The sequence below is a fragment of the Janthinobacterium sp. SUN118 genome (assembly GCF_030397695.1).
Taxonomy (GTDB): Bacteria; Pseudomonadota; Gammaproteobacteria; order Burkholderiales; family Burkholderiaceae_D; genus Janthinobacterium.
Window position 1 is genome coordinate 2,297,662 of sequence record NZ_JAPUBV010000001.1, and the last position, 57,671, is coordinate 2,355,332.

General features: G+C 56.3%; 37 protein-coding genes and 8 pseudogenes (1 of these 45 running past the window's edge). 22 read left to right on the plus strand and 23 right to left on the minus strand.

The genetic code is table 11. The features are described 5' to 3' along the window. Positions 1-128: 128 nt before the first annotated feature. Both O0880_RS10365 and O0880_RS10370 read right to left on the minus strand, forming a co-directional pair. A complete protein-coding gene (locus tag O0880_RS10365) occupies positions 129-497 on the minus strand; it encodes a hypothetical protein (protein WP_289886334.1) in 369 nt (122 codons plus the stop codon). A 637-nt stretch (positions 498-1,134) separates the two neighbouring features. Continuing rightward, positions 1,135-2,358, minus strand: coding sequence for an FAD-dependent monooxygenase (locus O0880_RS10370; protein WP_289886335.1), 1,224 nt, complete (start codon positions 2,356-2,358; stop codon positions 1,135-1,137). A 137-nt stretch (positions 2,359-2,495) separates the two neighbouring features. On the opposite strand from O0880_RS10370, the gene O0880_RS10375 reads away from it, so the two are divergent. Further along, positions 2,496-3,413, plus strand: coding sequence for a LysR family transcriptional regulator (locus tag O0880_RS10375; RefSeq protein ID WP_289886338.1), 918 nt, complete (start codon positions 2,496-2,498; stop codon positions 3,411-3,413). 420 nt (positions 3,414-3,833) lie between these two features. Here the strand turns inward: O0880_RS10375 and O0880_RS10380 are convergent. Both O0880_RS10380 and O0880_RS10385 read right to left on the minus strand, forming a co-directional pair. Then, positions 3,834-4,151: pseudogene (locus O0880_RS10380) on the minus strand (LysR family transcriptional regulator); the annotation flags it as partial. 5 nt (positions 4,152-4,156) lie between these two features. Further along, positions 4,157-5,692 carry an MFS transporter gene (locus O0880_RS10385; RefSeq protein ID WP_289886339.1) on the minus strand — a complete coding sequence of 512 codons (1,536 nt, stop codon included), beginning with the start codon at positions 5,690-5,692 and terminating at the stop codon, positions 4,157-4,159. A 192-nt stretch (positions 5,693-5,884) separates the two neighbouring features. Between O0880_RS10385 and O0880_RS10390 the strand changes: the two genes are divergently transcribed. Further along, positions 5,885-6,784 (plus strand): LysR family transcriptional regulator, encoded by a 900-nt coding sequence (locus O0880_RS10390; protein WP_289886341.1) that lies wholly within the window; start codon positions 5,885-5,887, stop codon positions 6,782-6,784. Positions 6,785-7,178: 394 nt separating this feature from the next. Here O0880_RS10390 and O0880_RS10395 read toward each other — a convergent pair whose 3' ends face one another. Further along, positions 7,179-8,639 (minus strand): TolC family protein, encoded by a 1,461-nt coding sequence (locus O0880_RS10395; RefSeq protein ID WP_289886343.1) that lies wholly within the window; start codon positions 8,637-8,639, stop codon positions 7,179-7,181. A 100-nt stretch (positions 8,640-8,739) separates the two neighbouring features. Between O0880_RS10395 and O0880_RS10400 the strand changes: the two genes are divergently transcribed. The 4 genes and pseudogenes from O0880_RS10400 to O0880_RS10415 form a co-directional block, all read left to right on the plus strand. After that, complete coding sequence (locus O0880_RS10400; protein WP_289886344.1) at positions 8,740-9,357, plus strand: TetR/AcrR family transcriptional regulator; 618 nt, start codon at positions 8,740-8,742, stop codon at positions 9,355-9,357. A gap of 82 nt (positions 9,358-9,439) precedes the next feature. Beyond that, positions 9,440-10,549, plus strand: coding sequence for an efflux RND transporter periplasmic adaptor subunit (locus O0880_RS10405; RefSeq protein WP_289886345.1), 1,110 nt, complete (start codon positions 9,440-9,442; stop codon positions 10,547-10,549). Continuing rightward, entirely contained in the window at positions 10,546-13,620 is a 3,075-nt protein-coding gene (locus O0880_RS10410; protein ID WP_289886346.1) for an efflux RND transporter permease subunit, read from the plus strand. Before O0880_RS10405 ends, O0880_RS10410 begins: the two co-directional genes overlap by 4 nt. A gap of 38 nt (positions 13,621-13,658) precedes the next feature. After that, positions 13,659-13,790: pseudogene (locus O0880_RS10415) on the plus strand (SDR family NAD(P)-dependent oxidoreductase); the annotation flags it as partial. A gap of 13 nt (positions 13,791-13,803) precedes the next feature. Here the strand turns inward: O0880_RS10415 and O0880_RS10420 are convergent. Next, positions 13,804-14,397 (minus strand): TetR/AcrR family transcriptional regulator, encoded by a 594-nt coding sequence (locus O0880_RS10420; RefSeq protein ID WP_289886347.1) that lies wholly within the window; start codon positions 14,395-14,397, stop codon positions 13,804-13,806. Positions 14,398-14,674: 277 nt separating this feature from the next. Here O0880_RS10420 and O0880_RS10425 point away from each other — a divergent pair, with 277 nt between their 5' ends. From O0880_RS10425 to O0880_RS10435, 3 genes are all read left to right on the plus strand, one after another. Continuing rightward, entirely contained in the window at positions 14,675-15,898 is a 1,224-nt protein-coding gene (locus tag O0880_RS10425; protein WP_289886348.1) for an MFS transporter, read from the plus strand. A gap of 850 nt (positions 15,899-16,748) precedes the next feature. Next, complete coding sequence (locus O0880_RS10430; protein WP_289886349.1) at positions 16,749-17,348, plus strand: hypothetical protein; 600 nt, start codon at positions 16,749-16,751, stop codon at positions 17,346-17,348. Continuing rightward, positions 17,345-18,433 carry an XRE family transcriptional regulator gene (locus O0880_RS10435; RefSeq protein ID WP_289886350.1) on the plus strand — a complete coding sequence of 363 codons (1,089 nt, stop codon included), beginning with the start codon at positions 17,345-17,347 and terminating at the stop codon, positions 18,431-18,433. Before O0880_RS10430 ends, O0880_RS10435 begins: the two co-directional genes overlap by 4 nt. Positions 18,434-18,533: 100 nt before the next feature. Here the strand turns inward: O0880_RS10435 and O0880_RS28110 are convergent. From O0880_RS28110 to O0880_RS10450, 4 genes and pseudogenes are all read right to left on the minus strand, one after another. Further along, positions 18,534-18,830, minus strand: a pseudogene (locus tag O0880_RS28110) (transposase); the annotation flags it as partial. Positions 18,831-19,064: 234 nt separating this feature from the next. After that, the gene (locus O0880_RS10440; protein ID WP_289886351.1) at positions 19,065-19,454 is read right to left on the minus strand and encodes a hypothetical protein; all 390 of its coding nucleotides are present in this window, start codon (positions 19,452-19,454) and stop codon (positions 19,065-19,067) included. A gap of 512 nt (positions 19,455-19,966) precedes the next feature. Further along, a pseudogene (locus tag O0880_RS10445) lies at positions 19,967-20,119 on the minus strand (IS3 family transposase); the annotation flags it as partial. A 744-nt stretch (positions 20,120-20,863) separates the two neighbouring features. Next, the gene (locus tag O0880_RS10450) at positions 20,864-21,514 is read right to left on the minus strand and encodes a hypothetical protein (RefSeq protein WP_289886352.1); all 651 of its coding nucleotides are present in this window, start codon (positions 21,512-21,514) and stop codon (positions 20,864-20,866) included. A gap of 644 nt (positions 21,515-22,158) precedes the next feature. Here O0880_RS10450 and O0880_RS10455 point away from each other — a divergent pair. Continuing rightward, positions 22,159-26,640, plus strand: a complete 4,482-nt coding sequence (locus tag O0880_RS10455) for a hypothetical protein (RefSeq protein WP_289886353.1) — start codon at positions 22,159-22,161, stop codon at positions 26,638-26,640. Positions 26,641-26,803: 163 nt separating this feature from the next. Here the strand turns inward: O0880_RS10455 and O0880_RS10460 are convergent. From O0880_RS10460 to O0880_RS10470, 3 genes and pseudogenes are all read right to left on the minus strand, one after another. Continuing rightward, positions 26,804-26,914: pseudogene (locus O0880_RS10460) on the minus strand (IS5/IS1182 family transposase); the annotation flags it as partial. A 405-nt stretch (positions 26,915-27,319) separates the two neighbouring features. Then, positions 27,320-29,836: a hypothetical protein gene (locus O0880_RS10465; protein WP_289886354.1), complete on the minus strand. Its 2,517-nt coding sequence runs from the start codon at positions 29,834-29,836 to the stop codon at positions 27,320-27,322. Continuing rightward, on the minus strand, positions 29,817-31,292 hold the full coding sequence (locus tag O0880_RS10470; RefSeq protein ID WP_289886355.1) for a hypothetical protein: 1,476 nt from the start codon (positions 31,290-31,292) through the stop codon (positions 29,817-29,819). Before O0880_RS10470 ends, O0880_RS10465 begins: the two co-directional genes overlap by 20 nt. Before the next feature lie 400 nt (positions 31,293-31,692). Here O0880_RS10470 and O0880_RS28115 point away from each other — a divergent pair. The 6 genes and pseudogenes from O0880_RS28115 to O0880_RS10500 all read left to right on the plus strand — a co-directional run. Then, positions 31,693-31,842 (plus strand): annotated as a pseudogene (locus tag O0880_RS28115) (IS3 family transposase); the annotation flags it as partial. Positions 31,843-32,005: 163 nt separating this feature from the next. Beyond that, positions 32,006-32,617, plus strand: coding sequence for a hypothetical protein (locus O0880_RS10480; RefSeq protein WP_289886356.1), 612 nt, complete (start codon positions 32,006-32,008; stop codon positions 32,615-32,617). Positions 32,618-32,678: 61 nt separating this feature from the next. Further along, positions 32,679-33,380 (plus strand): hypothetical protein, encoded by a 702-nt coding sequence (locus tag O0880_RS10485; protein ID WP_289886357.1) that lies wholly within the window; start codon positions 32,679-32,681, stop codon positions 33,378-33,380. A 240-nt stretch (positions 33,381-33,620) separates the two neighbouring features. Next, positions 33,621-33,935, plus strand: a pseudogene (locus O0880_RS10490) (IS3 family transposase); the annotation flags it as partial. Between the two features lie 103 nt (positions 33,936-34,038). After that, positions 34,039-35,772, plus strand: a complete 1,734-nt coding sequence (locus O0880_RS10495; protein WP_289886358.1) for a hypothetical protein — start codon at positions 34,039-34,041, stop codon at positions 35,770-35,772. A gap of 12 nt (positions 35,773-35,784) precedes the next feature. Next, positions 35,785-36,276, plus strand: a complete 492-nt coding sequence (locus O0880_RS10500) for a hypothetical protein (RefSeq protein ID WP_289886360.1) — start codon at positions 35,785-35,787, stop codon at positions 36,274-36,276. A 605-nt stretch (positions 36,277-36,881) separates the two neighbouring features. Here O0880_RS10500 and O0880_RS10505 read toward each other — a convergent pair. The 3 genes from O0880_RS10505 to O0880_RS10515 form a co-directional block, all read right to left on the minus strand. After that, a complete protein-coding gene (locus O0880_RS10505) occupies positions 36,882-37,124 on the minus strand; it encodes a hypothetical protein (protein WP_289886361.1) in 243 nt (80 codons plus the stop codon). 47 nt (positions 37,125-37,171) lie between these two features. After that, positions 37,172-37,435: a hypothetical protein gene (locus O0880_RS10510; RefSeq protein WP_289886362.1), complete on the minus strand. Its 264-nt coding sequence runs from the start codon at positions 37,433-37,435 to the stop codon at positions 37,172-37,174. A gap of 474 nt (positions 37,436-37,909) precedes the next feature. Beyond that, positions 37,910-38,374, minus strand: coding sequence for a hypothetical protein (locus O0880_RS10515; RefSeq protein WP_289886363.1), 465 nt, complete (start codon positions 38,372-38,374; stop codon positions 37,910-37,912). Positions 38,375-39,254: 880 nt separating this feature from the next. Here O0880_RS10515 and O0880_RS10520 point away from each other — a divergent pair. The 3 genes from O0880_RS10520 (at position 39,255) to O0880_RS10530 (ending at position 42,993) form a co-directional block, all read left to right on the plus strand. Next, on the plus strand, positions 39,255-39,686 hold the full coding sequence (locus O0880_RS10520) for a hypothetical protein (protein ID WP_289886364.1): 432 nt from the start codon (positions 39,255-39,257) through the stop codon (positions 39,684-39,686). A 310-nt stretch (positions 39,687-39,996) separates the two neighbouring features. Further along, positions 39,997-40,464: a hypothetical protein gene (locus O0880_RS10525; protein WP_289886365.1), complete on the plus strand. Its 468-nt coding sequence runs from the start codon at positions 39,997-39,999 to the stop codon at positions 40,462-40,464. A 1,764-nt stretch (positions 40,465-42,228) separates the two neighbouring features. Continuing rightward, positions 42,229-42,993 carry a hypothetical protein gene (locus tag O0880_RS10530; protein WP_289886366.1) on the plus strand — a complete coding sequence of 255 codons (765 nt, stop codon included), beginning with the start codon at positions 42,229-42,231 and terminating at the stop codon, positions 42,991-42,993. A 56-nt stretch (positions 42,994-43,049) separates the two neighbouring features. On the opposite strand, the pseudogene O0880_RS10535 reads toward O0880_RS10530, so the two are convergent. From O0880_RS10535 to O0880_RS10550, 4 genes and pseudogenes are all read right to left on the minus strand, one after another. After that, positions 43,050-43,208 (minus strand): annotated as a pseudogene (locus tag O0880_RS10535) (transposase); the annotation flags it as partial. 261 nt (positions 43,209-43,469) lie between these two features. Next, positions 43,470-43,928: a hypothetical protein gene (locus O0880_RS10540; RefSeq protein ID WP_289886367.1), complete on the minus strand. Its 459-nt coding sequence runs from the start codon at positions 43,926-43,928 to the stop codon at positions 43,470-43,472. Positions 43,929-43,966: 38 nt separating this feature from the next. Further along, positions 43,967-44,272, minus strand: coding sequence for a cyclic-phosphate processing receiver domain-containing protein (locus O0880_RS10545; protein WP_289886369.1), 306 nt, complete (start codon positions 44,270-44,272; stop codon positions 43,967-43,969). A gap of 350 nt (positions 44,273-44,622) precedes the next feature. Further along, positions 44,623-44,796, minus strand: a complete 174-nt coding sequence (locus O0880_RS10550; RefSeq protein WP_289886370.1) for a hypothetical protein — start codon at positions 44,794-44,796, stop codon at positions 44,623-44,625. Between the two features lie 380 nt (positions 44,797-45,176). Here O0880_RS10550 and O0880_RS10555 point away from each other — a divergent pair, with 380 nt between their 5' ends. Continuing rightward, positions 45,177-45,479: a hypothetical protein gene (locus O0880_RS10555; protein ID WP_289886371.1), complete on the plus strand. Its 303-nt coding sequence runs from the start codon at positions 45,177-45,179 to the stop codon at positions 45,477-45,479. A gap of 9 nt (positions 45,480-45,488) precedes the next feature. Beyond that, the gene (locus O0880_RS10560) at positions 45,489-53,069 is read left to right on the plus strand and encodes a glycosyl hydrolase family 18 protein (RefSeq protein WP_289886372.1); all 7,581 of its coding nucleotides are present in this window, start codon (positions 45,489-45,491) and stop codon (positions 53,067-53,069) included. A 204-nt stretch (positions 53,070-53,273) separates the two neighbouring features. On the opposite strand, the gene O0880_RS10565 is transcribed toward O0880_RS10560, so the two are convergent. Beyond that, the gene (locus tag O0880_RS10565; protein ID WP_289886373.1) at positions 53,274-53,660 is read right to left on the minus strand and encodes a hypothetical protein; all 387 of its coding nucleotides are present in this window, start codon (positions 53,658-53,660) and stop codon (positions 53,274-53,276) included. 64 nt (positions 53,661-53,724) lie between these two features. Between O0880_RS10565 and O0880_RS10570 the strand changes: the two genes are divergently transcribed. Then, a complete protein-coding gene (locus O0880_RS10570; protein ID WP_289886374.1) occupies positions 53,725-54,141 on the plus strand; it encodes a hypothetical protein in 417 nt (138 codons plus the stop codon). A 264-nt stretch (positions 54,142-54,405) separates the two neighbouring features. Here O0880_RS10570 and O0880_RS10575 read toward each other — a convergent pair whose 3' ends face one another. After that, positions 54,406-57,495, minus strand: coding sequence for a S8 family serine peptidase (locus O0880_RS10575; RefSeq protein ID WP_289886375.1), 3,090 nt, complete (start codon positions 57,493-57,495; stop codon positions 54,406-54,408). Between the two features lie 26 nt (positions 57,496-57,521). Beyond that, positions 57,522-57,671 carry the 3' end of an NF038120 family PEP-CTERM protein gene (locus O0880_RS10580; RefSeq protein ID WP_289886377.1) on the minus strand. 606 nt of this gene lie beyond the right edge of the window, so the window shows 150 of its 756 coding nt (coding positions 607-756); its start codon lies off the right edge, out of view; it ends in the stop codon at positions 57,522-57,524.

Sequence of the window (57,671 nt, forward strand, 5' to 3'; positions counted from 1 at the left end):
CGTTTCGGGCCGATTAGCTATGATCGAAAGTCGCCCCGAAGCGAACTGGGAGACATATCGTCTACTTATCTCAATAGCGCGTAACGTCTGTATTCAGTCGTGCCGAAGGCGGCGGCGGAACACTATGTTCAGCCGTTAGCATATCCAAATTCCTCGAATGGTAGTTCGATTGGAGAAAGTAGATAGGAAATACCATCTTCGGATTGCTTGACGTGCCAGACAGCGATCCCAACTGGAGGAACCCGTAATGCTAACGGAAACGCGAACGGCGGAACCCAGAGCAATTCGACGTCGCCGTCGCCGGCCCAGCCTATTTCAAGAAAGGATGTCTTGGCTTGTTCAATGTAAGGCGCAGCCTTGGCTGCAGATCCAAGCACAAATTCGGGTTTCAAGGCGAACTGACGGTTGTCGATATATTCGTAACCGTACGCGTGGAAATCCTTCATTGCTTCGGGCAGATAATTAACAATCTGTCCTATTGGAATCGTGTAGCCCATATTTTTCTTGAAGTAGTGATAGCCGAACAATGAGGTGATGGACTTTAGCACACCTTAAAAGTGAGGGGGAAATGCACGTCGGAGATCTTGCGCCGTAAAATCTAAGGTCTGCTTCTCCCCGTCTAACCACTCAGTTCACGTCAGTCAGCTTTTGGCCGGTTACCGTCGTTGGCGGGTGCCGCCTGCGGATTCAATCTATCAACGCAACACCTTAACTTAAATGCATCATTGCAGAGTGGAAATGATGCGAAAGAAAAACCGAATCAATGGCGCTGTGCCCAGAGGAACCCGAGATTGCCGTCGCAAAGCATTTTGCCGCGGGAGTGTTAATGCAGGAACCCGCCGAAGCTCACGGGGGCTGGTGCTAGCGCACGGCAGGAGTCTCAGCAGGGCAGGGGAGATAGACAGGCCAGACCTGATCTCGTCGTTAGATGAGGCAACTACGAGAATGCGCACCAGGTGCCTAACAGGACACGCAGGCTATAACACGATCCATCGGGTTTTCATCTTTCAAGAAGTATGGATCAGGAGAGCCTAAGCTACTGATGGCGATTCAGTCCGAAAATGCCCGGTTCGCTCGGTAGTGAGGCGTCTCGCGGCCGGAGACGCCCTGCGGTGTCTACATCGGCACAGTCTTTCAGAGGCGGTACAGACTGCCGGAGCCAACGCTGTCCACCGGCGTGCCGTCCGTGCAGCCGGCCATCGGCAAACCCTGCGCCCATCCGGCTGCCAAGGCATGCACGTCACGCAAGGGATCGGACGCCTTGGCGCGCTCATTGCGAATGCGGCAGGTTTCAGGATCAGTGGCAAACAGACCCCGCGCGAAAACGCGACCCTGCTCGGCCAGCTTCGCGGTCTTCGGCCCGCGGATCTCCGCGAAGCGCAGCAAGGCTGCATCGAGGCAGCCGTCCGTCCCAACCAGGCACCGCGCCAGATGCCAGGCGTCTTCCAGCGCCTGACAGGCGCCCTGGCCAGATGTCGGCAACGGCGCATGCGCCGCATCCCCCACGAGCAGCACATTGGCCCGGCTCCACGTGCGCAGCGGCTCCAAGTCGTGCACGGCAATCAGTCGGATGGCATGCGCCGGTGTCGCCTGGATGATGCGGGTGACAGGCTCCGGCCATCCCGCGAGCAGATCCTCAATCTCCTTTCGCATATCCGCTGCGGGCGCAGCCCCCGGCAATGGCCGTGCCTGCGCCGCCGCCCAGTAGACCAAATCCGGCCGGACCGCCACGCAACCGAAGCGATCACCCGAACCCCAAAAATCCTGAATCGCGATATCGTCCACCAGTGCACTCTCCGCCTGCGCCACACCCACCCAGTTTACAAAGCCCTGATAAACTGGGGTGTTGTCCCCCGCGACGAACGCGCGCGCCACCGAGTCCATGCGGCCATCGGCGCCGATCAGCAGATCCGGACGAATGCTTACCCCGTTTTCGAACCGCGCCACGGCTTTGCCGCTAGCATCGAGGTCGATCGCCACCGCCTGATGCCCGAACTCTACCGGGATCCCGGCCTGTGCTGCATGATCCAACAGTATCGCCTGCAAGTCCCGGCGCAAAATCGTATGGGTCGGATGTCCCATAATCTGGTCTAGCAGCGCAATATCGATGCCCCCCAAAGAATTGCCCGCGGCATCCTGGCGGTGCATGGCCACTGGCCGGCCTCCCACTGCAGCGATGTCTTGCAGCAGCCCCAGTTCCTCTAGCACAAAGCCGGCGTTGGGCCAGAGCGTAACGCCAGCCCCCATCGTCGCAGGCCCCGCCCGGCGCTCATATACGCGGGGACTGTACCCCCGCTTGCTCAAGGCAAGCGCCACGCTCAACCCTGCAATGCCGCCGCCAAGTATTCCGATTTCCATGCTGAAGCTCTCCTATTCAATCCGTCCCGACGCGCCGCCGGCGGCGATCCATCGGACGAGACGGCATCTTAGATTCCGCCACTGTGGAACACTAGTATGTGAAAATGGGTAGATTTCATACCTTAATCGGGATAATAATGCGCAATGCCCTCGACCTGAATGCCGTCCGTGTCTACGTGGCGGTCGTCGATGAACAAAGCTTTGCCGGTGCGGCCCGCCTGCTGACCCTGCCATCTTCTAACGTCAGCCGCCACGTCGCCACGCTGGAACGCATGTTGGGCGTCCGCCTGCTGGAACGCAGCACCCGCCATCTGCGTATGACGGAAGCTGGCAGGCTACTCTACGAACGCGCAAAACCCTTGCTCGACGCCTTACTCTCCACCGAGGAAGAGCTTGGCGCAGTGCAGCGTGAACTGCGCGGCACCCTGAGGATGTGCATGCCAGGCGAAGCGCCAAGGCTGCTAGCTCCTATCCTGGCCGAATTCTGCAGCCTCCATCCCGGCGTCGAGCTGGAATGCGATACGCGCCTGACCGGTCTCGAAGCTCTCCGGGAAGACATGGACCTGTCCATCGTCTTCCATCGTGGGCGCCAGGACGACAGTACCTTCATCACCCGCGAACTCGCTACGCTGCCCAGCATCGTGGTTGCGGCGCCCGCCCTGCTAGCCAAAACCGGGATACCGCGCCAAGTGCGCGAACTTAGGTCATTGCCTTGCATTACCACCTTGAGCGCGTTAAAGGGCCAGCCCTGGCAGTTTCTCGACGCCACAGGCGAAATCGTGAAGGTATCCGTGCGTAGCCGCTATCGTGTTAACAGCGGAGAACTGGCATTGGCGGGCGCGCGGCAAGGCATCGGCTTCGCGATAGTGGCGGCTTATCCATGCCAGGAAGATCTTGCCGCAGGCCGATTGCAGGAGGTGCCGCTGGACTTGATCCCTGCGCCGCTGCAATTGCTTGGCGTGTACAGCCATCGGCATTCCGTGACTGCGCGGGTTCGGGCTTTGCTGGAATTCATGCAGGTGCGGTTGGAAGGAGTCGGGAGCGGCTCAAAATGAAAATCGAGTTGAAGAGCGCGGCCGAATAGCCGAATGTCTGCTCCTGGCTGCGGATTCAATCATCAGCAACGCAACACTTTAACTTAAATGCATCGTTGCTTAGTGGAAATGATGCGAAAGAGGAACCGAATCAATGGCGCTGTGCCCCGCGGAACCCGAGATTACCGTCACGAGGCATTTTGCCATGGGAACGTTAGTGCAGAACGCGCCGAAGCCCAAGCAACTCTTGCTTGAACGCTGCAGGAGTGTCTGCAGGGCAGGGGAAATAGACAGACCAGATCCGATCTCATCGTTGGATCAGGCAGCTACGAGATAGCACACCAGGAGCCTGGCAGGGCGCCCAGAGGCTCAATACGATCCATCGGTTTTTCATCGTCCGAGAACCATGGATCAGAAGAGTCTAAGCTACTGGTGGCAATTCAAGCGCGACGGCGTGATGCCGTCGGACAACGTGATGCGCAACTGGCCATGGAAGCCGTTTGCCGCCGCTGTTAGGCTATTGCGTGCCTGCTGCAAGGCGGCGAAGACGCGCGGCACATGATCGAGGAACAGGTTGTCCGCGCGAGTCAGCCGTGTACTGCGCGTGGTGCGGGTGAGCGGCACCACGCCCAGTTCTTCTCCCAGCTCCGTTATGGCACGCGACAGCGGCGCTTGCTCGACGTGTAGCCGCTTGGCGGCGCGGGCGAAGTGTAGTGCTTCAGCGGCGGCCAGGAGTCGACATAAATGTCTCAATTCCATGGCGATCAGTCATCCCGTCTTACGCTGCCCAACAGCACGAGCACCAGGATCGCCGTCGCTGCCGCAGCACCCGCCAGGACAAGAAGCTGAACACGGAATGCACCTTCGTATACCTGCAACAGCAACGACTGTCCAACCGTCGGCAAATGCACCAGGGCATGGCGTAGATCGCTCATCGCCAACCGGTTCGATGCTTCGACCAGGTCGGCATTCGCCACTTGCCCTGATGTGCCATTCGGCATCGAAGCCACCAGCCCAGAGAGAATGTTAGCGGACATCATGGCCCCCACGGCGGCGATGGCCATCCCGTCGCCGGCCAGGCGTACCGCATTGAAGATTCCGGCCGCCATGCCTGCCCGTTCCTTGGGAACAACGCTCACGGCCAAACCATCCATCAACCCCCAAGGCAGGCCGATGCCGATGCCAATCATCAGCATCGCCAGCAAACGTGCGCTTTGCGCATCGCCGGATAGCGTCACCCCCAACCAGGCAAGTCCGGCTGCCGCAATGGCGAGGCCAATGCCAGACAGCACGCCAACGTTGATCCAGCGCGCCAGCAGGCCGGCAAAGAAGGGCACCACTAGCAGCGGCGCGGACAATGCAATCATCATTTGCCCGGCTGCCAGTGCGCTGTATCCTTCGACCCCGATGAATCGGGCTGGCAGCATGACCAGCAGCACGATGTACGCATAGGCCGGCGCAATCGCCAGCACCTGCACTCCGACGAACCGGGCATTGGCGAACAGAAACAGGTCGAGCATGGGCTTGGTCTGCCGGCGTTCGATGACGACAAAGGCGGCCAGCAACATGAGGGCGCTCGCCAGGCAAGCCAGGACCCAGGCATGGCTCCAACCTCGCTCGGGGGCAAGAATGATGCCATAGGTCAGCAGGGCCAGACCGGAGGTAAAGCTGATGGCGCCGGACCAGTCCAGTCCCGTGGCGTCGGGGTCGCGCGTCTCGCGGGCAAATGGTGCAATGAGTGCGGATGCCAGCATGGCGACGAGCGCCGGCAGAAAGAACACCCATTGCCATCCCAGAGTGTCGATCAGCAGTCCGGCCATAAATGGGCCGAATGCCGCTCCAGCGCCGAATGTCGTACCGATCAGGCTGAATACGCGCGTGCGGGCGTGTCCATCGAACTCCTGTGTCAGCGCAGCCATCGCGCCCGCAAAGGCTGCTGCCGCGCCCAGGCCCTGGATGAGTCGCAGGATGTCGATCCAGAACACGGATGGCATGAGGGGAATCGCCGCCGTTATCAAGGCGAACAACAGCATCCCGGACAGCCAGACCCGCTTGCGCCCATAGGTGTCGGCCAGGCTGCCTGCGGCCAGCGTCGCACTGCCGTAGGTCAGGATGTAGGCGTTGATGATCCAGGTCAGTTCGACCGCGCTGCCGCCAAGCGCCTGGTTGATCGAGGGAACGACCACAGCGGGGCTGGCAATGCTCAACGGAATGACCGCAGCGGTCAGGCAGCCAGTCACGATCAGCGGGGTCTTATGCACCCTTGCGTCCGACGCAGATGCGATGGTGGTGGTACTCATCGGGTATTCCTTAACGATGGCGAGTCACTCCTGGCTTCCTCCTAGAGTGACTCAGGCTCTCGGATTCATGGCTGTGGCGGCAATGCCGCGACGGCCCTACTGTATAACTGAGGATACAATGGAACTATTCAGGGAAAAATAGTGCAGATATAATGACTAACATGACTGATTGGTCATTAATTGGAGAGTGGAATGGATAGCCACAGCGGCATGGCGATCTTTGTGCAGGTCGCCGAATTGCGCAGCTTCGCGGCCGCGGGACAGCGTTTGGGTATCTCCGCGTCGGCGGTCAGTAAGGGCGTAGCACGGCTGGAGCAGAAGTTTGGCGTGCGCCTGTTCCAGCGCAGTACTCGCAGCGTGAGCCTCACAGCGGAAGGCGCGCTGTTCCTCGACCGTTGCCGGCGTATCCTTTCCGAAATCGCGGCGGCCGAGAGTGAACTGGCCAGCACGACGTCAAGCCCGCAAGGCCGACTGCGGTTGAGCCTGCCGCTGGTCAGCGGATTGATGTGGCCGGTGTTGTCGGCCTTTGCCAGCCACTACCCGCAGATCGAACTCGACCTGGATTTCAGCGACCGGCTGGTGGACGTCGTGGATGAAGGTTTCGATGCGGTAGTGCGCACTGGAGACTTGAGCGATTCCCGCCTGATGAGCAAGCGCCTGGGGACCAGCTGCTTTGTCTGCGTGGGCGCACCACGCTATTTTGAGCGGCGCGGCACGCCCGAACGGCCCGAGGACGTCGCCCGGCACGCTTGCCTGCTGCATCGCATCCCAAGTACCGGCCTGCTGGAAAAATGGCGCCTGCGGCGCGACGACGAGGACGTCGACATACGCCCCGCAGCAAGCATGACCAGCAATCACCTTGAGACCCTGCGGCATATGGCCATCCAGGGCCACGGCATTGCCTACCTGCCGGATTTCGCGGTCAGGCCGGCCCTGGATCGCGGAGAGCTGGTGACGGTGCTGGACGAATGGGCCGGTTCGTCCAGTACCTTTTGGCTATTGTGGCCGTCCAATCGGCAAGTGTTGCCCAGAGTCCGGGCGTTCGTTGATTTCATGGCTGAACATCTGTTTCCGGTGGGATCATTCAGATGATTGGAAGATCGCGTTGCCGCCCGATCTCCCTCGACACGCCACTGCCACGCACCGTCGCGTCGCTCTTGCGCTTCTCTATGACTGTTGCATGAAGAAGATCCATCATGCAACAGTAGAGCTCCTTGCATGAGCTACTGGTGGCGATTCAAAGACCGGCTTTTGCTAAAACGCGGCAGAAGTCTCTGCCGGGCAAGGAGGATTGACAGATCAAACCCGATCTCGTCGTTGAAGCCTGCAGCTACGAGATCGCACACCATGCATCCGACAAGCGTTATTTTTCCGTCTATGCGAGATCTTGTCATCGTACCAGGTTGCTGTATCGGGGCGCACCGCACGCCGAACAGGGCACCCAGATCCGCGCCTCTTTTTGCCGTTACCAATGGCAAGTATTGCATCATCGAATTGCCACCGCTTTGAATAACTGGGGTTGCCAGCCTCCACCGAGCGCCTTGAATGCCGCGACCACTGCGCGCGCGGATTCGGTCTGCGCTTGCGCCTGCATATCCGACGCGCGTAGCAATCCCTCGTCGGCATGCAGGACTTCGATAAGATTGACGACTCCTTTTCGGTATGCCGTAAAGGAGGCATCCCTGGCTCGACCAAGCGATACCACGCCGTTGGTGAGTATGCTTGCTTGATCTTCACGTTTGATCAATACGGAGCACGCGTTCTCAACGTCTTCGGTAGCACGCAGCACGGCGAGCCGATAAGCGGCCAGCGCCTCGGCCTCCTGACCTTTGGTCAGATCAATTTGTGCATTGATGCGGCCGAAATCGAACAGGCGCCAGCGCAATCCCAGCACTGCGGCGCTCTGGCTGGCGCCACCGGTGAAAAGATGGCCACTGGAGAGCGATGTTGCGCTGCCGATCATTCCACTTAAGGACAGCTTCGGGTAATACTCGGAGACGGCCATGCCGATACGTGCACTCGATGCAGCGAGGCGGCGTTCCGCCACGATCAGATCTGGACGGCGGCGGAGCAAATCGCCGGGGGATCCTGCGTGCGCAATCTGCGGAGCCGCCGGAAGAGGGCGTGCCGTCGCCAGCTCTTCTCTATGCGTGCCCGGTGGTGTGCCAAGCATTACGTCCATTGCATTCATGGCGGTCTCCAGTCCTGCTTCGAGTACAGGTACCGCTGCACTCACTTGGGCCAGCGCACCCTCGACTTGCCGCACTTGAAGTTCGGCCGCCAGGCCCTTCCTATACAGCAGATTCATCGTCGCCAATAACTCTTGCTGCGTCCTGACCTGGCTGCGTGCGATAGCCAGGCGGGTTTGCAGTCCGCGAATGCTCATGTAAATGTCGGCAGTCTGCGCCGCTACTGTCAAGCGGGTCGCTGCCACGCCGGCTTCTGAAGCCTGATACTCGGCAAGCGCGGCTTCCCGTTCGCGACGCAAGCCACCAAATATATCGAGCTCCCAGCCGATCCCGAGGTTGGCCTCGTAAGCATTTCCATAGCGATCAAAATTCGGCTGCGCGTTGAGAACCTGCCCTAGAGAGGTTTCTACCGACGAGTAGGCCCGGGCCCCTTGCGCATTCAGGGTGCCAGAGGGAAGGAGCGCGGCATTTGTTGCCCCGAGTCCCGCGCGTGCCTGGGTAACGCGGGCGGTTGCCTGCGCCAGGTCCAGATTCTGCTCCAATGCAAGCGCGACCAGGCGGTTGAGCTGGGGATCGCCGAAACCCTCCCACCACGTGGAAAGATCGGCGGCGGCATTGGCATGCCTTTGCTTGATTGCCGCTTGCCCCAGGTATCGTTCTGGCAGATGCGTTTCTGACCGAGTGTAATCAGGTCCGACAGCGCACCCGGTCGTACCACAGGCGACTGCGAACATAAAGAAAGTACGTTTGAGTAACATGTGACCCTCCCACGAAAGAGAAAGAAAAGCAGTTTTTGTGACTATATCACGATATGGTCACTATTTGTGCAAATCTACAACTAGGGTTAAGCTATCGGGCATGAATAAAGCAACCACCATTCCGGGTTCTGCCCGAGGCCCCGTCGATCATGAGGTTCGGGATCAGATCATCTCCGCTGCCAAGGCGCACTTTCGGTTATACGGCTACGAAAAAACGACGGTGTCAGACCTCGCCAAGTCCATCGGTTTTTCCAAGGCTTACATCTACAAGTTCTTTGAATCCAAACAGGCCATCGGAGAGCTGATCTGCGCAAATTGCCTGGGTGAAATCGAAGCCGATGTCAGAGTTGCCGTTGACAGCGTTGAACGTGCACCTGAGAAGCTACGGCGCATGTTCAAAGTGATCGTTGAGTCTAGCCAACGACTGTTCTTCGATGATCGCAAGCTATACGATATTGCAGCCTCGGCCGCTATCGAGCACTGGGAATCGGTGCGGGCCTACGAGGTTCGTATCCAGCACATGCTGCAGGAAGTGCTGCGCCAAGGGCGTGAAACTGATGATTTTGAAAGGAAGACCCCGCTCGACGAGGCGGTGAATGCGATTTACCTGGTCATGCGACCTTATCTTAATCCCTTGCTGTTGCAGTACAGCCTCGACCATGCCCAGGACGCACCCGCTCAATTATCCAGTCTGGTACTGCGCAGCTTGTCAAGATAGTCACGCTTTAATACGTGACCGTTGACTTAATTGGTCACTGGTATCAAAATGAAATCCTGTTCAGTTTTTTTACGGGATTTCTATGCCGCGTCATCGATTCGCTCTCTCTGTCGTCATCTCTGTATTGCCGTTGGCATTGATCGCCTGCGGTGAAAAGAAGCAATCTGATCCACGTAACGAAGCCCCGCTCGTGCGGGTTGCAAGCGTCCGGGATGCGACGGCTGTGTCCCGGACATTCAGCGGCATCGTTGCTGCCCGCGTGCAAAGCGATCTGGGTTTCCGGGTCGCCGGCAAGGTGCTGGAGCGCCTCGTGGATACAGGGCAAGCGGTAAAGCGCGGACAGGTGCTGATGCGCATCGACCCCGTGGATCTGCGGCTTGCCGCACATGCCCAGCAGGAGGCGGTGACCGCTGCGCGCGCCAGGGCACAGCAAACGGCGCAGGAAGAAGAGCGCTATCGCGATTTGCGCGGAACTGGCGCGATCTCAGTGTCTGCTTATGACCAGGTCGCGGCAGCCGCAGCGGCGGCCCAAGCCCAACTCAATGCTGCCGAAGCTCAAGCCGAAGCGGCCCGTAACGCCAGTCGTTACACAGAGCTGCTGGCGGACGCCGATGGCCTCGTCATGGAAACATTGGCCGAGTCCGGCCAAGTCGTGGCCGCAGGGCAGCCTGTGGTGCGCGTGGCCCATGCGGGACGCCGCGAAGCGCTGATCCAGTTGCCGGAAACGTTGCGCCCTGCAATCGGCTCAGCAGGGCTGGCCACACTGTTTGGCAGGGATGGCGCTGCCGTACCGGCCAAATTGCGGCAGCTATCGGATGCCGCGGACCGGCAGACCCGTACGTTCGAGGCACGCTATGTGCTGGACGGCGAGCTTGATAGTGCGCCGTTGGGCGCCACCGTCACCATACAAATACCGGAAACGCCATCCGCCAAACAAGGGGGCATGTCGGTGCCAATCAGTGCACTGTACGATGCGGGGAAAGGGCCGGGAGTCTGGCTTATCCAGGGGCAGCCCGCAAAGGTAAGCTGGCGGCCGGTAACGGTCCGCAGCTTGGGTGACAACGAGGCGGGGATTGCTGCGCAGCTCAAGCAAGGTGACAAGATCGTTGCGCTTGGCACGCACCTGCTGCACGAAGGTGCGCAGGTACGCGTAGCTGATCAATCGGCCACGACGGCAGGAGCGCGCCCATGAGCACCGGCCGTTTCAATCTGTCGGCACTCGCCGTGCGCGAGCGCTCCGTTACCCTGTTCCTGATTTTCCTGATCGCATTGGCTGGGATTGTTTCCTTTTTAAAGCTTGGCAGAGCGGAAGATCCTGCCTTCACGGTCAAGGTCATGACGATTGTGAGTGCCTGGCCAGGCGCCACCGCACAAGAAATGCAAGATCAGGTCGCCGAAAAAATCGAGAAGCGCCTGCAGGAATTACGCTGGTACGACCGTAGCGAGACCTACACCAGGCCAGGCCTGGCATTCACAACGCTGACGCTGCTCGATCGCACACCGCCGGCGGAAGTGCAGGAGCAGTTTTATCAAGCGCGCAAGAAAGTCGGTGATGAGGCAGGCAACTTGCCGCCAGGCGTGATCGGACCGATGGTCAACGACGAATATGCGGACGTCACTTTTGCCTTGTTTGCACTGAAGGCCAAGGGCGAGCCGCAACGCTTGCTGGTACGCGACGCTGAGACGTTGCGGCAACGTCTGTTGCATGTCCCGGGCGTTAAAAAGGTCAACATTGTCGGTGAGCAGTCCGAACGTATCTATGTCGAGTTTTCGCATGCGCGTCTGGCAACGCTCGGCATCAGTCCCCAGCAAGTATTTGCGGCGCTGAATAGCCAGAATGCCCTGACGCCGGCCGGCTCAGTGGAAACCAAGGGACCACAAGTGTTCATACGCCTGGATGGTGCTTTCGATGAATTGCAGAAAATCCGCGACATGCCGGTCGTAGCGCAGGGGCGCACCATAAAACTGTCGGAGATTGCCACGATCAAGCGCGGCTACGAAGACCCGGCGACATTTATGATACGCAACGGCGGAGAACCTGCGCTATTGCTTGGCATTGTCATGCGGGACGGCTGGAATGGACTCGACCTTGGCAAGTCCCTGGAGAGGGAAGTTGGCGCGATCAATGCGGAGCTGCCGCTGGGAATGGGCTTGAGCAAGGTCACAGACCAGGCCGTCAACATCGGCTCGTCGGTCGATGAGTTCATGGTTAAGTTCTTTGCCGCGTTGCTGGTAGTCATGGTGGTGTGCTTCATCAGCATGGGCTGGCGAGTGGGGATCGTGGTTGCTGCGGCCGTGCCGCTGACCTTGGCGGTCGTTTTCATCGTGATGGCCGCTACCGGCAAGAATTTCGACCGCATTACGCTGGGCTCCTTGATCCTGGGGCTGGGCCTGCTGGTTGACGATGCCATTATTGCCATTGAAATGATGGTAGTGAAGATGGAAGAGGGCTACAGCCGCATCGCAGCATCGGCCTATGCGTGGCGCCATACTGCTGCGCCGATGCTTTCGGGCACGCTGGTCACAGCGGTCGGCTTTATGCCGAATGGCTTTGCGCGTTCGACCGCCGGCGAATACACCAGCAATATGTTCTGGATCGTGGGGATTGCCCTGATTGCATCGTGGGTCGTCGCGGTGGTATTTACGCCTTACCTTGGCGTCAAACTGCTGCCCGAGTTGAAGCGGGTCGAGGGTGGCCACGACGCGCTCTACGACAGTCCGCGGTACAACCGCTTCCGCCAGTTGCTCAAGCGCGTCATCACGCGCAAATGGCTGGTGGCGGGTGCCGTGGTGGGCCTGTTCGCCATGGCCGTGCTGGGTATGGCGGTCGTCAAGAAGCAGTTTTTCCCCATCTCGGACCGCCCCGAAGTCCTGGTCGAGGTGCAGATGCCTTATGGCACGTCGATCGTACAGACCAGCACCGCCACGGCGAAGGTCGAAGCATGGCTGGCCAAACAGGCGGAAGCAAAGATCGTCACTGCCTATATCGGCCAGGGCGCGCCGCGTTTCTATCTGGCCATGGGGCCCGAGATGCCTGATCCGTCGTTTGCAAAGATCGTCGTCCGTACCGATAGCCAGGACGAGCGTGACGCTTTGAAGCAGCGGCTGCGCGAGGTGATTGCCGGAGGGCTCGCGCCGGAAGCGCGGGTGCGTGTCACTCAGCTGGTATTTGGTCCTTACTCACCGTTCCCAGTCGCTTACCGGATATCCGGCCCGGATCCTGATAAGTTACGCAACATCGCGGCGGATGTGCAGCGGGCCATGGAAGTCAGTCCAATGATGCGCACCGTCAATAATGACTGGGGTACGCGCACGCCTGCACTGCACTTCACCTTGCAGCAGGATCGTCTGCAAGCCGTTGGCTTGACCTCCAGCGCGGTGGCACAGCAACTGCAATTCCTGCTGAGCGGTGTGCCATTGACTTCTGTGCGTGAAGATATCCGCACGGTGCACGTGGTGGCCCGTTCTGCAGGAGACAATCGTTTTGATCCAGCCAAACTCATGGACTTTACGTTGACAGGGGCAAGCGGGCAACGCATCCCGCTGTCGCAGGTAGGCAAGGTCGATGTGCGCGCTGAAGAACCGATCATCCGGCGACGCGACCGGACGCCGACCATCACCGTGCGCGGCGACATCGCCGATGGCTTGCAGCCCCCGGACGTGTCCAGTGCTATTACAAAGCAGCTTCAGCCTATCATCGACAAGCTGCCGGCTGGCTACAGGATCGAACAGGCCGGCTCCATCGAGGAATCGGGCAAGGCAACGACCGCCATGCTGCCGTTGTTCCCTATCATGCTGGCGGCCACGCTGCTTATCATCATTTTTCAGGTGCGCTCGATTTCGGCGATGGTCATGGTATTTCTGACCAGCCCGCTGGGGCTGATCGGAGTGGTACCGACACTCATCGTGTTCCAGCAGCCATTCGGTATCAATGCACTGGTCGGACTCATTGCCCTATCAGGCATCCTGATGCGCAACACGCTGATCCTGATCGGCCAGATCCAGCATAACAAGCAGGCTGGCTTGGATCCCTTCCGTGCGGTGGTCGAGGCAACTGTGCAGCGTTCCCGTCCCGTGATCCTGACTGCGCTGGCAGCCATCCTGGCTTTTATTCCGCTAACCCATTCCGTTTTCTGGGGGACGCTCGCTTACACGCTCATCGGCGGCACATTTGCGGGCACGGTACTCACACTGGTATTCCTACCAGCCATGTATGCCATTTGGTTCAAGATTACGCCGACAAGCAATGTTGAATCGAACTGATCTGTCGTTTTGCACCATTTGCATTGGAAGGATGTGCGATGTCGCAGTCTGCTGTCGTCGTTGTCACCGGGGTGTCGTCTGGAATCGGGCGTGCCGTTGCGGAACATTTCGCCAGGCGCGGCTGCACGGTGTCTGGCACCGTGCGCAGCCTCACCGACGCAGCGCCCCTGACCTTGCAACGTTTCACGATGATCTCTTAAGCAACAGCCCGCGTAGTAGTAATTCCAAGGCAGCAACTCCCTCGATCAATCGCACCCTGCCTTCGTTACCGTCTGCGATCCAGAACGCCGCTTCTGCCAGACTGCCGTAGATCAGCGAAGCCAGGGCCCGTGGGCAAGCCTCGGCCACGATGCCTTGATGAATCAGTTCGTGGATAATCCCTTGCATCGACTCGACGCAATGGCGCTGCGAGTCCGGTGAAGCACCACCTAGTACCGCCCTGGCATCGCGTAAAACGATGCGCTGAATTTCCGGCTCCAGGGCCATCTCCAGATAGGCACGACAGCGACTACGAAAACCTTCCCACGGATCGTCGGCCCGTTCGGAGATGGTTTGCAGGCGGTCATCCATTTCCGCGTCGATCTGTTCTACCACCGCGAGCAGTAAGCCCTTCTTGTCGCCAAAGTGGTGATACAGCGCACCACGCGTTAGCCCTGCCTGCGCAGTGAGGTCGTCCATTGACGTGTCGGCATAACCGCGCTCGCCGAACACTTTGCGAGCAGTGGCTAGCAACGATGCACGGGTTTCTTCCATTTCGGCACGGGTGCGGCGAACCATTGCTTTCTCCTTACATACGCTACGTATGATTGTTTACATTCAAGGCGTATGAATATATAATTTATTCATACGCTACGTATGTATTATCACTGTAGCGTGTCTCCATTGCAAGTGCCGCATACAGGGGATCGAGATCGATACGCCATGGAGAAGCTGCCTGCTGGGTCCGCACCACGGATTTTGGCCCTCCATTTCATGGCAATTACACAATACCTACCCGACACCGCCTTTACCGGCAAAAGCTGTCTATCTGATTCTCTAACGAAGGATATGAACCGTGAGTACGTCTCCCTACGCTGCAACAGAAACGTCTGTCCGTCACCCGTGGCTGGCGATCACCGCCATAGGTATGGCCACCTTCTCGGTAGTGACAACGGAAATGCTCCCGGTCGGCCTGTTGACGCCGATTGGTGACGCCCTGGATACCTCCACCGGAACCGCCGGCCTGATGATCTCGCTGCCGGCATTACTGGCGGCCTTGTTCGCTCCGCTGCTGGTGATCGCATCGGGAAGCCTGGACAGGCGCAAAATTCTATGTGGTTTGCTCAGTCTATTAGTGATCGCGAACATTGCCTCGGCATTGGCACAAAACCTGGCGTGGATGCTGGCTGCGCGTGTTCTCGTCGGTTTTTGCATGGGCGGAATCTGGGCCATTGCCGGTGGCCTGGCTTCCCGTCTTGTTCCTGCTCCCTCAATCGGCCTGGCAACGTCGATTATCTTCGGCGGAGTAGCGATCGCTTCTGTGCTGGGCGTGCCGCTTGGCGCCCAAATCGGTGACTTTGCAGGATGGCGCTGGGCCTTTGGCGTCATGGCGCTGTTTAGCGGCCTGGTACTGGCGTTCCATCTAGCCGTCATTCCAGCGCTGCCTGCTGTCAGTTCGGCGACCTTGCGTCAATTCGGCAAACAGTTGTGCAACCGGAAAATGCAAGCGGGGCTGCTTCTGACCCTGTTGCTGGTGACGAGCCATTTCGTGGCCTTCACCTTTGTGCGTCCGTTGTTGCTGTCAGTGTCGGGGTTTGATGCGCAATGGCTAGGAGCCCTGCTGTTTTTCTATGGCTGCGCAGGCATCATTGGAAACTTCCTGGCTGGTGTCGTTGCGGTGCGGCGCACGGCGCCAACCATCGTTGCTATCTCGAGTGGCTTGCTGCTCACGCCGCTACTATTCTTGGCAGTCGGCGACTCCAGGATCGGCGGCGGCGTGGTGTTGCTAGCTTGGGGACTAGCCTACGGCGGTGTATCGGTCGGCCTGATGACAGTGATGATGAAGGCGGCACCCCAGGCCGTGGAGATAGGTGCCGCGCTGTACGTGAGTGTATTTAATGTTGCCATAGCGCTCGGGGCATGGGCCGGTGGACAGGCAGTCGACAGGCTAGGCCTTTCCACCAACCTCTGGATCGCAGCAGGACTCTCCGCTGCTGCTTTGCTGCTGTCGTTTGGTATCAGCTTTGTTGAACATCGAATGAAGACTGACGACAAGCAGCTTGGCTCTGTAACGAACTGACGGAATAAGGTCTGTTATGAAAGCCTCTGGCCGGTGGCCGTCGTTGGCAGGTTCCGCCCCAAAGCAGCACCTTGGAGCCGAAGGGCCGGTGACCTTACTCCTAATTAACCGATGCGTTTTACACGTCTCGGTTGGCGAGGTTATGCCAGTCATGTGTGCCGCCATCACGGCATTGCGTATTACAACGCCGTGAATCGCCACGAATTTACTAGATGCCCGCGGGCCGCTTAAAGTATTGCTTTTCGCAATTGAGCAGGCTGAGAGTCTCGTGATGACAGTCCGGCGCCAAGGAACAAAATCTTCGCTCTCATCGATTTCTTCAAATAGTTGACGGGCCAGGCTGTCGCAGCCGACTGTGCCGCCACAGCATTCAGAAGCAGTTGTTCGCGGCTACCTCGGTCTGATATGTGATCCTTCGCCGTCCGTTGCGACGGAGGACGACCAGCTTTACTTGAGCGTGGCATAAGTCTCTGCAGGGCAGGGGAGATAGACAGGCCAGCCTCTATCTCATCGGTGGATCAGGCAGCTACGAGATCGCACACCAGGCGTCTGGCAGGACGTCCGGTGCCCCAACCCGATCCATCGGGTTCTCATCTTCAAGAACTAAAGATCAGGAAAGCCTGCAGTGGGGACGTCGGTGACGGTTCAGTATGACGAGCTAAATTTCACGCCAACTGTATATGCATCCAGTATAATTGTGAAGTCTCTGACACCAAGATTAGAAGTGTATTTGGCGAAGGAGGGAGCCGAGTTGTAGGTTGACGAAATTGATCGATTGCACAAAAATACGGTTGACGATTTCGAAAAAATGCACCAAACTTCGGTTGACACATTTTCGAAAGTGCACAAAATGACCTTGCCACTGCCCACCACATTTAACCAAAATCTTTCGTCTGATCGCTTAGAGTTCATTGCGCGTCTTCTTTTGGATGAGCTTTATGCCACGGAGGACGACTTGACCAGGCCTACCGACAACGGCTACACGCGTGGCTGCACGACGTTCATGCGTCAACGAAACCGGATTATTGCGGAGGCGACGTCCGGACGTCAGCCTTGGTTGACGATCGCAAATTCTGGTAATGATTTGGTGTTTGCCCTGGGCGGGGTTCCATGCAGGTTTAGCAACGACGATCCCGCTAATCCCTCGAAGGTTGCCGTGCTCACAGCCAATCGTTATCAAACGGAATTTCTTGAGTTCGCTCCTGCGACAGATGCAGGACGGTTTTGCTTCGTAATCGATCGCGGCTACAACGGCGCTGATGAACCGAGGGTCGAATTTTTGGGATTTACAGCCAATGATACATTGGCCTGTCGCTGGGTATCGGGCACGATTCGAGTTCTTCGAGTTGAAGGTCAGCAGACATTGCCACAGGCAATTGAAGTGGCCAAACCTGTCGTTGCACCAAAACGCCGCGACGACGGAGATGTTGCTGAAGAAGTGGTTCAATGATCAATTTTATTGGAAGTAATTTACGACTAATTCGCCTATTTCATGGGCTGTCTCTTGCAGACTTAGGTGAGCGAGTTAGTGTGTCAAAACAGTTTTTGAGTAGGATCGAAAATGGCGCTGAGTCAGTAACAGATTCCCTAGAATGCGCCTTGGTTGCTGAGCTAAATGTACTTCCTGATTTCTTCTATCACGTCGACCCTAATCCGATCGCAGATGAACAATGCCATTTTCGGAGACAGCTTACTACGAAGGTAGTTCTCAGGCAGGAGGCGCGAGCGCGAGGTGAAATTTTGAAACGCCTTGTTGGAGTGCTAGATGAGCATGTAGAGCTTCCTAAATATCAAGTTGCCGAGGCGGATCCTTCCTTTGCAGAATCTATTGAGCGTGCTACAGAGAAATTTAGGTCAACCTTTGGGCTCGGCCTTGGGCCGCTCAGCAACGTAACACGTATCGCTGAAAACGCGGGTGCTGCAGTTATGAAAGTACGCGGGCTCGCGTGTGAGATCGATGCGATCTCGTTTGCTACTAAGAGGCCTATCATAGCCTTGAACGATACCGATAGGTCCGCGTGTCGTGAGCGATTCGGTATCGCACACGAACTTGGTCATTTCTCTTTACACATTGGCATTTTAACTGGTGACAGATTGACTGAAGCCCAAGCGAACCATTTTGCTAGTGCTCTGTTGATGCCTAGGACTACATTCGTACGCGAATGCCCTCTCGCAATCCGAGGATCCCGACTGAACTGGCCAGGCCTCTCGGAATTAAAGTTACGATGGGGTGTTTCGAAAGCGGCAATTTTGTTCAGAGGTAAGCAACTCGGTGCATTCAGCGATGAGCAGGTACGAGCAGGCTATATCGGGCTTCATCGACATGGTGAAGCTATTCAAGAGTCTGAAGATCGTCTCATGATAAGCGAGGAGCCAGAGGTTATCGTTGATGGACTAAAAGTGATGAGAGATCACTTTGGAATTCCAACGGCTGCAATTGCGCGTGAGATGCGCGTTCAGCCCGGTTTGCTTGATAGTTTGCTTCCTCTTCCTCTAATCGCAAGGACAGAAAACATACTTGCTTTTCGTCGGTAATTGTCGAGTTTCGTGCGATCACATTCCTCGTCGCAGCGAGATCCTGCGTTGTACCGAGGTCGCGCTTGAGGAGTTGATCGCAAGCTTGGGTCTCGGGTAGCAGTCGCCATGCGCAGCTTGTACGCAGCACGTAAGAGCACGCATTGACGAGATCGCGGCGGCTGTAAAGCACGGGCGTGCCTCGCTGTCCCGGTGTACGCTCGAACAAATCAGCAACCAGCTCCCATTCGGCATCTGGTAGGTTCGTGCTGTATGGCGAGATGGCATCGCGCCGGTGAGCTGCGGTGTAGCCATACTGTTTGGCGCCCTCGGCTCGCACCGTGACCGTACGGCGCAGTGGCTTGAGCCGTACGACGCCTAACGCGTGTATGGCACGACGAATCGTTGCTGCGCACATGCGCAGAGCGCAGCGGTGATGCAGCTCGTCGGCAATTTCCTACAAGCTGGCCTGGGCGCGCTCCTGAACGATCTCGTGCAAAACTGCGATATGCTCAGGCTTCAACGCTGGTGTTCTGCCGCCGGCACTGCTTGACGGTGCAGTGCTGCCAAGTGAATGTCTGGTTGCCATGGCATGCTCCCTCCACATCGAGATAGCATGCCATAACTTCGTTGTTGATTTTGTCTACACCCTCTAAGGATGTTGTTGTATGTTGCTCAAGTCAATCCCATCATCCAGGTAGCGGACATTCGTACTTTTAACTGACCCATCTGGTTGCGCAAGTAGCCATGCATCCCCATCTATATTGGGTTCAAGTAGTACGGCAACATCCAGTCGAGCTGCCATGAATTTTATCATCGCATCGGGTGCCAGAGCTAATTCGACGCCATGCGGCCATGTAACGAGAATACTCTGTTCGAAACCTTGCGTATGACTAGATATTTGAGCGAAGCCAACAGAATCCGGGACTTCAATGTCAGTCGATTCGACGAGGAATCCAATTTTACTCCCAAGAAAATTCAAAATCTCCTTCTCGTTCTTTTCTGATTTTAAGAAAAACTGTATCGATTGAGTATTAGCCACCTTTTTTGCTCCGAGTGAGATTAATAATATTCTGAGTGCGATTTACTTGCTCGGGCGCAAATAGATTCTTCTGAGCCATTTTATCTAAAGTAATCGATGCTTTTTCAGAGCCTTGCTTTTGCGTTTGAACTAAAATTTTATATTCCTGCGACTAGACGTTTACAACATCTGGCCCAGAAACCGGGTGCGCCGAACTATTATGCATGCCCCAAACTCGATTGTATGATGTTTCGAATAGCTCCCCTGTTCGTATGGCAGCACCAGATTGGATCTCAGCTAAGTCAATCATTGCAGCACGAGAGCCCAAGAAAAGCGAATTGCCAGTGGCCTTTGGAATATTCAAGCTGCCCAAGAAATGTCTCTTCGACAAAATTAGATCCGCAAACTCACCAACTTCGGCTGCTACTGCATTTGCTTCAGTGGTCTGTGGACTTAGTCCTATCATGCTGGTTGGCATCGGCAAATCAGCATTGAAGTCCGCACGAATCTCCTGCGATAAGCCATTGTAGTGGTCAACCCATCCCGGACACTATGTTAAGTTTTTCTTCGGTGACGGCTGGTGCCAATCCGTGATTGAACTGATGTGGCCGTATCCAGTTATACCGGTGCAGCAGGTAATGGCTGATGTCCCGTTGTGCTGCCTGTGCCGTCATGTAACCAGTTGACGAGCAATCCCGCCATTTTTAGAGCGCGCTAAAAAAGTGTAGGTTAATCGGCCATGGCAAGCTTCTGTTTTGGCGTGATGCCATGACATGCCAGGCCGCGCAGGCCGTTATCGCAACTCCACCTCCAGCATGCAAACTTCCCGATCTGGCCGAGCGCACGAAGCAGAAGACGGGCTAGTTTATCGTAGCAAACTGTGCCGCTATCGCGCGCAAAAGCAGGCGCTCTGCTGTTGCCTCGATCGGATAAACCATCCTTCGCCGGCAGTGATAGGTAGGGGCGGTCAACTTTTTCTTGCGCGCGGCAGGAGTCAATGCAGGGCAGGGGAGATAGACCCGGACCCGATCTCGTCGTTGGATCAAGCAGCCGCGAGATCGCAACCTAGTACCTCGCAGGACTCTCAGACCCGAACACGATCCATCGCTTGTTTCAAAAACTACGGATTAAGCTACTGGTGGCGATTCACTCACCGATCAATAACGCGACAGAACCGCTTCTAAAGTTCGGTCAGTATTCGTTCGTCTGAACTGCAGTGATACATCTGGGAGCAACGGCCCCAGGCGTCCCTCGCCAACAGCGCCTTGTTTCACCACTTACGGAGTCCAGACGCCATGCGTTTCCATCTTGATCAACCTGTAGCTGATACCTACCCGAGGGAGTCGTGGCATTCTGGTGTTCCTGGCATCCAGACAGTGTCAACAAGAGAATTATGGCCGATGCAATACATTTCATGATATTTTTCCTCGTTAGAGTAGCGCCCGTGCCATAGTAGACAATTGGGTTACATCTGCTCGGCCAAGATTGTCAATCAGAGCAATTTTCTTGGTAACACCATTGAGGGATGTGCCCATGACCACTCCTTTTAAGTTGTCAGGATCGATCCAAAAGCGGTCGTGAAATTTATTCGTTTCGACGTCGCGAATTTGAATGGCGGGAATTAGCTTTCTAAGGACGGTATGCATAGGCAATCGCTCAGATGAAGGACTGCGTTTACTGAAAACCGTAATTCTTTCCAATGTTACTGAAAAAACAGTCATCATTTTCTCAAACAGCGCAACGACAGGAACCTCACGTGAGTAAAAATATAGGTCAATGATGAGCAGATGTTTTGCACCATTCAGCCTGCTGATAAACCCAATAATCAGATTTTCAATTTCATCAATTTTGAATCCTGGGTGCATTATCGAATCGCAAGTAATGTGGTAGTTGAACAGGCTAGAGATACCGTTTTCCATGATCCATTCACGTAGTACATCGCGGATGGATGTGGCGTCAGTTTTGTAAAATAAGAAGTCTTTAGACAGTTCTGGAGTGGCGATGGCGCGAGTGAAAAACTCACTGCTATCAACGCCTTCCTTTATGCTTTTCACGAACACAATTTCTGTTTTCTTGGTCATCCTGTTTCCCGGTATTAGTGACTGTATTCAGTGGTAAGTGAATAAACAATTCCGGCATTTTCTCGATGTGAAGATTTTTCTAAACATGTAATGTCTAGCATCACTATTATAAGTGGAATTGACAATAGGATAATTTTGATTTTCTTGGCCTATCTTTATGTTTTCCTTGAAGTTCAAGTTTCGGAGTTTGGTCTTGGATTAGTCCTAGGTATCCAGTCCCGCCTGGTTACAAATGCGCGCCAAGAATAACTCCGGCTTCCTCTTCTGCCATTCCTTGAGTGCCTGGATGGGCGTATTTGCGCCGATGGCCCGGTGCGGAATGTGGTGTTTGTAAAGCTTTAAATAGTTGAGCAAGGTCGGCTCCAGATCGGCCGGGCTATCGCCACCAGAGTTGATGGCTGGAGCGACTTGATTCTGACAGATGGCTTTCGCCCCAAGCGGACTTTCGTACAAGCATATGACAATGCGTGAGTTTTGCTGATTGGCAATTTGTTATGCTCTTGGGCGGTTAACGGCCAAGAACGGACTTTACGTAGGTTAATTCTAGCTTCTAGCTTCTAGCTTCTACTTTGCAGCGTAAGCGATCGCTGGAACGGCGGTCATAGCTGAGTTTGGATAGCGCCGAAAAATAAATGGAGGCAGTGTTGGCGTTGAACTTGGACTTTAGACGTATTCGGGAACATCGAGGAACTCAGAGCGGCGGCTTCGAAGAACTCTGCTGTCAGCTGGCAGCCCTGGAAGACCCGGCGGCGGGCTCTCGGTTCATCCGCAAGGGCCCAGGGGCTGACCAAGGGCTCGAGTGCTACCGAGCCTATGCGGACGGTCACGAAGTTGGCTGGCAAGCGAAGTACTTCATCGGCGGTTTCGAGGACGGACAAGTAGGCGACCTGGCCGATTCGTTGAAGCGAGCCCTTAGCGCCCATCCACAGCTGACGAAATTCGTCGTGTGCCTGCCTGTCGACCTGCGTGACAACCGCTCGGGCAGGAAGGCCAGCGAAGTTCAGCGCTATGAGAGGTGGCGCAAGAGAGGCGTCAACGACGCAGCAGCCAGCGGGCGCACCATCGAAATCGAACTCTGGAGCGCGTCCATCGTCGGCGAGCGCCTTGGGCGCGACGACCCCATGTACTCTGGACGGGCACGCTACTGGTTCGATTCGGTCAAGTTCAGCTCGGCTTGGTTCCGCGACAAGCTCGACGTACAGCGCCACAACCTGGGTGAACGCTACAGCCCCGAAAGTCACGTCGAGTTGCCCATCCAGCAGGCCTTGCAAGCGGTGGCTCGCGATCCAGAACTACTCGCGATGCCTGCAACCTGGGCTGCCGAGATTACGTACAAGATGGACGGAGCGGCCGGTAGCTTGTCGCGCGAAAAGTTGTTGACGATTGCCGACCGAGTGGGACATACCTGCGAACTGCTTCTGCAAAGCCTTAGTGCACCTCCCGCAGCGTTGGAGGCATCGGTGCCGCTGGCGAGCTGGGCGGCCTTAGCGGTCGCAGCCATCGATAGCATCTCCGAAGCACTGACCGAGGTCCAAGACAAGGTTTCCGACAAGAGCCGTTACCTCCTTCGCAAAGACCTCTTCGAACTCTACTCGGCGGTCGACCGTGTCCGCGATGAGATTGCGAGCGAGCGCTGGCAGCTCATGAACAAGCGGGAACTGGTCATCTCGGGCCCAGGCGGCATCGGCAAATCCCACCTCGTCGCTGACTTCGGACACAAGCAGCTTGAGGCAGCTCGTCCCTTCATCCTGATCCTCAGCGGAAGCCTCACCGATGGGGACCCCTGGGAGCAAATCCGTGGTCAGCTTGATTTGGCCCAAGTCACCAACGCCAACTTCCTCGGCGCTCTCGACGCCGCAGCTGAAGCCGCTGACTGCCGGGCAGTACTGGCCATAGATGCCCTCAACGAGCGGCATGGCATCGCGCTTTGGGCGACGCGCTTGTCCGGGTTCATCCGGTTGGTACAGAAGTTCCCTCGACTGGCACTGGTGTTGACCATTCGCAGCACCTACTTCCGCTTCCTCCCGCTTAAGGAGCTCGCGCGCGTCGTGCACCCCGGTTTCGCAGGACACGCCGGCGCCGCAGCAAAGGCCTACCTCGACCGAGGTGGCATCGCGCGACCCAGTTCTCCGAACCTGGCCAGGGAGTTCGAGAACCCACTGTTCCTTCGAACCTGCTGCGAGTATCTTGACGCCGAGGGCCTGAAGCAACTACCCAAGGGTATGGACGGCGTCACCGCCATCTTCGACTTCTACCTGACCGCAGTGGCGAACAAAGTCCAGAGGGAGCTGAAGCTCATCCCCGAGCTTACGATTCCGCGCAAGGCGTTGGAGCAGTTCCTGGAAGCGTGCGCGGTCCAGGGCGACGGCGGAAGCCTGTCCATGGAAGACACCATCACGCTGCTGGAAAGCGTTCACAGCTCGGGCGGCTATACGGAGCGTAGCCTCTTTTCAGCCTTCATGTCTGAAGGCGTGCTCACGCAGGACGTCGAGTGGCAGCCAGGCGGCTCCCAAAAAGAAATCATCCGATTCACGTTCGAACGACTGTCGGACCACCTACGTGCCAAACGGCTCATCAGCCAGATCGACCGCACAGACGTAGATGGCTCGTTCCGGCGCGCGCCGCTGGCCGCTTACTTCGAGCCGTATGAAAGCTGGCGGTTTGCCGGGGTCATCGAGGCCCTGGCAGTGCAACTGCCGGAGAAGTTCAACCTCGAAATCTTCGATGTCTTGTCCGCGGAGGCCATCGACGACCCGTCTCTCCTCGACGCCTTTGAGAGTTCGCTGGCGTGGCGAAGCCCGACGGCGTTCACAAGCCGGACGGCCGGATGGGTAGACAAGCTCTGCGAGGTCACCGGCCGCTCGGCCTACGGCTTGATGCTGCTCGTAAGCACCGAGCCTGAGAATTTGTTCAATGCCAACTGGCTACACAACAAACTGTGGCCGGGTCCAATGCCGCAGAGGGACGCTGTGTGGTCTGTGTTCCTGGCCGTAGATGACCTGGACGAGGGCGGTGCCGTCGCCTCGCTCATCGACTGGGCTTGGGAGGCCGACGCCAGCAAAGTCGACGAGAAACGTCTCCTGCTCGCGACGGTCACGCTGACCTGGTTCTTGTCTACCAGCAACCGGGCCGTTCGTGACCGCGCCACCAAGGCCCTCGTGAACCTCCTGTCCTGTAAGCTCGGTCACGCTGCTGCGCTCGTCGACCAATTTGCCGCCGTCGACGACCCATACATCACAGAACGCCTTCTCGCTGCCTGCTACGGCGCGGTAATGCAGGGCATGGACCGAGCACGTTGCAGGGTGCTCGCTGCATCTGTCTGGAAAAACTATTTTGCTGAAGGTAAGCAGCCGCCGCTTAACATCATGACTCGCGACTACGCCTTTGGTATCCTGCTCTACGCCCAAGCTGCCGGGGAGCTGCCCACGCAGATCAACCTCGATGCATGCAGGGCAAAGTTCAAGTCAGCCTGGCCGCTGGAACCCGTGACGGACGAGGACCTTAATAAGTACCGAGACCGCGGCTACGGCGATTCGATTTGCTCTTCCACGGACCAACACGGTGACTTCGGAAACTACACCTTGCGCCACTGGCTGCACGACATCGTGGACGCCCCGCGCACTCGTGCTGGCAGCACCACGAAGGAACTTTTCGAGCACTGGCAGGAAGCGCTCATGGACAAGGTGACCACCGAGCAGGCAGAAGCCTACCTTGCGCTGCGCCGGCTGACGGTCGATTACCGGCTGCGGCCCATGCGCGGCTCCTTCAGCGCAGCGAGCAGGCGGGAGTCCGAGCGTCTATTGGCCGAAGTCGGGAGAGCCAACGAGGTCTTCAAGGAGACTCTGTCGGAGGCATTGCGCACCGAATACGCCGAATTCGCCGAGTACTTCCTTGTTGAATCAACGCGAATGAGCGATGACAACAGGCGCCCGTCGGAGCCTGACTATGGCCCTGTACGGCGATGGATTTGCGAGCGAGCGCATCAGCTCGGGTGGACCGAGGAGCTCTTTGAGCAGTTTGAGAGGGGCGGGAGTATCAGCCACGACCGTATGGGTAAGCATCGAGTGGAGCGCATCGGCAAGAAGTACCAGTACATCGCGCTCGCAGAGGCAGCAACCCGTATGACTGACAACCTTGCGATGTGTTCTTGGGAAGACGAAGGTAGGCTCAGGGCATTCGAGCCGGGCCCTCGAGGCCGCGACATGAAGAGGGACCTGGACCCGTCGCTGCTCGTTCGAAGCACCCTCGAAACAGGCTGGCAATCTGCACCGGTCACATGGTGGACTCCATCTGCACCCCGACTACCATCTGGCGATACCGACCTACTCCTGGCATGGTTGCACGTAGAAAGCGACCTGTGCAATGAAGTCGTTCAAATCGAGGTTACCAGCCCCGACGGCGAAGGTTGGCTAACGGTTTACGGCTTTCGTCGCTGGATAGTGTCGGGCCAGGGGCGGCGCACGCACGCGGATGCCTGGTCGCGCATCAGCTGCCTTGTCACCGCTCTAGGCAACGGTCCCCAGCTAGCAAAGGAACTGCTCGGCAGGCATCGGGGCGACGCGTCTCGTCTGCGGGAAAGCGACTCCCTGAGCCCGTTCCTAGGAGAGCATGGGTGGCGCGACACCCGGCAAATCGAGCTGGAACAGAACATCAGGGCTGGCATCACAATTCCGTATGCCAGCATCGTGGAATCACTGAACGTTGAAGGCAGCGGCAACGACAACTCGGTCGACGACGGGTTCTCGCTCTACCTGCCCTCGTCAGGCGTCATTAATGTGCTGGATCTGCACCTGCGCAGCGGCAAGGCTCCGGAGTACGTCGACGCCGGCGGCATTCTTCGTTGGCAGGGCCCCTCACTGCGTTCGCGCGGTTCAGGAGCCGGCGTCGTATCCAGCGACTACTTCCTGACGAAGCTTGCGAGTGCTGGTCTAGAACCCGTATGGGTGCTGGCCGGCGAGAAGAACGTGTATGCAGGCCAAGGTTTTAGCGTCTCTAGAGGTGGATTCGGAGGGAGCCTGTATCACACCACGGCCTTCGCGATGGATGCCGGTACCTTGACGTCATTTGGCACGCGGATTGATTTTCATGCACCCAGCGCAGATCAACTTGAAAAGCTGAAGGCCTGATGGGCTATCAGCTACATCGGACCTCGACATCTATGCGTTGCCGCCAATGAGAGCATGGTGTCGCAAAAGGTACGTAACGCTCTAGTTTCAAAGGGATGGCACATCGAGACCGTCAGCTAACTTCTTGGCTTCCGCATGTACGCAGGCGGCGGAAGCGGTGTTACCAGCCCAGTGTGCGTTCGACCACCCATCGCCATCTACCCAGGCGTTCGCGCGAGTCGATGCCGTAGCGGGCTATGCATAGAGCGATGCCACGGCTGCGCAACCAGGCCCGATGGGCACGCTAAGCATATGCCTTGTCGGCATCCTTGGCGGCCTAGCGGTCGGACAGGTCGGCGTCCTTGATTTCCTAGCGGATGTTCGGGGAGGGGCAGGCTTGGGGATGAATGCGTGAGCTCATGGACTGAAGTTTATGCGATGTGCTGCAACCGGTGGGACGAGCTCGGTGGCAAACCGCCGATCAACTCGTCAAGCATGGCTCTGGCACGGAACAGGGCCATGCTGCGACGAGGAATATGATCACACGAAACCAAACATCTAAGCTACTGGTGGCGATTCAGTGGCGATTCACAAATGGGTTCTGTGGATTGCAAAAGTAGACTTGGATGTCGGTAACCAATGTAAATAGCATATGCCCAGCCAGATCAACGAGAACATGGCTCATGGGCTTCATGCACGATCAGCTGAGCTGATTCAATATCTGGAGCAAGTCTTTAGTCTGCAGTGCAGTGAAGCCGAACGCTGCGTCCTTCTCACGCATGGCATTGAGTTCAGCAATGGGATCAATGGGGCCCAAAGATCCGGTAGACTTGAATATTTGGCTGGACAGGTTATTTAACTTTTTAAAGACGAGAGTTGGCCGCCACTCGTTATTTTTGCCTGCATCTTGCTTTAGGCAGATCAGTGTACGTGCGAGGGCCCATCTAGACGCTACTATCATTTCGAATACATCGTCAGGCAGCATCTCATGCGAGGCAGGTATTTCCAGTCGGGTTCCCAGCGGCTCTGGCCCCGCCCAAAGTGCAATTAGAATTCTGACGCACATCGGTACGAAAGCATAGTCGTGGTTTTTGCCGAGCCCATCCTCTGCAAAAGCTAGCAAGGAAATCGTTTCAATAGGGTCTACATCAACAGCTATATCTGATTTGCGCATCGAGGCTTTTTGCTTGTCTTCCCGGATGAAGTGCTTATGCGTCACACCATATTGCATGAGTGCAAAAATGAAAGTTGTTTGTATAGGTAAATGGCTCAGAGAAATACTAGAATCCACCTTCAAACTGGCCAGATACTTCTCGAACCGTTCTACCGCAGCTATGAGCGTCTCACGTCGTTTACATACCATCTTCGACGTGTATGTGCCAGATTGCTGCCGATCATTGGGATGAAAATTGGCCGTCTCTTTGGACGGAGGGCTAGCGAAATTTTTCGCGTTAACGTCGGCGGACTCGTCGTTATATGTATCTTCGACATCGTCCTCCATGTCTCCCACAAGAACTTCATCATCCTCGTCGTTTGGCATATCTGAAGGACTAACTATCTTCGGCAAAACTCCTTTAGCTACAAGCGAAAAGAGATCTTGCATGCCAATATCGGAATTAAATATTTGTCTCGATCGCCCTGTGGCAGGGGCCAACATTGCAGCACGAAATGCAGCTTCATTCTCATACGTAAACGCATCAGGAGATGTTTGATTTTTCTTTCCGTAGCCGTTGGAGGAAGATGTGGCGCGATGGCCTTGCTGTCCAGGTGTGAGCCCAAAGATGAGTTCCGCTTTGGCTGCTAGTTCGATCAAGTCCCAATCGGCATTAAATGCCTTTTCCAAAGCCTCCCTTAGCTTCGCGTCAATTGGAACAGGAATCGCACTTTTCAAGTCCTTTGGGAAATGAACAATTGTTGGGGAGCTCAGTTCGCCATTCGAGTACCGAATACGCCCGATCAGAGGATAGGTCACCTTGGCTGTAAAGTTTGCGTTCCACGCTGTGCCACGCTCCTGCTGCAAAGGTAGTGTCTCGCCACAGATTTCTACTGCCTCGCCATTTAAGGGGCCGTTCTGAGGTGGCCACCAAATCAATTTGGATCCATGAAGCTCTAGATTTCCAGGCGATGGCTGCGCGTCCCGGCTCGGCGACAAACTAGCTGGCAATGGCATGTTGACGTCTTTGCGCTCGACTTTTTGGTCGAGATCTATTTCCAGCAAATTTATTGCTTCTCCTTTAGGGTAACGACGATAGACACAAGCCTCCGCGTTGAGTGATGGACCGTTTGTATAGCCGAGTGCGTCATCAGAACAATTGGCGCTTCCGAACAGAACATGATCCCAATGCTCGGTTTGTGCGATAAAAATTTTCGCGTGAACAAACTTGGACGAACCTTCGCTACCTAACCTGACAAAGCTAATCAGCTCTGATGTGTGAAGAAAATTTACTGGGAACGTGTTTACTTTTGGATTCAAGGCGACCAAGGTCTCAGGATTATGGAGAGTCTTACGAAGTTCGCGAAAGCCCTCAAGCTTTACATCCCAATATGGCGATATTAGAATCAGTCGAGAAGGCTCTTCGGACAACAGCAGCTTAGTGAATTGTGCGAGAATGGACGGAGAATCACCGCCACTCTCAAGCAGCAGATCAATAAGCGTTCCGTCGCTGAGCTCCAAAGGACTAGAGGTCAATTCCAGGTCAAACAGCCAAGGAGCACGCCTTTCGGCAAATTCCAGTTTGTGACGGATAGCATCACCTGGAGATTTGCTAAGCCAACCCTTCAAGTAGCGGTAAGTGCGGCCGATCAGTTGGAGTGATACCTCATTGTCTGGATGTGGTTCAACGAGCTGTTCCCAGTCAAGCCGAGTCACTACTTCTTGGTTTTTCCCCCATCCGGCACCAGTGACGTTTGCGGAGCCCAGGACCAAGCTAGCCTTATGTTCACCGAGTCTCAGATGAATCTTCGGATGAAATGCTCCGGTTACTTTGACGGGAATAACCGCATACCGTGACCCTGCGCCTGTAAAGCTTTCTGGAAAGGAATTCATTGATTGTGCGAGCATGCTGTGGTCAGCCATCAAAATGTTGTTCCTCACACCATGTCTGCGTAGGCGCCTTTCGATGTAGCTATCGTAGAAAGCGGAGTCCACCGAGTACGTAGTTAGAATGGATGTATGCCAACCAGAAGAGGCTAGGTCTTTATGCAGGCTGAGTTTCATCAAGAAGCTTCGTACCTATTTCTGTAAGGGTGCCGTCAACGTTGATCAGTTTCGCGTCAGCGATGAAGTTGGCTAAGTTCGTCAATCGAGGGTTCGTGAATCCATATTCAGCGATAAGGCCATTCGAGATAGTTCCGTCCTCAAGCATGAATCTATAGGTGAATTTTCCAGATGAACTTAGTTTGATTCCGGCGATTGCCAAATGTTCAGCTATCACATGGCGCCGCAGGACTGCGGAGATTGCGTCTTTCACCGAGGCCGTTTGATGCTCTATTAGTGTGTCGAGCACACCGGTCAAGGAACAATGTTTGCGCACTGCATGCTTTGAAATTTCGCTCTTAAGGTCATTGTCGGTACGCCATTTTTGCCAAAGAAGACGAAGTAATAGAATGGCGGATTGCAGAAGGGCCGGGTCCCCACTGCGCTCATTAAATCTGCGTAGACCCTCGCAAATGATTGTACTAAGTGCCTCTTCGTCATGGCTCTCGCCAGTCGCTTGAGTGGCCCACTTTTCCCATATTTGGTTTTTAGTTGAAGGTGAGACAGCTTTGCAAATCACCTTATTGGCGAGTTCATCCGGCTCCATTGCAAAGTCGTCTTCATTGAGGATCTGAGCCATTCCATTCAGCAACGCTTCCAATGAAATGTGACAGAGCTCGTTGGCCTGATAAGCGCGCCATCGCTGAATCTGTGTTCCACCAGGCTGGTAAGGCATACTATCGCCTGTACGGCCCTGGTAGAGCGCATTACGTATGGCAAGGGTATCTCTGATTGGCACATTTTTTCGCGACAAATCGAGCAGGAGCCAAGCTGAAGTACGTCGAGCTACGGAACTAGAACTGTTGTCCGATCGCCATAAGAATTCGCGCAACATGTCCATTTCAGTCGTACCTTCTTTGAGGTTAGACGGATGAATTGCTTCCCCCATGGCGTACAGCGAAGAGCCTTGTAAGACGCCATCCATGATGGCATTGATGAGCTTCGTTATCACAACTTCACCTACTGCATCTTCGAATGCGCGCGCCAGTTGCCTACCTGTGTCGGAAACGATCGGAACCCCTGTGGTCGGCGTAAGGAAGTCAGCGTCCTGCATGCTTCTGACGTAGAACTGACCGAAGTTTCCTCCCTTTGCCATCAAGTATTGATTGTTCTCGCCTGGCTTATTGGTGTGAGGGCGTAAATCAAACTGCTCATCTGCTAAAACAATGAGCTGTAGCCGAGCCCAGTCACTCCCCGCCAGTCCTCCTGTATTGGGTGAATACGCTTCGCAGGCTAGCGCGAACAAGGCTTCTGCTTTTCGGATAAATAGACGCCATTCGTGCAAATTATCCGCATGCCGGATCACCCCCCAGCCTTTAACAACCCAACAGTAGAATGAGTAATAACGTAGCCGATTGGTAACATTGGTCAAACCAGGAACAAGTTGTCGATACATTCGGACGGATGTTGCTTGCATTCCTAGTGGGTCTCTTCCGAGACTCCATGCGCCCGACGTTGTCCAATGAGGAGATAGGTTAAATTTGTCTGCCATTGGTGCAAGAATAGAATTGAACTAGCCATGAATCGAGGCAGAATTTAGGTAATCAATGTTACTCATGTAATTATAGTTTTAATTTGCAATATTTGCATCAGGTAGATAAAAATATTTATAGGTGGGCGATTTACTAACTATAATTGGTGTCATTAAGATAATCATTTGATTCGCCAGACACAGCCTATCCGTTATTCTTGCATATAGGTTTAGAGCTATGAATATAACTAGGAACAAGAAAACAATCGCTGTAGTGACAGTGAACGTGGAGTGTCATCGACGCTGGCCTGCCGAGGAAATGCGGCGCTGGTGCACGAAACGTATTGAGCCGGGGATGAGCGTGTGGCTGATGGCGTTCAAGCACGGTGTCGGCGCAAGCCAACTGCTCAATTGGCGGAAGCTTGAATGTAAAGGTGCGATTACTACCTTGGCCGCTGGCGAATCGTTGGTCTCGGCAAGCGAACTGGCCGCCGCCTGGACTGTGAACTCCATGGCGCAGGGAGAGGGGGGCATCTTGCTGATGAATGAGGCCACGGCCGACTACCTGTACAATGCCCAAATAACTGCCACCGACATAGGCTGTCGAACGGATGGAAAGGATATGCTAAAAATATTCGTCACATACATCAGGAGAATGAATGACAGCAGAAATCAAACCAATTGGCAAACTGCGATTCGATGCTCTTGCGAGTTACTGCCGCAGTCCAGAAACTGCTCTATTTTCTGATGAAATAGAATGGCATCAGACACTCGAAGAAAACATACTCATCGTCGTCATAAAGGATCGTACGGACAGCGACTTTCTGGCAATCCTTCTTTGCCGCGACCTCAAAGAACGCTATCGCTTTATTCATATGACTGCATTTTACGAGAGCGCTGCAGAGACACTTGAAAATGTATCTAAAAAAATCGATCAAGTTTTGGCCGATTTCGAGAACGTCCGACACCAAGGGGACGAAAAGGGGGCTCCTGTAGATTTCTTTAGCCCCGTCGTTTCCGACGCTAGGCTAAATTCGGACTTTAAGACGATGACAACTCTTGCCGGTTTTTCTCCAGCACTTGAAATAATGAAACCGATGATGCGCTGGTATGAAGATCCAGACGGCAACTTCATCCAACAATTTCAGACCGATGACTTTAATACCAGATTTTGGGAAATTTATCTTTTTTGCAATGTTGTCAGAGGTTCCGTTCGCAGTGCCGCGACAACATCCAGTTCCCGACTTTTCCGCAAATGGCCCATTCGGTGAAATATTCATCGAGGCCACCTCAGTAAATCCTTCCGGCGCGCCACACCTAGCGCCGCCACCAATGGAAACAGAAGATCAATTTGCAGACTTCCAGCGACACTACATGCCTATTCGCTTCGCCGGGCCACTTGTCACGAAACTGAACCACCGATACAATAATCTCAGATATTGGGAACATGCACATGTTTTGGGGAAACCGCTAATATTTGCTATCCACGACTTCCATGCCCCTGGATCGATGGCATATAGCTCCTCCGCGCTTCCAATTTATCTCTACGGCATAGCATGGCGTGAAGTAGAGAATGGAGCTGGGCAAGTAACATCATCTCCGGAGGTAGTTGAGAAACACATTTGGGGCCAAAAGGAAATTGAATCAGGGTTTTTCTATCTCGACGATGCCGAGAACATCAGTGCAGTGATCATCAACCCGAGTGCGACGATATCCAAATTTAACCGAATGGGATTGCTGGCCGGCTTTGGACGACCGGACATTCGACTTTTTCATCGAGGACTCGCCGCAACTGGTAAGATGGACTCCGCCGTACCAATCCCGTTTTCGTACGATGTCCACACTCGTAAGAACGGCGAGACATGGATAGAAGGAATGTCGGTTTATCACAATCCGAATGCCTTGGTGCCGTTGAAACCTGAGCTTCTCCCGGGCGCCGCACACCATTTCCTTAATAAGGATGGAACGATGAGCTCACTCCTGCCCGATTGGCATCCTGTAGTATCGGAAACAATCATTGCAGCCACTGAATAAAGCTGTCTTTTGCTAGTTTCAACGGCCGAGCTTCTGCTTGTACTTTTCCGAATACGTTTGTCGAGACCCGTTCGAGGGGGGTATATAGTAACGGGGGCTTTTAGACCTTCCTTTATAGATCAATCCACCTGCGGATTCAACCGTTCCATCAGATTGTCCGCTTAGGCCGGCAGCCATCTCGCGATGAATAAAGTTGAATCGCCTCGACTATTGTAGACGCTCTTGATCCATAACGATCCTGTGATGGTTCATTCAGATCAGAGCTCGCAGTTTACCAGCACGGACTGGCGCGATTTCTTGACTGCGCGTCGGCTGGAAGCAAGCATGAGCCGACGCGGAAACTGTCACGACAATGCTGTCGCTGAAAGCTTCTTCCAACTGTTGAAGCGTGAGCGCATCAAGCGCAAGACCTATACAAGCAGGGATGACGCCAAGCAGGACATTTTCGACTACATTGAGATGTTCTACAATCCCCAGCGCCGTCACGGATTTAATGACAAGCTTTCGCAAACAGAGTTTGAGCGAAGGTACTTTGAACGGTTCACGAGTGTCTAGCAGACTCGTGGAGATTCAGTTGCTAGTAATTCGTCTATAGTCATGCATTAACGAAAATTTGGAAGAGGAGGGCGCTCCCTTCCCTTCTGGTCAAGGGAACCGAATGACGATCTATGAACTAATTACGCACCTATTGCCTGAAGGTACCGACGCTTTTGATTCGATGCAGGAAGAGCACGTAGATCTGCCGGCAATCGATTGGAAAAAATGCCCAACCTGGCCCATCGACTTGTTCGCGGTCGTCGGCTCCATCATCGAGAGGTCTGGCTGCTATACACTGGCAAGTCCAGACCGCCATAAGCTTGATGAACACAAAGCCTACCTTGCTGAGATCGCTCTTGCGGCGCAACGGTGGAATGCCAATATCAGTGAAGTACCGGATTCGGTAAACAACCTGTGGTGGATGCTCACGCTGGTCTACGCTGACGTACACATGCACGAAATTGCCAGCATGCCTGATTTGGTCAAAGCCCTCTTGATCCTTTTCGCCGTTGCCGACGAAGCATGTATTGGTATGGGCTGGGATGTGGATCCCGCGAACGCGCCCCAACATCAGTTTTCCTCGATCACTTTTGCTGCACTCACCAAAGCGGATCAGGCGCTGGCATTACCCCACCTCCCGCATTCACTTTGCGTGATGGTATCGCCTGATAGTGCAGTGGTCCTGCCCAAGTCGATAAATTCGGCCGTGGGTTGCACGATCCGCAGTCTCTCACATTATTTGGCCCTGCTGCCTCCAAGCTCAGTCCTAAATGCTTCCTGGATACTCTCGAGTAAGAAGCCGCCGGCTGCCACCGCGGCTGATGCCACCGCGGCAGATGCCACGGCGCCCTATGACATGCGCTTGTTGCTGATCCCGTTTCCTTTTACGATCCATGCAGACAGTTTTAAACTTAGTACCCCTCGCAAGGAACTTGGCCACAACCATGTCCCTGCCTATTTCGAACTGGAGGCGCGATGGCTCAAGCGGGATGGCAAGCCGCTGACGGGCGAACTCTTAGCCCGCGAACTGATCATCCCACTCATTCAACAGGCGATTACGGAAACAGGCGCAGCCCCTAACGGGATCATTCTTCCAGAATGCGCATTAACGGCAGCACTGGCTGGCGAGCTTGTCGAAGCGCTAAAGGACAGCAAGATCGACTTTCTCATCACTGGCGTGCTTGATACAGGCGAGAATGGAACGCACTATAACCGTGCGCTGACCTTCGCCTTCCAGGAAGGTAAGGAGGCCACCGTTGCCGAGCAGAACAAACATCATCGTTGGCGCCTCGATCGCGGGCAAACCGAGCGGTACGCTTTGCACTTCGACCCTGACCCGAACAACGATAAGTGGTGGGAAGACATCGACGTGAGCCAGCGCAAATTACCTTTTTTGGCGCTACGCAAGGACATGTCGCTGGCGACCTTCATTTGTGAAGATCTCGCGCGCACCGATCCCGCCATGACGGCCATCCGTGCGGTCGGCCCCAACTTAGTGGTAGCATTGCTCATGGATGGGCCACAGTTGGCAGTGCGCTGGCCTGGCCGCTACGCGACCGTACTCGCCGAAGACCCCGGTTCAGCAGTCTTATCCTTTACCTGCGCCGCGATGGTGGATCGTTCTAATTGGCTTGAAGCTAAACCGGCAAGGGCCGTGGGTTTGTGGCGGGACGGCGCAGGCCGAACACAGGAGATTGGTTTAGCCGCTGGGAGTCTTGCCGTGTTACTGACCTTGCAGTCGAAGAAGAAGCACCAAAATACGCTAGACAACCGGTCCGATAATTCCTTGTCACGACAGCTGACGTTGCGCACGGTCGTGCCTCTTTTTCTTGCGAAACCACTTCATTGGTTATAGACTGGTCTTATTATGTCCACTTCTCAAAACAATAAATTTAGCAGAGCGCGTCGGGCCAGAGCGGCAGCGTCTGGTGTTGCTCAGCAACCAGCCGCGCCAAAGGGCCATCTGGTCGACCTTCAGTTTGTTGTGCATTCCGACAGCCGGAAACCGTTTGCCGAGGAAACGCCGGTTGTTGAGACGGCACAACATGCGGCGCAAGTGGTTGCCAAGAAATACGGTAAACCACCTGGTGCAGCCATGTTTAGACGCATGGGCAAGGTTTCTGCAGCGGCGCCAGTTCATCCGCAGGCGGTGGACTTGGCACGTGCGGCGATTTCCAGGTTGTCCGGCGTGCAAGATGAACCAAAGATGGCGGCTGTTCAGGCTGCGGTAGCAGAACTTAGCAATCAAGCGGCAGCCAAAGCCAAGCACAATGTCGAGGTGATGCGACGGCGCCTGGAGCAATCCCAAGCGGGGCCCGCGGTGTTTGAATCGCTGCGCCGGCTGGGCATCAACGTGTGATCCGATGATATAAGCTCCGAGCGCATTGAAAAACGGCCTTTGGCCGTTTTTTTGTGGGAATCTCCTTGCCTGATAATCCGTATTATCACCGTTGAGGCTAAGCTACTGGTGGAGATTCATTAAGCGGCCCGGGCCCAGCCGCTATCTTGGCGCGATGTCGCCGAGTGTCAGGCCGCTCCGGCCGTGATCGCAACTCCATCGCCGGCGCACAAAGTCCCCGTTTGGCCGAGCGCACGAAGCAGAAGACGGGCTAGTTTATCGTAGCCAACTGTGCCGCTATCGCGCGCATAAGAAGGCGCTCTGCTGCTGCCTCGACCGGCTATGCCATCCTTCGCCGGCAGTTGCGGATAGGGAAGGCCTGCTTTTGCTAGCGTGCTGCAGGAGTCGCTTAGGGCAGGGGATAGACGTGCCAGCCCAGATCTCGGCGTTGGAGCAGGCAGCTACGAGATCGCACGCCAGGACCCTGACAGGACACCGAGCCTCCAACACGAGCCATCGTTTTTTCATCCGTCAAGAACCCTGGTTCAGGAGAGTCTAAGCTGCTGGTGGCGATTCAATGGCACCGTCCGCACCCCAAAGCGGACGTCCGAGAAAACAACCATAGGCTAGCTGCATGGAAGCTTATCAATCTCCGCCAATACAGTCTCCGATGATCCAAAGCCCTGAGCGCAAGCCATCAGTTCCATCTTTGTAGCAAGTGGCACTTGAGCCAGATGGCAGACACAATGATCCAAAGCTATCTCCCATTCGCCATGTCCATTCAAGCTTTCGCATGTTCGAAAAACTTCGCTAGACAACGCCTCACGCAATTTCGACAGTAGCAAGCTAAATTGAGTGGACTCATCCATGCATTTCTCCTTCAAATCGAACGTCCGCTTGTGGCTGAACTCGGCCGTTATTCCTCGCATTCGTCGAGCAAAAGCAAGCGCTGCACTTCTTCGTCACTCGGCTGCCAGTTAGCACCACGTTCCTCGTAAATCTTTACTAGGCCCAGTAGAGTCAATGGATCGTCAGCGACAAAAATACAAGTGTCATTTTCCGCGCGATATTGTCGTTCAGCCGACTTGTCTCGAGTCACTGCATAGCCAAGTTTTTGCAAGATTCCCAACGCAGGAGCGAGCGTGTTTCCAGCGGCTGCAATTCGAATTTTATGTTGCATTTCAATGATTCCATTATCAGTACAGCTGCATTTCGTGACAAGGGCCGTTCGCTCCTGGCCGCGGTTTCAATCTATCAACGCAACACTTTAACTTAAATGCATCGTTGCAGAGCGGAAATGATGCGAAAGAGAACTCGAATCGATTGCTCCGCGCCCCGCGAAACCCGGGATTAACGTTGAGGTTTAGCCACGGTAGAGTTCATGGTGAACCCATCGAAGTTCAAGCAGCTTTTGCTAGCGCGCGACAGGAGTCTCTGCAGGGCAGGGGATAGGCCCGTCAGACCGGATCTCGCCGTTGGGTCAGGCACACACGAGGAGTGTGCCAGGCCACCCAGGCCTCAACACGATCCATCGGTTTTCATCTTTCAAGAACCATGGATCAGGAGAGGCCAAGCTACTGGTGGTGATTCACTCATCGGTGCTCTAATCTCGCAAATATTATGCAAGAGAGAGGAGAATCAGAACCAACTGCGATCATGAACGGTTCGCAGTTACTACCATGTAGGCCAAGAGTCCAACTAGTAAAAGCTTAACTACCATCCCCATGAATTGGGGGAACCGCTGCTCCAATGCCCATCGGAAAGGCGCTGCTCGGACCTTGTCCATGTAGGTTCGACGACTCGCTAGCTGTCCCTGGAGGATACCGACCTCACAACCTTGGCTTTGACACTTGGTAAGCAAAAACGTCACGTAGCCATGTAGGTCGAGTTCATCGATATTCTCTTCCCATGAGTTGACATTCAGTAGTTGCGCCGCACGCATTGGTTTCGATTTTCCTGCCCTCTTGTCGTCGTCGGCATAGTCGAATTCAATGCCAAACCGTTCATAAAACCTATTTCGGCGATCCTTATTTTTTTCGTATGCCTGCCCTTCAAGAAGCTGAATGGGTAAGATGCTGGCTTCAGGCCATTGTTTGGCCCAAGTCACGATTTCGTTCATTAGGTAAGTCCCCAATCGTTGTCCTCGCAATTGTTCCATTTCCACGATTACGTAAGCAAGACTATATGGAGTGGCAGCAGTAAGCGAAGTGATCGGCTCATTTCCGAGCTTCGTGTAACACGCAGTGAAGCAGCCATTCTGCGCGGTATGCCACGATAACTCGATAGGAATAAGCTCTCTGTACGAGATCCTAATACTCGCATCGAAGACACTTCCGTCCCGGTCGTCTAGCCGCTGTGTCTCCTCGCGCTGCACCAGTAAGTATGCGATTGGATCGTCGTTCGGCGCTGATTTTCTCCGCACTTGAACAACGTAGGTGGTTGGCTTTGCCTGCGAGCCTTGCTTTGAATCGTAGAGGCAAATTCCGGGTATTGTAGTTTTTGCGGTGGTCATGGTGCAGGAAGCTGATGTCTGATGGGTAATCTCCCCATTTTTAGAGCGCTCTAACAGTAGAGGTTAAGCGGCCATGGCAAGCTTCTGTTTTGGTGTAATGCCGCCAAGTGCTATTTTGGTCCGGTCGTGATTGTAAGCCCACACCGCCAGCGAGCAAAGTCCCCGATCTGGCCGAGCGCACGCAGCAGATGACGGGCTAGTTTATCGTAGCCAACTGTGCCGCTATCGCGCGCAAAAGCAGGCGCTCTGCTGCTGCCTCGGCCAGCTATGCCATCTTTCGCCGGCGGTTGCGGCTAGGGACGGCCGGCTTTTGCTAGCGCGCGGCAGGAGTTTCTGCAGGGCAGAGGAGATAGACTCAGACCCGATCTCGTCGTTGGATCAGGCACCTACGAGATCGCACACTAGGCGGCTGGCAGGACACCCTGGCCCCCAGCATGATCATCGGTTCTTCTTTTTCAGGAATTATGGATCAGGAGTGTCTAAGCTAATGGTGGCGATTCACCTTGCCGTAATTCAGGATGGCCCATGGCGAGGCGCCGACTGGTTCAAGACATCGCTTGACGTTTTGATGGAGCTGGCAGTGCCCAACACAGGGTTAGATTCGGATACCGCTGCTTTGCTTCCTGACCTTCAGCGTGGCATCGGACAATCTCTCCAGACGGTACCGGTCGATCGGCATGCAATGAAGCTATCCGATGAGGATGTTTCTCACGTCATGACCCTGCGAGACGTCGGGGAACACTTCGGCCTTGTATCGGAATTATTTGACGTTTGCGAAAAAATTTTACACGGGGAGCCTCTTGACGAATCAGATCAAAGGATTTTAAAGTTGGCCTCGAATGCTGCGCCGTTCACGAGATTCGCGCGCAAGGTAGCAGTAGTTAAAGGATTGACGGACGTTACGTCGGTAACAAGCTGATATCGCGCTGGTCCCTTCAAGACGGCTGAAGCAGCAGAAGGGATGTTCGAACTCGCCTACCAGCAAGCCATGGATGGAATGGGAAAGAGTATATAGGCCTGGATGGGAATGACGGAGCCAGAATTCAACGAGTGGATGTGAAACAAAGCGCTTCCGTCAAAAAATAGCGACCTTAAAGAGACAGGTAGAACTCCAATGCCTCCCGCGACGCGGCCAGGTTCAACGGGAAGGTTAGCGCTGAGTTGTCAGGTGAGCAATCTCTATGGTGACTCGTGCGCTAAAGATCCCGCTTTCAAAAAAAGGCTAGTAGATGAAACACACACAAGACCAACTGAACGACCAATGGGATACTTTAAAGAACCCAGAAAGTGCTTTGAAATCGATTCCTGCCGAAGCCAATCAATCGCCGACATCGAAAATTGTTCGTGACGATGAATTTACCCAAATTATCAGCCTTCCATCACAAGGTGGGGTTGCTCAAGACGCGTACAGTCGTTCCCCCGGCGAATTATGGTTTCCGATTCACTATGTCGTGCCGGAAAATATGAGTATCACCGAACGAAGTAAAGAAATTCAAAGGCTTGCAGACGCGCACGAAGACGCCGTCCAATTGCAGGCGACTCTCATGCGTAGGTACCCTACAAACGTAGAATTGCCACCTGACGGTAGAGAGACACTGGACTGGACAATTAAGGTGGTGTCCCGGGCACGTGCAGAGTACGACGCTGCTATCGTTGGCTGGCACGAGCCCGTCTACAAAACGCCTCGCCACAATTGACACGAACTGTGCCCAGTCGCGTGCTGCTTGGCTTCGTTGCTAGTAACTTGGTGAAGATGCTTGTGCCACTGTGCCAGCTGCTGCATTTCGCCTCAATATCGGCGTCGCATTAATTTTCAAAACCGTCGCATCAATTTCAAAAAGTCACATGCAGTCCGTCCGCCTCGGAACTAGCGCACCGCGACAAGCGGCCGGTAACCCCCCCATTTTTAGATCGTGCTAAAAGTAGAGGTTAAGCGGCCATGGCAAGCTTCTGCTTTGGCGTGATGCCGCCAAGTGCCATGTCGCGTCAGCCGTGATCGCAACTCCACCGCCAGCGCGCAAAGTTCCCGATCTGGCCATGCGCACGTAGCAGACGACGGGCTAGTTTATCGTAGCCAACTGTGCCGCTATCGCGCGCAGAAGCAGGCGCTCTGCTGCTGCCTCGATCGGATAAACCATCCTTCGCCGGCAGTTATGGCTAGGGAAGGCCTGCTTTTGCTAGCGCGCGGTAGAAGGCTCTACAGGGCAGGGGAGATAGACAGGCCTGACTCGATCTCGTCGTTGGATCAGGCTGTTACGAGACCGCGCACCAAGCGTATGGCAGGGCGCCCCGGCCCCTACCACGATCCATCGGGTTTTCATCTTTCAAGAACCATGGACCTGGAAAGCCTAAGCTATTGGTGGCGGTTCAAAGGCACCGTCTGCTTCCGCCCCAAAGCGGACTCACAGGCCATAGATGACCAAAGTAGTCGTGACCTGCGCTGTGCGGCTTTATCGCCCAGCGTACAGTGCGTGCAGGACACGTGGTCGACCGCCGGGTTAACGCCCCCCTATCATTTACTTTTGGGGGGATTGCTAGATTTGCTAGGTTTGAGGGATGGTGTATTCCCTGGTGTGGTTTTGTTATCACGGCGGCGCTGATCCGGCTGCCCTGTTGATTTTGCTATCGGCTTTGGTCCTGGTTTAAGTGCCATGAATGTCTCCTTTGTGGCTCAAAAATTACAGTTTGTACTTACATTCCAACGTAAAGCGGACCTCAAAATGAGGCCTTTGAGATTTCCAGTATGACGCAATAACACACTTTAAGCTAGCTTCACTGGGCTAAACTGGACTGTGGTGAACTTTAGGCGTCCCAACGTCATGAGCATTGTCTGCTTATGGCCGATTACCGTCGTTGGCAGGTTCCGCCCCATCGCGGACGACTGTTACTTGTTAGCTTTCCGGTCCAAGACTTCTCCAAAGGAAGTGTGCGGGATGGGTTGACAACTACAGTATTTGACGGCATATCAAATCCAGACGCAAAGTACCCCTCAGACGATAAAGGGTACGGTATTGCATAAATAAGGCCATCGCCATCAGGCCGAGAAAGCCCCCGCAGACATCGCCGTGAATCGCGCCGCTACCCATCATCAATGGTAGCAACGCCACTGGGTGCCATTTTTGACGATTTACACATGGGAGACGATTGTGCGCGCCTTCTTGCCGTCGTTGCGCTCCTGGTGGGCACGCTGGTGTTCCGGGCCATACATGAATACGCTACACGCGCCGCCACGTGATCGCTTACCGCGGCGCGGGACTTGCCGGTATGGCTTCAGACGAGATGCGCCAGAGGGCCGAGCTTGAACTGGCGAACCTGGACTGGATAATGCGCTGCTGATGCGGCACGTAGGCGAGAGTTCGCGACCGTGATACGCGTGAGATACTTGTGTTACCTGAATTTTGCGATCTACCATCAGCCTGGCCCTTTGGTTTTCAAGGGGCACCAAGGCTGATGGAGAGCGTATGCCGTTTCTGGATATCATGAACAAGGTGCGGCCGTATGCAGCAATGCGCTATCACGTGGCCTACACGATACAGGCGGGGATAGAAGTCGCTCTTCCAGCACAGCGATTGATCATCAATACCAACCAGACCGTGGTGCGCCTTCAAAACAAAGCCCCGGGAGCACGGCTTTTCGTTGATGTTCCTGGCGCCTCAGCAACGGCACTGCAGGTAAATGCTTTTGTCAATTTTATAGTTGGCCACAGCTTTGCCTTTGGACAGCATCGCGCCGTTCTCAACCATGCCCCATGGCGTAATCTGTACAATGTGGCACCGCGCGTGCTCGCGTATATGGACAGCCACGGGGCTGCCGTAGTGAACCCTGCCACCGATTCTGTTCCGTGCGTTGATTGCGATATTCTCTTGCCAATCAATAATATAACGATCGATCATCAGCGTCCTCAGAACGGACGGTTTGAAGAGGCCGTGTGTAAAGTATTCCGCTCCATCGGACTCACCACGGGCCGGCCCACCGGGCCTAAAGGAATCCATTTCGCTAATCTGCATGCCGCTACTGTGGGTGGTGTGGTGGGCGGCGCACCCATTCCAGTCCGGGTCGCCAAATACACTCTCAACGATATGGGAAAAATCTACTATACGCTGGCGCAATGGTGCGGCTTGACGGTCAATGGCGAGCTCTTCAACGCTTGCATGGATCACATGATTAACCTGCGCCCGCTCTGCCATAGCTGCAATACTCCACTCAGGAACGTCGCCTACTTTTAGTATCGCGCGCTCCGCCTAGCTAACAATGAACGGCATACCTAATTGACTTAGAACGTCTAACAAAACCGCTGAATGTATCTCCAGCAGATGAGTATGCAGGCAAGCGAGAGAAACGCCTGGTGGATATCGGCCCGGCGTTCGTAGCGGATGCGTCATCGGCGATAGCGGTGCAGGCACCCCAGCGTGCGCTCGACCACCCAGTGCCATTTACTCAGGCGTTCGTGCGACTCGATGTGAGTGCACAACAACGTTTTACCCGCGCCCGGCCTCACACACATAAGCGATAGCAAGCGATTCGTATGGCTGCAGGGTGAAGTGGTCGGTCCAGCTGTCACGTTGGGCATAGTTGCTGATTAAGCCTTGCCCGGACACGATCCATCAGGTTTTCAGAACCATGGATCAGGAAAGCCTAAGCTACTGGCGGCGATTCAATGGCTCCGTCGGCTTCCGCCCCAAAGCCGACCTTCCAGCATCCATCAGGAACGGGCCGCCGCCAATGGCTTGGCGTCTGGATATCGGGTAACGAACGAATCGATGGCCTGCGCTGGCAGATTGATCAGAATCGTTCCACTACAATCCCAGCAAGCAATTTCGAACAAAGCACCTTCTAGCTGTGGCCCCGGTTCCGTGCCGTCCCAATATCGCGGGTTGTCCTCAACGCATGGCGCCGGAGTAGTTATCGGACGAAGCCCCTTCGGTACCGCACTAAACACCGCCCAGATAAACTGAATCTCGTTGGCAAGCAGAAAGCCTGCGAGTTCGTCGCCGGTGAACCATTGATCATCCAGCTTAAACCCCGGTGGCTTCCAGTTAGTTTCGATGTCGCTGACGTACCAGTCATAGTCTTGCGGCGCAATGTTGGCGGCCTCGAACACGTCGCGCATGTTGGTATACCAGCGGACCTGATCGGTTTTTTCCAAGATGAGATTTTTCATTTTTCCCTTTAGCCCTTGACCGGTTGAATCCGCAAGCGTCAACGGACTTTACGCTCGATAACCATCCGGCGGATCGCAGCGATTCCTGCCTCCATCTTCTCACGTGCGGAACTGTTGGCCGAATGAACGAAGATAATTGGCGGACTAAAACCGCGCAACGCGACCGCTTCCTCAATCCACAGAATGACGTCATAGCCGGTGCCGCGTTCGTCATCCCCAAGATCATGGTCAAGACTAATCTCGGCAACCTCGCCGGCGGCAAGCAGCGCTACTGCCTCGTCAGGCCAATATACTCGGGTCCAACCCTCCGGCGTACTTCGCTCGTCATCGAGATAAACCTTCATTCCTTCGTTCCCTTGGATAATTTGATGAATATTTCTTCCCTTCCCATAATACCCTGCGCGAATGCTCCGAAGCCCGGACAAGCTCTGGCTTGAGCGCGACAGGAGCCTCTGCAGGGCAGGGGGATAGGCAGGTCATACCCGATTTCGCCGTTGCATCAGCCGACGCCGAGAAGGCACACCAGGTGCTAGGCAGGATACCCAGGCCCCTAACACGATCCATCGGTTTTTCATCTTTCAAAAACTATGGATCGGGCGAGTTTAAGCGACTGGTGGTGATTCAATGGAACCGTCCGCTTCCACCCCCTTGCGGACGCTCGGAAGTGGCGGCCTTAGGCAAAAAAGATAGCTGGCTATCGCAGACCGCAACGGTCCGCTTTGATTTCCTGATCAAGCGCTTGCAGATCCGGGTCCAGCTGATCACATTGATCACCTTCACCTAAGGCAACCAGCTTAATTTTGATCACACGGTTCGAGCCCTTGTAACGGATGCAGCCAATATCTTGAACTTCAAATGCTTGAATCATTTGATAAATTTCCTTTCCGTCAGATGGCTGCTTGCTTACATGACAATGACCAGCATTGGAATACGAGAAAAGGCCAGGTGCCACGGTAGACGGCATCCCACAGGAAGTCAGCATCCGTCTTCGACGTAGAAGGGGCCTGGTGAATTTTCAGGAAAAGGAATTTTTTTCTCATCATTTATGATGATCGCATAAAAGCGGCGATGTCGACCGGCAGCTTCTGGCCGGTTGTCGTAGTTGATAGCATGAAAAATATTTAATTCATATTTTTATGAAATATATTCATATGCTACTTGATATAAAACAGAAATTCACAAAAAACATGGAGTAATTGCATGGCAATATATATTGCTTTGGTGCCCAGATACCTATAATTGGCCGCTATGAACTACGACGACTTCCAACGACACATCGGCAAGGCGGGGCCGAAGCGCCACGAGCTTGCGACGCTCATGGACATGAGTCATTTATTCCCCGCAGTTTCAGCTGAGGCACTTGCTACCCTTGAGTGTGCAGCGATATCGCTGGGTGAGAAGTATTCCCTTTCCCCGTCGGCTCTGAAGTTTTCACCCGCAGACCCCAGCTCCGGACAATGGCAATTGCTCTTTTCCTTGCTGTTCGTTTCGCTGGCAGTCGAGGACGATACGTTGATGCGCTTCCCTGTAAAAAATCGCCCAATTCAATAAGGAGTAACAATGGCGAAGATACTCGATACACGCGGCCTCAAATGGCAATTCCAGAAAACGAACGGTATCGATACCATCGTTCTCGTCAATGACTCGCCGCAAGACGTGGCCATCTCGGCGCTCTGGTTCGAGGCGAACATTTCCATCGGCGTCGGGCTCGACCAGCAGCGCAATCTGACGGACGACGCGACAGCCGAAGTCAGGAAAGGGCAAACGCGCCAGGAAGACAGGGACAAACCGATAGAGGAAAAGCGCCTCAGCGACATGAAGGTCCATCTTTTCCGGGAAAGGATGTGGGACCTTACCTACAAGAAAAAAATGGACGATGGCATGGCCTTTTGGACAGTCGCCGATGTGTATCTGAATCCCTGGGGGACGCTGTGTGTGACGAGCCAGGACGATGGGGTATTCAGCCGAACCTCCTTCTCCGCAAGCCCGGTTTATCTGTATCAGGTTGAGTACAAGAAACCAAGATCGATTGCCGCCAATCTGCAGAAGTCGCTCTCGTATGTCAGCAGTTTCGCGTGCCTGGAATACGGTTCCTACATCAAGAACCTGAGTACGCTGCCCAAGGTCTGGGTCCGCTTCCCAGATCAGAGTGATCCTGTGCAAGTTCCCCTGGACCTGATCAACCTTCAGATGAGCGGCAAGCGGCGTCGCACGATAGACAGCTCCAGCCGGAACATCATCAAGTCCGCGGCTTTTTCGCGGCGGGCTCTGGGGTATTACGCAAATTACTTCGGCTACGGCCGCGATGTTTTCATCCGCGATCTGCCGTTCGAGCATATCAACGAAATTTCCTACGGCATGTTCAGCATGGACCTGAACGGGAACCCCGTCAGTTCCGATCCCTGGGGCGACGACTGGCAGCTCAGTTCCCTGCAATTCATGAAGCAGTTGAATCCCGAGCTGAAAGTCCATCTGATCGTCGGCGGGTGGCCGAAGGAATTGCCATTCGAAGTCCTCGCTGTGAACGACAGGGAAGAGGCGAAGCGTATCGGACGGCACAATCCGGCGGCGCAATTCACGATCTATCTGCCTCCCGCCGCCCCTACTGGCGCGCTGGCTCAGAATGAATTTTATGTGCGGCGCTGGGTTGACGCGCCCGATGGAAATGGCGGCATCATGCCGCCGGATAGCGAGCCGCAAGGCCATCCCGCAGGTGTCTACCCGGAACTTTATCAGCAACTGCTGCCGGGCTGGTACAAGGACATGGATCAGCACAGGCAGTTGTTCATACAGGACTGGTTGTCCACGCAGTTCAATATCAAGATCCTGCCTGCGGCCGATCTGTTTTCCTACATCGGCAAGACCCCGAAGGCGGTGCAGAATTTTGCCCGCTCCCTGGTGCGCGCCGTCATGGTGCTCGGCTTCGACGGCATCGAGCTGGACTGGGAATACCCGTCCGAAGCGGATGGTACCGGCTTTGTCGCCATCCTGGAGGCATTGCGTCAGGCGGAAAAGGACCTGCAAGACCCGAGCCAGAAACAGTTTCTGCGTGATGCGTGGATCGAGGTTCCGGACGACAAAAAACTCCTGCTCTCCATTGCTGCCCCGGCCGACCCGAAAAAGATCAAGAGGCTGGACAAGTATTGGCTCAAGATCGGCAGCCTGGTCGATACCATCAACGTCATGACCTACGACTATGGCGGTACGTGGCTCCAGAATTCAGATTTCAACGCGCCCATGCGTCCGGTTTCCACGGCAACGCCGGCATGCGGGTATGAAGCGCCGAGCGGCGTGCGAGAGACGATGACGGCAATGCTGGGGTACGCGGACAAGCTCTGCTTCACGCGGCGGCAGTTGTCGCTGGGGCTCGCCATCTATGGCCGGGGGCTGGAAGTCGACGGCGTCACGCGCCCGGCGACGGTTTCCGAGGCCGACTGGAACAACGGCATCAACCGGCCGGTCCGGAAGGCTGCGGACGGGCAGTTCAACGACGGCACCGGCACCTATCTTTACAATTACATCGCGACCGAAGTCCGCAAGGGCAGCGCCTCCGACAAGCTCCCCGGCCTGGTCGCCTCGTCCTACCTGCACCCGGTGGCGCGCGCGCCTTACCTGTTCGTGAAGGGCGAAGGCGGACGTCAAGATACCCTGATCACCTACGACAACCCCAATTCCGTCCGCGAAAAAATCCGCTACGCCAAGCAGGAATGCCTGGGCGGCGTCATGGCCTGGGACCTGTCGGGCGATCTGCCGCCAGACGATCCGCAATCGATCCTGCGCGCCATCGGCGATGAAATGCGGCAGGAGCGCCCGGCCTCGCGCGCCGAGGTGCGGAAGCAGAAGGAAGCAACCCTGATGGCTGCGACCGCGCGCGACGGCGGTTCCTTGCCGAACCAGCGGCTGTGGGGTGTCGCGCGCGACTATGCGGGCACTTCCGTATTGCGCGAAATGCCGCAGGGCGACCGGCTGTGCGCCGTCGCCGCCTTGCCCGGCGGACGCATGGTCGTGGGCCGCGCCAGTGGCGTGATGCAGTTGCTGACGCCCGAATACAGCCAGACGCCGTGGCAGTGGCAAGTGACGGCGGCCTGGAAACATGCGAACAAGGCGATTTCCCTGCTCGACCTGCCGTCGGGACGCATTCTTGCTCTGCTTGCGGACGGTACGCTGCTCTGCCTGAGCGCCGATGTGGATGGGCAGGCGCGCGAGCATCTGGTCAAGAAACTTCCCGAGGCGCAGGACGCCCGGCTGATCCCGGCCAGGGGCGAACAGGCCTTCCTGGTGCAGAACAATTCTCTGCTGGTCGTCAACATGGGCGCAGACGACAATGCGCAGGATCGCGTGGGCGGTTACGGATTGACCGGACCGGATGGCGCGCGGGCAAATATAGCGTGCGCGCTTGCGCTGCCGGGCGGAATGATCCTCACGGGCGGCGCGCGGACCGATGGTATTCCGACCGTCGGCGTCTGGGCAATCGAGACGGGCACGCCGGTCTTCAAGGGCTCGCCGCCGCGCAGCCAGAACGAGGATTGGGGCGACATCGTTTTTCTGGCCAATCTGTCGGACGGCTCCGTCGCCGCCCTTACAGCCAATGGCAATTATCAGGTCTATGGACCGTCGGCCTTCACGCCCGGCCATCTGCAACCGGCGCAGTGGAGCGTCTTCGCGCCAGATCCGCTGGCCGGGCGTGCGCTGACGGCGCTGCCGCAAGGCGGCTTCCTCAGCATCACCGACGGCGTCTACATGTTGTGGAACAGCCTGCCGAGCGGCGGCTATATGCTGGCCCAGCGCCTGCCTGCCGAGGGCGTATTCCAGGGCGTGGCCGTGCTGGACGACGGTACGGTGATCATCGCGCGCGACGCGGAGAGCTTCCTGCATATCGAGGCGCGCGGCTGGCCGCGTCCGGAAGCCTTGCTGCGTTCAAGCTGGGACTGGCGCGAGCAGGAAAGCGGCTATTCGTGGCTCCACCATCTCGCCGCCAACGGCAACGCCGGCGCGCTGGCACAGGCCCTGGCGGCGGGCGCGCCGCCGGAACTGGCTGACGATACCGGCGCTCAGGCGATCAGCCTGATCCGCACGGCGCTGGAGAAAGACCAGTTGAAGAGCCTGCCGCCGCTGCTGGCGGCCGGCGCGCCGCTCTGGTCCGTGCCGGACATCGCCGACGGCAACTTTTTCAATGATGACACCCTGGCCGGCTTGCTGCCGGCCTCGCTGCTCGCGGCCTATCCGCATTTCGTGCCCGAACTGCCGCCGGAAACGCCGGCAGTCATTCCGGCCGAGACAGCCGGCTTTCTTTCCGATAATCCACGGCTGGCCGCTACCATCGTCAGCACGCTCGTGCCTATCCTGCCGGCGATGGCGAAGGCGGTCCAGCGTGTGATCCAGGACTTCGCCGTCGATGACGAACTGCTCAAGACAGCGGCGGGCGGCGGCTCCGACCAATTGATGCATCTGATTGTGGACGAGTCGAAGAAAGCCACCGAAGCGCAGGAAGCCGAGGGCGTCGGCGAGGATTTACGCCGCGTGCTGGACACACTCAAAGGCAAGCGTTTCGAGGACGGCGACGCGTTGCGCAAAGCCATCGACGACAATTGGAGCGCCGCCGACAAGACCCGGCCGTGGCGGGTGTCCGAGTGCGATCAGGTCATCAATGCCGCCGCGCGCCCCAAGCGTCCGGACCGTTACAAGATCGATGGCGATATCGCCCTGAACGAACAGGCCCTGGCGCATTTCGCCAAACTGGTGGAGGCCGGATGGCCGATCCAGCAGGATGGCAAGCCGGTTTCCCTGATGGCGCACGCGCCGGCGCATTACCGCATCGTGATGGAAGCGGGGCGCAGCGCGCTGACGCCGGATGGCTATGACGCTCCGCTCCTGCGCGCCGACAAGGAGACCTTCACGATGCCGCCGACCGCGGCCAGCCTGCTGCAAATGGCCCCCTTCATGGCCGACTCGCTGGCTGCTGTCGCCAATAGCCTGGTATCCGGCCTCGGTGCGCTGGTGCATGCCTATGTCGGGAACGAGCGAAGGGAAGGGCGTCTCGCCGTTGCCGATGTCGCCGCCGTTCAGGACCCCTATGCGGCCCTGGCCGACTTCGACGGCGGCCCCGCGCTGGCTGGAACGGCGATGCAGGAATTGATCATCGAGGGCACGGTGTCGCCGCGCGGCGGACGGCTGTCGGCAAAAGCGGCTGTGGCCTTCCTCGCCCGGCATGCGGCCGATCCCTGGATTCCCCAGGGCAGCTGCAACGCCTTCAGCCAGGCATGGACTGCATGGTCGGCAGACTCGCTCTGGCTGCCGCTCGACCCCAGGGGCTTGCCGGAACAGACCGGCAACGGCGTCCTGCCCCCCGAGCGTGGTATCGCGCAGGCGAAGTCGGGCCGGAGCTTCGACGGCCCGCCTGATGCGCCAGATCTCGACGACAGCCGCAACCGCCAAAGCATGGCGCTGCTGCGTGCGACCCAGATGAAGCTGAAGTTCCAGGCGTGGCAGAACGGCATCCGCTTCGACAGTACGGTCGAGGATAGGGAAATCCAGCGCCGGAAAGACAGTCCTTTTGTGCAGAGGATGGACAATCTGGCCGAGGACATCGCTATGAAGGATATGGTCCTCAACCGGTCGCGTTCGCTGCGCAGCATCCTGGACGATCTGGGCCAGAAACCTCAGGACAACATGTCGATCAACGACCTGAAAAAGCTGGGCTTCTTCGGATTGAAGCCGCCGGAAGGTTTCGGCGAAACGGATGTGTTGCCGGCGGGTACATTCAAGGACGCGATCGAGAAAGAGAACAAGCGGCTGCTCAAGCAGGAAGATGACACGGCAACCCAGCGGGCGGACTCCGCGAAGGAATTGCGCTCCCTCTACCGCAAGCAGGCCAGCGATCCCCTGCGCCAGAAGGCGCTGGTCGAAGCGCGTGCGCAAAAGGCCCAGATGAAGTCGGCCCAGCGCATGATGACCAAGATGCAGGACTATGCGATGGTGTCCGAACAGATCCTGGTGTACGGCACCCAGGCCATCAACTTCCTGGAGGACAAGGGACTCAACAAGGCCGTCGCGTCGCTGCTGCGCAATGTACTCCATTACGCCAACATGGCCGTGCAGATCGGCACGGCGCTGGCCACTGTTGGCTATGCCTTCCAGCAGATGCGCGCCATGCAGGCCATCGGCTCGATAGGCAAGGGTGGCGGCGCGATGATGATGCTGTCCATCGGCTTCACCGCTTTTTCCCTGATCAAGACCGCCATTTTCGGGGCGGACCCCGATCCGCTGGAAGAAGTCTACAAGGCACTGTCCAAGCAGATCGAAGAGATGGCGAACACCATCCTGAAGAGCCTGGAAGCCATGTCCGAGCAGATGGACAGCATGGGCGCGGGCATCAACAAGCGCATCGACGGCCTGGAAGAAAAGATCGACGGGCTGGCGCGCGAACTGGGACAGCAGGTTGCCGACATGTCGAAGCTGATGGACGAAAACTTCGCCCTCGACCGCGCGGAAATTCGGCAATCGACCGCGCAGGTGCTGCTAGCCATGCAACGCGGCTTCGATACGATGAACCGCCGCTTCGACATGCTCGAAGACCGTCTGGAAAACGACATCCGCCACCTGGAAGAAGTGATGACGGTCAGCCTCATGAACGAGTACGAGGAAATCGACATCGCCATCGACAAGTCGGAACGCGACCAGGTCTGGGCTCCGGAGCCGGTCGCTGTTCTGGCCGATGATCCGAAGCGCCTGGTCGATTATCGCAATGCCCTGGTCAGCGGCGTGCGCAACAAGCTGCTGGGGCTGGCCCCGCAGCAACTGGAAAATGTGCTGGATTCCCGCTGGCTGCAGGACTGGCCGCTGGAGGTGGGGACGGCCTCGGCCTGGGCCGGCGCCGTCGCGATCAACCGTATCGGCGACTGCTACGACTTCTATGTCCGGCGCGGCACCGGCGCGGACGCCTCTCGCGGCCGCATCTACTTTTCTTCCGTCTATGGACACAAGCTGGCGGACCGGCTGCTGTGGGTGTTGCAAAAGATGTTGCGCTTCTCCGGTAACGTGGGGTCGATGATCGAAGACCTCGACGAACTGATCATTGCGCCGGCGGAACGCACGAAGGCGTTCCTGACCGGGCTGAAGACGGACAATGCTTTCTTCGGCGCGCTGTTCGACGACTACCGCGATACGCTCGATGACGTTGCCGGCCGTTGCGCCGACATCCTGCCGGGCGACCTGGTGCAAAACTGGCGTCTGCCGGCGCAACGCCTGGGCGATCACGCCTTCCTGCAAGGGCTGATGTTCGACCGCCTGCCGCTGCTGTCGCTGGCCGATCTGGCGGCGGAAACCGTATCGGCGACGACGCCGCTCAGGCGCGACCGGTACCTGTCTTCGTTCGAGCTGTTCCTGAATGGCCCCGCCCTGGGGTGGCGCGCGCGGCGGGTGCTGCGGGTGCTGGCACTAGCCCATGTCTTCAAGGTGGCCGATCTGGAAATCACCGACGACAAGGAAACGATCACGCTGTGGGTCGGCTTCCGTGGCGTGCGCCAGCCGGTGGCGCAACTGTCGCTGGTGGCGGACCAGATCGTGGACAGCCGCTTCACGATGACGGGCAATAGCCTCGCAATACGCATCGCCCGGGCCTGCCGTCCGGAGCAGCAGCGGGCCGTAACCGCGTACAACGCACGCATCCGTGCCGAGGCGAAAGGGGAACTGGCGGCGCTGGACGACAGCGTGGCGCGGTTGATCCAGTTCATGACGCTGGCCGGCCTGTCGGAAGCCGGAATGGCCGAGGCGTTGAGCATGCTGTGGAGTTCCGGACGAATCGACTCCTACTTGTCGGAGCAGATCGCAGCGCCTGACGGCGGAGCGGCGGCAATCAGTCCGCCGGTTGCCGTTGTCCTGCGCAGCGGGCGCACGACTTCAGCCCGCTCCGAAACCGTGCTGCGGGCGGCGTTGGCAGCGCTGCCGTCCTGGCCGGAAGACGATGCCCGTCGCGATCCTCTGCCCGCTCACCTGATCGAGGAAACGGAAGACTTCCTCACGCGGGCAAAGGCGTACAAGGACAGGTTGAACGACGCTTTCGTGCCGCTCCTGCCGTCGTTCGATACGCTTGCGCCGGTCGAGATTGTGAGGCTCGACGCTGCTGAACGGACGGCCGCATGAGGGGAGGGCTTGCGGGCAGCCTGGTTTTATAGGACCTTCGATATTTTTCTTATTCCGGACTTTTTCCGGAATGGCGGCAACGGGTGGGAATTGACGGGGAGCGAGGCGCTGACGGCGCAGCGCTCCCTGTACGCCATGCCTTCGATACTTGCCGAATGGGAAATTAAGAATACTCATCCTGAACGATGACCCTCCGGTCATTTTTTAAAAGGTAGCGTCGGGGGCATTTCCGGAAATTGATAATTCCTGAATTTTGCCAAATTTGCCAATGCCTTGAAAGTCGTGGAGCAAGCAATGCCCTATCTCGCCAGGAATGCGCACATCCTGGTTTTCCATTCCTTCAGACTGTTTATCGTCGCGATAGGTATCGTCGGCATCAAAAGCAGGACGGAAAGCTGACTTGTGGTGCATGCAACGCTGGATGAGCTTTGAATCAACTTTGGCTTCGGTCAGCAGCTGCCCATAGGCGTGCCGGTGCCCGCGAGGGGTGTCGACCGTTCCGTGGCGCCCCTGCATGGCCACATTGCCGTCACCAGCTCCCCTGCGTTGTTCGACTCCTGGGGCGGGATGGTGAAGTCCAAGGCAGGACATCGCTCCTTGCCTGCCGACGTGAGCCCGGCCAAGGTGGCGCGCTTGTCGCTGGATCACTCGCTTAATGATGTGTGTCCTGCCGGCACCGGTCGCGCTTATGAAGCAGTGCGCGGGCAGGCGACGGTGTTCTCTGGTGTGGCATGCCGGGCCTGAAGCTGAGACCATTGATGCCTTGTTGCGCCCGGAAATTTCGAGGCCTGCTATTGGCATATTGCATAGCGGGTTTTTTTTCGGGCATACTGATATTTTCTTAATAAGGAATATCATGGGCGAGAGAGAAAAGCAAAAAATAATTCTTGATAAATTTTGCTATGAGTTGATTGAAACTATTGATAGCTGTAATCTTGAACAATTGGACCCAATTCATACCCAATTGAATTTCCTTTCAAACAATCACTTGATGATGCATGATTTCATCGGCGCCTTTCTTACTTTGAGCCAAGCGATCGCTGGGCAACGCGATAAATTGAAGGCATCGTAGCCGGCGGATAGCGGGATTAAGTTTAATTGGAAAGTGTTATCGAAATATCCTGGAAAGCCACACTTGAGGTGGCTTTTTCTGTTTGAGGATTTCATTCCACATGAGCTGGTTTTGGAGGGCATGCATGTAGGAAAACTGTGCTCTGTCGTAGGCGAAATAAAAGCTCGGATAGAAGGTAAAACGGCGGTACGCCATTGCAGGCATACCGCCGGGCTCATGCCAAACTGCCGCGATGGCGGTCAGGCATTGCGGCGCGCAGCTAGTTTAAGGGATGATGGGCGCATTTTTCGGGTCAACGGCCAGCACGGTGGTGCCCGCCACGACGCCTTTGCTGTCCAGCCATTGCACCGCGCCCAGATAGCGTTTGCCGGCGTCGAGACCGGACCAGCTCAGGCCCACGGTCGCTTTGCCTGCGGCATAGACCTGGCCCGGAGCGCCCGCTTTCAGGTTGCCGCCGACGTCGCCGCGCTTGACGATGGCCTGGGACAGGGAAAGGTTCGTCGAGACGCCATTGGCAATTTTGTAGCCAACCAGGCAAACGTTGTAGCTGCCCGGCGCTGGATTGCTGATCGTCAGGCTTTCATTGCTGCTCGATCGACCGCTGTAACCTTGGCGTACGCCATTGCTGTCCAGAATGAGCATGTCGATGTCATCGCCTTTGCCGGTGCCAGTATCGCGGTCAAACGTTTCAAAGCGTACCGCGGCCGTGCCGGTGCTGACGACAAACGGCACCAGCAAGGTACCTGCGCTTTTGGCGACGCATGCCTCTACATTGCTGACTACGGTCGCCAAGTCGGCCTGAATTCCCTGGGTGAGCGTCAGCGGAATGCGTTTGACTTCGCTGAACCCGGCAATGGCTGCCGTCATGGGCCCGCTGATGGCGCTGGTCACGCCCAGCAAACGGGTAGCCGCGGGTTTGTCCGAGCTGATCAAGGCCGGCACTTCCAGCAACTGTGAGCGTGCCACCAAGGGGCTGCGTACCTTGTGCTGGCCATCGCTCCATTCCAGTGCGCCGAATTGCCAGGTATTGGTTGGCGTGCTGGTGCGCGTCAGGGTCACGTCGAAGGACTTGCTTTCACCAGGCTGAAGGCTCAGGCTGGCCGGTACGATGAGCACATCGTAGCCGTTCAGCGACGCGCTGGCGACATACGTTGCCGCAGCGGTAGCCACATTGGTCACCGTGCGCTTGACGGTTTGCCGAATGTACACATTGCTCACGGAAATCGACGGCAGGTTCAGGTTCAGGCCTGCCTTGTCGACTGCTGTGCAACCTTTGCCGATACCCATTTCACAGACATATTTCTGATAGTCGGCTGGCGTTATGTCGTATACCAGACCAGGATCGGACGCCAGGTTTGGAACGACGTGACCTGCGCCTTGGCCGAAAGGCAGGATGCCGCGCGCATCGCGCTCCTGGATATCGGCATGCGTGGCGCTGGCCGTGGTTATCAGCGCCGACTTGATGGCGGCAGGAGACCAGCTAGGGTATTGCTGGCGCAGCAGGGCGGCCAGACCGGCCACATGGGGGCTGGACATGGAGGTGCCTTGCAAGAATTGCCAGCTGGCTGGCGGCACGATGGTGCCGGCAACGATGGACGCATGCTCGGCTTTCGTCATGCCTGGCGTGTAGCCCGCCAGTACATTGACGCCCGGAGCGGTGAGATCGGGCTTGAGCACATTACCGTCGTACCTGTTGGGTCCGCGCGAGGAAAAATCGGCGACGACGGGGGAGGCCGACGGGTTTTTACCGAAGCTGGCCGCCGAGAGGGCGGCAGCCGCGTTGGCGGTGCCGGCATAAGTACGGATCAGTGCGCCGTCCGCAGCAGTCACGTGCACCGTAGGGACGGCGTGTATTTCCGCGACCAGGCCGGCACCATTGTCAACCATCACCATGCCCACGCCGCCGGCTTCCCGAACGGCATAACTCTTGTCCACGCGGGCATTCGCCCCGCGTGCGCACACGACAACCTTGCCTGCCGCCTTGGCCGGATCGAGCAGGGCTACCCCGGCATTTTCCGTGCTGCTGTAGCAACGCGCCAGCTTGACGGCGTCGGCACCGGCCAGGCCTGCATCTTCCGCGCGGATCAGCGTTTTCTGGGGCAGTGCGGCGACATTGCCTGAGGCACCCTGATATTGTTTGCCATCGGCCAATAGCACGCTGGCAGTGCCCGGACCCCGATCATGCGTCGATGCCGCCACCGTGATCAACCATGGGCTGACATGCGCGACTTCGTTGGACGGCCCACTGTTACCGCCCGAAGCGGCAACAAACACGCCTGCGCTGGCCGCACGCAAGAAAGCCAGCTCCACAACGTCATCGATTTTTTCACCACCACTGATCGAGAAGTTAAGTACATTCACGCCGTCGATGATGGCTTGCTCGACTGCAGCCACAGAGTCGGCGCCATAGCATGTATTTTTGCCTGCAACAGCTGCCGTTGGATACGTCCAGCATACCTTGTAGGTGGATATCCGCGCGCGCGGCGCCATGCCCGAGATATTGATAAGGCCGCTGCCTGCCAGGCTATTGCCAGCCGCAGTAGTGGCGGTATGAGTGCCGTGGCCGCCTTTGCCAACGGGATCCCCCAGCGAATCCCGGGGCGAGCGGAAGTCACTCCAGTGCATGACAGGGTAGTTCGCCCTGAAGGTACTGTCGAAATAGCGTGCACCTATCAGTTTATTATTGCAGTGGTCGGCTGTAAATCCGTCTCCCGTCTGGCATATGCCTTTCCAGCTGGCCGGCGGCACGCCGTAGGCGAGCGTAGCGCCTGGGTCAAAGGTCGGTGCGCCACTGGCGTCGATGCGGTCGGCAAAGGCAGGATTTTCCGGCCAGACGCCGCTATCGATAATGCCAACCACGATGTCCTCGCCCGCGTGCGCGCGCCCGCCCAGCTTGCTCCATAAGCCATCGGGTTGGTCCAGCCCCAGGAAGGTGGGTGTGCTAACCGTTTGCGCCGCTTGTGTCACATCGGCCTTGATGCTGGCGACATCGTCGCTGGCTTTCAATTGCAGCACTTCGCTATCCGTCAGCATGGCGGCAAAGCCGTTCAGCACGGCCACGTACTGATGTTGGACAGGCGCGTCGGCCACGATGGCTTGAACGGCCTGGAGTTTTCCCTCCAAGTAACTGGCATATTGCTGGGCATTGCTGCTGTTGATATCCAGGCGCTCGCCGGGAGCGGGCTTGGTGGCGGCTAAGCCATCGATGCCGCCGGTATAGGTGGCCAGTGGTTCCGCTTTCAATTGCACGATGTATGAGCGACGTACGTCATCTCCGTCAGAAGGAGCGGCGTTGACGCTGGATGTGCTGCAAAGCAGCACGGCGATGGCAAGGCAGACAGGGCGTAATTGCATGGTTTATCCTCGGTGTATGGATTGAATCAGGCGCGGCGACGTGCGACGGCAGCGATGCCTGCCAGGCCCAGCAAGAGCATCGCGTAGGTCGATGGTTCCGGCACGGCGCTGATGCTGAAGTTAAGATTGTCGAGGGCAAACTGTCCCTGATTGTTGCCAAGGCCGCTGCACGCGCC

Excerpts from the sequence above, each read along its gene's own strand:
- O0880_RS10540 (WP_289886367.1), bottom strand. The coding sequence starts at position 43,928 with ATGAAAAATCTCATCTTGGAAAAAACCGATCAGGTCCGCTGGTATACC.
- O0880_RS10510 (WP_289886362.1), bottom strand. The coding sequence starts at position 37,435 with ATGCAACATAAAATTCGAATTGCAGCCGCTGGAAACACGCTCGCTCCT.
- O0880_RS10505 (WP_289886361.1), bottom strand. The coding sequence starts at position 37,124 with ATGGATGAGTCCACTCAATTTAGCTTGCTACTGTCGAAATTGCGTGAG.
- O0880_RS10495 (WP_289886358.1), top strand. The coding sequence starts at position 34,039 with ATGACGATCTATGAACTAATTACGCACCTATTGCCTGAAGGTACCGAC.
- O0880_RS10410 (WP_289886346.1), top strand. The coding sequence starts at position 10,546 with ATGAGCACCGGCCGTTTCAATCTGTCGGCACTCGCCGTGCGCGAGCGC.
- O0880_RS10565 (WP_289886373.1), bottom strand. The coding sequence starts at position 53,660 with ATGTCCTGCCTTGGACTTCACCATCCCGCCCCAGGAGTCGAACAACGC.
- O0880_RS10370 (WP_289886335.1), bottom strand. The coding sequence starts at position 2,358 with ATGGAAATCGGAATACTTGGCGGCGGCATTGCAGGGTTGAGCGTGGCG.
- O0880_RS10400 (WP_289886344.1), top strand. The coding sequence starts at position 8,740 with ATGAATAAAGCAACCACCATTCCGGGTTCTGCCCGAGGCCCCGTCGAT.
- O0880_RS10555 (WP_289886371.1), top strand. The coding sequence starts at position 45,177 with ATGAACTACGACGACTTCCAACGACACATCGGCAAGGCGGGGCCGAAG.
- O0880_RS10530 (WP_289886366.1), top strand. The coding sequence starts at position 42,229 with ATGCCGTTTCTGGATATCATGAACAAGGTGCGGCCGTATGCAGCAATG.
- O0880_RS10525 (WP_289886365.1), top strand. The coding sequence starts at position 39,997 with ATGAAACACACACAAGACCAACTGAACGACCAATGGGATACTTTAAAG.
- O0880_RS10560 (WP_289886372.1), top strand. The coding sequence starts at position 45,489 with ATGGCGAAGATACTCGATACACGCGGCCTCAAATGGCAATTCCAGAAA.
- O0880_RS10545 (WP_289886369.1), bottom strand. The coding sequence starts at position 44,272 with ATGAAGGTTTATCTCGATGACGAGCGAAGTACGCCGGAGGGTTGGACC.
- O0880_RS10480 (WP_289886356.1), top strand. The coding sequence starts at position 32,006 with ATGACAGCAGAAATCAAACCAATTGGCAAACTGCGATTCGATGCTCTT.
- O0880_RS10515 (WP_289886363.1), bottom strand. The coding sequence starts at position 38,374 with ATGAACGAAATCGTGACTTGGGCCAAACAATGGCCTGAAGCCAGCATC.
- O0880_RS10570 (WP_289886374.1), top strand. The coding sequence starts at position 53,725 with ATGATGTGTGTCCTGCCGGCACCGGTCGCGCTTATGAAGCAGTGCGCG.
- O0880_RS10550 (WP_289886370.1), bottom strand. The coding sequence starts at position 44,796 with ATGATTCAAGCATTTGAAGTTCAAGATATTGGCTGCATCCGTTACAAG.
- O0880_RS10420 (WP_289886347.1), bottom strand. The coding sequence starts at position 14,397 with ATGGTTCGCCGCACCCGTGCCGAAATGGAAGAAACCCGTGCATCGTTG.
- O0880_RS10365 (WP_289886334.1), bottom strand. The coding sequence starts at position 497 with ATGGGCTACACGATTCCAATAGGACAGATTGTTAATTATCTGCCCGAA.
- O0880_RS10575 (WP_289886375.1), bottom strand. The coding sequence starts at position 57,495 with ATGCAATTACGCCCTGTCTGCCTTGCCATCGCCGTGCTGCTTTGCAGC.
- O0880_RS10405 (WP_289886345.1), top strand. The coding sequence starts at position 9,440 with ATGCCGCGTCATCGATTCGCTCTCTCTGTCGTCATCTCTGTATTGCCG.
- O0880_RS10485 (WP_289886357.1), top strand. The coding sequence starts at position 32,679 with ATGGAAACAGAAGATCAATTTGCAGACTTCCAGCGACACTACATGCCT.
- O0880_RS10465 (WP_289886354.1), bottom strand. The coding sequence starts at position 29,836 with ATGAAACTCAGCCTGCATAAAGACCTAGCCTCTTCTGGTTGGCATACA.
- O0880_RS10390 (WP_289886341.1), top strand. The coding sequence starts at position 5,885 with ATGGATAGCCACAGCGGCATGGCGATCTTTGTGCAGGTCGCCGAATTG.
- O0880_RS10385 (WP_289886339.1), bottom strand. The coding sequence starts at position 5,692 with ATGAGTACCACCACCATCGCATCTGCGTCGGACGCAAGGGTGCATAAG.
- O0880_RS10500 (WP_289886360.1), top strand. The coding sequence starts at position 35,785 with ATGTCCACTTCTCAAAACAATAAATTTAGCAGAGCGCGTCGGGCCAGA.
- O0880_RS10520 (WP_289886364.1), top strand. The coding sequence starts at position 39,255 with ATGGTGGCGATTCACCTTGCCGTAATTCAGGATGGCCCATGGCGAGGC.
- O0880_RS10470 (WP_289886355.1), bottom strand. The coding sequence starts at position 31,292 with ATGCAAGCAACATCCGTCCGAATGTATCGACAACTTGTTCCTGGTTTG.
- O0880_RS10375 (WP_289886338.1), top strand. The coding sequence starts at position 2,496 with ATGCGCAATGCCCTCGACCTGAATGCCGTCCGTGTCTACGTGGCGGTC.
- O0880_RS10435 (WP_289886350.1), top strand. The coding sequence starts at position 17,345 with ATGATCAATTTTATTGGAAGTAATTTACGACTAATTCGCCTATTTCAT.
- O0880_RS10450 (WP_289886352.1), bottom strand. The coding sequence starts at position 21,514 with ATGACCAAGAAAACAGAAATTGTGTTCGTGAAAAGCATAAAGGAAGGC.
- O0880_RS10430 (WP_289886349.1), top strand. The coding sequence starts at position 16,749 with ATGACCTTGCCACTGCCCACCACATTTAACCAAAATCTTTCGTCTGAT.
- O0880_RS10395 (WP_289886343.1), bottom strand. The coding sequence starts at position 8,639 with ATGTTACTCAAACGTACTTTCTTTATGTTCGCAGTCGCCTGTGGTACG.